This is a genomic window from Mesorhizobium sp. M4B.F.Ca.ET.203.01.1.1 (genome assembly GCF_004791025.1).
In the GTDB taxonomy this organism is placed as follows: domain Bacteria; phylum Pseudomonadota; class Alphaproteobacteria; order Rhizobiales; family Rhizobiaceae; genus Mesorhizobium; species Mesorhizobium abyssinicae.
In genome coordinates this window covers 56996-112227 of sequence record NZ_SRUO01000015.1, presented here as the reverse complement: position 1 = coordinate 112227, position 55232 = coordinate 56996, and the positions used below count along the sequence as shown (strand labels likewise).

The following is a 55232-nucleotide window of genomic DNA, read 5'->3' as shown; positions in this document are numbered from 1 at the left end:
TAGACGATGGAAAAGGCCGTCAGCGCCGAGATGATCACCTTGCCGGCGGCGACGCCTGCGGCCATGACGAAGCTATTGAACAGCTTCGGCCCGAGGTCGGCCGTCGTCCAGGCTGTCTTGATGTTGACCCAGAACTCGCTGCCCGGCAGCAGCGACATCGGCACGTCGTTGACCTCTTTCAGACTATGCGAGGCGGCGATCGCCACGATCACGAACGGCGCCACGCAGAAAACGAAGCCGACGAACAATATCAGGTGAGTGAAGAAATTGAGGATCGGGGTGCGCTCGACCATGTCCGCCTCACCTGTAGTGCACGCGCCGCTCGATGAAGCGGAACTGGAAGATGGTGAGCACGATGATGAGCAGCATCAGGATGATGCTCTGCGCGGCGGCGCCGGAATAATCCAGGCCTTTGAAGCCGTCGGAATAGATCTTGTAGACCATCAGATTGGTCGAATTCGCCGGACCGCCCGCCGTCATGATGTCGACGATGCCGAAGGAGTCCTGGAAGCTCTCGGTGATGTTGATGACCAGCAGGAAAAAGATCGTCGGCGTGATCAGCGGGAACTGGATATCCCAGAACCGCCTGAGAACGCCGGAGCCGTCCATCGCCGCCGCCTCGATCAGCGAGCGCGGGATGGCCTGGAAAGCGGCGAGGAAGAAGATGAAATTGTAGCCGACATACTTCCACGAGAAGGCGGCGATGATCGATGCCATTGCATCGGTGCCGTCGAGGCCGGGATCCCAGAAGCCCGGCCAGACCTGGTTGACGACGGCCATGAAGCCGGCCTCCGGCGCCAGGATGAAGCGGAAGGCCATCGCCAGCGCCGGCGCGGCGATGCCGTAAGGCCAGATCAGCACGACGCGGTAGAGACGCGAGCCGGCGAGCTGCCGGTCGGTCAAGGCTGCCAGCACCAGGGCGATGACCATGGCAAGGCCGGTGCTGCACGCCGCGAAGACGAGGCTGGCGGTGATCGAGTTCCAATAGTCGGCGTTGGCGAGGATCGAGCGGAAATTGTCGAGCCCGACCCAGATGTTGCCGCCGCCCCACGGCTGCTGCAGCGTCAGCGACCAGTAGACCGCCTGGCCGGCGGGCCAATAGAAGAAGGTGAAGATCAGGAGCAACTGCGGCACCGCGAACAGGATGCCGATCGACCATCTTGAGAAAGTGACGCGTTTTTCCATCGATCCGCCGACGCCGTTGAACCGCCAGCCCGCTTTCCCGGGGTGAGACTAAGGCATGTCTGCCGAAAGTGGGACCCGGTTTCGGGACAAGGACATGCGTAAAATCAAAACTATGCGAAATGGCCGCCCGTCGTTTCCCGGCGGGCGGCCCATGGCGGTATCCGAGATCAGGGCAGCGTCTTGTCCGGATAGGTCTGCTGGAAGCGGTCGAGGATCGCGTCGCCGTTCTTGACCAGCGTGTCGATGCCCTCCTGGACGCTGACCTTGTTGGCGAAGATGGCCTGCATCTGGGTGCCGAACTCGGCGCGGATCTGGGTGAAATTGCCAAGCCGGATGCCGCGGGTGATCTCGGTCGGCTCGGACGCGGTCAGGCTGGCGATGGCGACCTCACGGCCCTTATAGGGCGCCTTGTCGTAGAAGCCCTGGGATTTCATATAGTCGAAGCCCGACTTGGTCACCGGGATGTAGCCGGTGTTGGTCGACCAGAACAAGGCCGTCTTGGGGTCGTGGATGAAGTTGAGGAAGGCGGCCGCGCCCTTGTATTCCGCATCCGACTTGCCCGAAAGAACCCAGAGCGAGGCGCCGCCGACCAGCGAATTCTTGCGCTCGGTGCCGGCATAGGCGGGAAGCTCGGCGACGTCCCACTTCATGCCTTCCTTCTGCGTCTTGCCGACCGTGCCGTGGTCGCCGACCGAGGTCATGATGACCTGGCAGGTACCGGACGCGAAGGCCTGCACCATGTCCTGGCCGAGGTCCTTCGACTTGATCTTGATCAGGCCGGCGTCATACCACTTCTTGAGATCGGTGACGTACTGGACGAACTTGGTCTTGTTCATCTCGAGACGGGCGTTGAGACCGTCATAGCCGTTATTCTTGGTCGCGATCGGCTGGTTGTGGATGGCCGAGAACTGCTCCATCAACTGCCAGCTTTCATTGGCGGAAATGTTGATCGCCATCGGGCAATCGTAGCCGGCGTCCTTCAGCGCCTTGAGGTCGGCGCCGACATCTTCCCAGGTCTTCGGCGCCTCGGTCTTGCCGATCTTGGCGAAAGCGTCCTTGTTCCAGTACATCAGCGGGGTCGAGGAATTGAACGGGAAGGACAGCATCTCGCCCTTCGACGTCGCGTAGTAGCGGGCAATGCCGGGGAAGTAGTCGCTGTAGTCGATCTTGTAGCCGTTCTCCTCCATCAGCTTGTCGGCGGGCTTGTAGGCGCCAGACAGCATCATCGTGGCGGTGCCGACGTCGTAGACCTGGACGAGGGTCGGCTGCTTGCCGGCGCGGAAGGCGGCGATGGTGTTCTGCAGCGTGGCGTCGTAATTGCCCTGGCTGGTGCAGACCACCTCGTAGTCCGCCTGCGAGGCGTTGAAGTTCTTGCACAGCGTGTCGACGACGCGCGCGAGGTCGCCCGAAAGGCCGAACCAGAAATCGAATTTGACGGGAGCAGCGGTGGCGGGCTGCGCCAGCGCGATGCCGAGAGCGCCGGCGGCAAGGGCGGCAAAGCCCTGCTTGATGATCGACATGGAATTCATTCCTCTTGAGTGGCTGATGACATCAGGCTTTGCGCAAGTCCCTTGGCCGCTCTCATAGAGAAGGTATGTGACAGTTCTGTTGTGCCTTTTCAGGCCCGTGTACAGCCCGTCCCTCTCCTCCTTCGACGGCCGCGCCGGTATGAACCTTCACGTCGGCGCCCTGGGTAGCTAGGGCGCCGCGGGGCGGCGTAAAGGCCCGGACGACGCAACTGATTATCCGGCTAAGATGGGGGAGCGAATGCCGGTCTCGCAGACGCTGGCGCTCGTCGGCGACCGGCCGGCGATGCGCGAGAGACGCCGGCACAACCAGCGACACGCGCGGTGGTTGCATGCGCAATAACCGATTCTTCAACCGTACCGCTCTAATCAATTTCATTGCTTGATTGTTGCGGGAAGATCAGGTGAAGCGCGATGTTGACTGTCTATAATTGTATCGTGCACGAGCACGATTTGAGACTGGTCGCGCTGGCAGCCCTTATTTGCGGCATTTCTTCCTTCTCGGCGGTCAATCTGCTTCGCCACGTCGACCGCTCGACCCACAGAAACCGCTATGCCTGGCTGATGATTGCCGCCACCTCGACCGGGTTCGGCATCTGGGCGACGCATTTCATCGCCATGATCGCCTTCTCGCCTGGAATACCCAACGCCTACAACACCGAACTCTCGGTGCTTTCGCTTGCCGCGGCCGTCCTGCTGACGGCCGCCGGCATGTGGATCGCCACCTTGCGCGGCGGCATCGACCACTACCTGGTCGGCGGCGCCGTGCTCGGCGCCGGCATCGGCACGATGCACTACACCGGCATGGCGGCGTTCGAGGTGCAGGGCCGGATCGTATGGGACCACCTGCTGGTCGGCATCTCGCTGGTCGCCGGCATCGCGCTTGCGGCGCTGTCGCTCTTCGTCGTGCTGCGCCGCCCCTCGACACTGGGGACGATCGGCGCCGCCGTGCTTTTGACGCTGGCGATCTGCACCTTGCACTTCATCGCCATGGGCGCCGTGTCGATCTATCCGGATAGCTCGATCGCGATCTCGCAGTATACGATCGAGCCGATGTCGCAGGCCTTCGCCGCCGCCGCCGCCAGCCTTGTCATCCTCGTGCTTTCGGCGGCGGCGCTGTGGATCGACCTGCGCTTCCGCCGCCATCAGGCCGAGGCCGAGCGCATGCATGGCCTGGCCAACGCGGCGGTCGAAGGCCTCATCGTCTGCGACGGCACCCGCATCGTCAGCGCCAACGACAGCATTGCGGCATTGTCCGGCATCGCATCGGCGACGCTCAATACCATGGTGCTTGGCGACCTCTTCGGCGAGCGCGCCGCCACCGCCATGGCGGAAGCCGATGGGCAGGCGCGGGAAACCGAGCTCAAGAGCCATGACGGAACAGCGATCCCCGTCGAGCTCATCGCCAGGACCATCGACTATTGCGGCAAGCCGCACGGCGTGGTCGCCGTGCGCGACATCCGCGAGCGCAAGAAGGCGGAGCAGGAGATCATCCGCCTCGCCCACTACGATCCGCTGACCGGGCTCGCCAACCGCCGCTCCTTCAACAGCCGGCTGGAGGCCGAGATCGCCGCGGCGGGCCGTGGCGGCAAGGGCGGACAGCTCGCGCTCATGCTCCTCGATCTCGACCGGTTCAAGGAGGTCAACGACCTCTTCGGCCATGCCGCCGGCGATGCGATGCTGCAGAAAGTGGCGCAATGCGCCTCGGCCAAACTTCGCCACGGACAGATGCTGGCCCGCCTCGGCGGTGACGAATTCGCCATCATCGCCCCGAACCTGCCGGATCCGCAGGCTGCCGGCCGCATCGCCGAGGCGGTGCTTTCGGCCATGCGCGAGGAGAACCGGTTGTCGCCCGGCGGCGGCCTGGTGTCGGCCAGCATCGGCATCGCGCTCTACCCGCTGGACGCCGACGAGCAGGCCTCGCTCGTCAGCCACGCCGACACCGCGCTCTACCGCGCCAAGGCGGAGGGCAAGGACACATATCGCTATTTCGAAGCCTCGATGGGCGCCGAGGCGCGCGACAGGCGGGTGATGGAGCACGACCTGCGCCAGGCGGTGGCGCGCGGCGAATTCCGCCTCGTCTACCAGCCGCAAAAGGAGATCAGTACCGGCAGGATGATCGGCTTCGAGGCGCTGCTCCGCTGGCACCATCCCGAGCATGGCGACATCTCGCCTGCCGTATTCATCCCGGTGGCCGAGGACAGCGGCGCCATCATCCAGATCGGCGAATGGGTACTTTCGGCCGCGTGCGAGGAAGCCGCCCGCTGGAAAAACCCGCTGATGGTCGCGGTCAATGTCTCGGCCGTACAGCTGCACAATCCGAACTTCAGCCGCAAGGTGCATGAGGTCCTGTTGCGGTCCGGCCTGGCGCCGGGCAGGCTCGAGCTCGAGATCACCGAGACGGCGCTGGTCAAGGACATGCCGCGCGCGCTGGCGGCCTTGCGGCAGATCAAGGCACTCGGCGTCCGTGTCGCCATGGACGATTTCGGCACCGGCTATTCCTCGCTCTCCAACCTGCGCGCCTTCCCCTTCGACAAGATCAAGATCGACGGATCCTTCATCAAGTCGGTCGACAGGAACGGCCAGGTCGCGGCCATCGTACGCGCCGTTCTCGGGCTCGGCCGCGGTCTCGGCCTGCCGGTGCTCGCCGAAGGCGTCGAGACGCTGGGCGAGCTCAAGTTCCTCGATGCCGAGGACTGCGAGATCGGCCAGGGCTTCTATCTTGGCAGGCCGGGCCCGATCGAGGCGTTCGGTGAGCTGACCGGCGTGCCTTCCGAGAAGGAGGACGACGGCGCCGGCAGGTCGCGCGGCGGCGGCAGCATCCTGATGCTGGAACCGGCGGCGGCCCTGCGCTCAGCTTGACGGGCCGAGCGCGGCTTCGACCAGCCGCCTGGCATCCGCTCCCGACCATTCGGCCGGGCCGTTCATATGCGCGATCAGGCAGCCCTCGCCGTCGATCAGCATGGTGACCGGCAGGCCGAGCGCCAGGCCGCGCGTCTTGACGTCGTTGAACAACGCCAGCGTCGGATCCCGGTAGTAGCCGAGCGTTGCGACGCCGATGTCGCTGAGGAACTTCTTCGGCTTGGTGTCGTCGCCGGTGTCGACATTGACCGCGACGACCTGGAAGCGGTCGCTGCCCATCTCCTTCTGCAGCGCGTCGAGTGCCGGCATTTCGGCGCGGCACGGCGCGCACCATGTCGCCCAGAGATTGAGCAGCAGCGTCTTGCCGGCGTGGTCGGCAACCGTCATCGGCTTGCCGTCGGGGCCGTTGAAGGCAAGGCTCTTCAGCGACTGCGGCGGATCGGCCGGCAACAGCGCCGCGACCTGGCCGGTAGCCTTGGCGGCGACCTGCTTGGCGCGCTCGGCCTTGGCCGCGCAGGCGGCATCGTCCTTGCCATCGGATGCCGCGACCTGCGTTGGAACGTTGTTGCCAGAAGCGCTCTCGCTGACATATACCGCCACCGCGCCAGCCAGCACGCCCGCCACCAGGGCGGCGAGGATCAGGCGCGGGGCCGGGAATAATCGACTGCGGTCTGCCATTTTCTTCAAAACTGCTCCGGAGCACGGGTTATAGCGATGAGCGACAAGAAGACCAGCAACCAGATGTGGGGCGGACGTTTTGCCTCGGGTCCGGCCGCGATCATGGAAGCGATCAACGCGTCGATCTCGTTCGACCGCAAACTCTACGCACAGGACATAAGAGGTTCGATCGCCCATAGCGAGATGTTGGCTGAAACGGGCATTATTTCGGCGGCCGATCAACAAAAGATCGCTGACGGGCTGAACACGATCCTGAAAGAGATCGAAGCCGGCACGTTCGAGTTCTCGACCAGGCTGGAAGACATCCACATGAACGTCGAGGCGCGCCTTGCCGATCTCATCGGGGCCGCTGCCGGCCGCCTGCACACCGCCCGTTCGCGCAACGACCAGGTAGCGGTGGATTTGAGGCTCTGGGTCAAGGACGAGTGCTTCCGTGTCGCCGAGGCGCTGAAGGGGCTGATCGCCGCCTTCCTGGAGCGCGCCGAGGAGCATGCGGCGACGGTGATGCCGGGCTTCACCCACATGCAGGCGGCGCAGCCGGTAACCTTCGGCCACCACTGCATGGCCTATGTCGAGATGTTTTCGCGCGACCTGTCGCGTGTCCGCGACGCCATCGAGCGCATGGACGAGAGCCCGCTCGGCGCGGCCGCGCTTGCCGGCACCAGCTTCGCCATCGACCGCCACCAGACGGCGAAGGCGCTTGGCTTCCGCGAGCCGATGCGCAATTCGCTCGACGGCGTTTCCGACCGCGACTTCGCGCTGGAGTTTCTCGCCATGGCCGCGATCTGCGCCACGCATCTGTCGCGGCTGGCCGAGGAGATCATCATCTGGTCGACGCCGCAATTCGGCTTCGTCCGGCTGTCGGACTCATTCTCTACCGGCTCCTCGATCATGCCGCAGAAGAAAAACCCCGACGCCGCCGAGCTGGTGCGCGGCAAGACCGGCCGCGTCAACGGCCATCTCGTCGGCCTTTTGACGGTGATGAAGGGCATGCCGCTGACCTACGGCAAGGACATGCAGGAAGACAAGGAATCGGTCTTCGACGCCGCCGAGACGCTCGACTTGATGCTGGCGGCGATGACCGGCATGGTGCGCGACATGACCGTCAACGCCGCCGCCATGAAGAAGGCCGCCGGCTCGGGCCACGCGACCGCGACCGACCTTGCCGACTGGCTGGTGCGCAATCTCGGCCTGCCCTTCCGCGAGGCGCATCACGTCACCGGCCGCGCCGTGGCGCTGGCCGAGGACAAGAAGGTCGGGCTGGAGAAGCTTTCGCTCGAGGATCTGCAGTCGATCCATCCCGGCATCACGCAGGGCATTTTCTCCGTGCTTGCCGTGCAGAACTCGGTGAAGAGCCGCACAAGCTTCGGCGGCACCGCGCCGTCCGAGGTGCGCAAGCAGATCCGCTACTGGAAAAAGCGCCTGGCCAAGGCGTGAGAGGCTGATTGATGCAAACTGACAAGATTTTAGAACGCTACAGCCACCAGAAATCCAACCTGAGCCTGGCTCTTCTTTCCGACAACGACGGTGGGGATCCAAAGATTCTCATACAAGGCTCGAAGCGGGCGCTGCACCTTCTCGCAGAACTTCTCCTTGCAGTTGCTGATGAGAAAGCCAACGACGGCTTCGGTATGGGGCCAAGAAGTGCCGGAAGTTTCCACTTTTCCGCCACGTCCGAGTTTGGTGTGTATGTCCATCGGCTGGACGAATGACGAATTCTCGGGGCTTGATTTTGCCGGGATGCAATGCGCCGAAAACTCGGCTAAAAGCGCAGCACGCAAACAGTTTCGGACGGATGGATCGATGACCGCAAGCAGGATTTTGGTGACGCTCGCGCTGCTCGCGGCGATGGTTGCCGTCACGGCCTGCGGCCGAAGGACCGGCCTCGACACGCCTTACGAGGCGGCCGTGCAGGCGCGCAAGGATGCCGAGAAGGCCCATCAGCCCGTGCCGCCGGAGCCGGAAAAACCGGTCGAGGACAAGAAGTTCATCCTCGACCCGCTGCTCTAGAGTCGATGAGCTGGGTTTGGTCTTTCCAAACCCGATCTCGTCGTACTCAAACTTGTTCGGAACCACTCTCGTGAACCATTTCGACTATCGCGACGGCGTGCTGCATGCCGAGGACGTCGCCCTGCCTGACATCGCGGCACAGGTCGGTACGCCGTTCTATTGCTATTCGACGGCGACGCTGACCAGGCATTTCCGCGTCTTCAAGGAGGCCTTCGCCGGGCTCGACACGCTGGTCTGCTACGCCATGAAGGCGAACTCCAACCAGGCGGTGCTGAAGACGCTGGCAAGGCTTGGCGCCGGCGCCGACGTGGTCTCGGAAGGCGAGTTGCGCCGCGCCCTTGCCGCCGGCATTCCGGCCAGCAAGATCCTGTTCTCGGGCGTCGGCAAGACGGCGAGGGAGATGGATTTCGCGCTTTCGGCCGGCATCCTCTGCTTCAACGTCGAATCCGAGCCGGAGCTGGAACTGCTTTCGGCCCGTGCCGCCGCGCTTGGCAAGGTCGCGCCCATCTCGCTGCGCATCAATCCGGACGTCGACGCCAGGACGCACAAGAAGATCTCCACCGGCAAGGCCGAGAACAAGTTCGGCATCGCTTGGCAAAGGGCGCGCCAGGTCTATGCCCGCGCCGCGCAACTGCCCGGCATCAGGGTCACCGGCATCGACACCCATATCGGCAGCCAGATCACCGAGCTGCAGCCTTTCGACGATGCCTTCGCGCTCCTCGTCGAGCTGGTCGGCACGCTGCGCGCCGACGGCCACGCCATCGAGCATGTCGATCTCGGCGGCGGTCTCGGCATTCCTTACCGCGTCGACAACAGCCCGCCGCCGCTGCCCGACGCCTATGCCGACATCGTCAGGAAGCACGTCACCAGGCTCGGCCTTAAGGTGATGTTCGAGCCGGGTCGGCTGATCGTCGGCAATGCCGGCATCCTGGTCTCCGAAGTCATCTTCGTGAAGGAAGGCGACGCCAAGAACTTCCTCGTCGTCGACGCCGCCATGAACGACCTGATCCGGCCGACGCTCTACGATGCCTTCCACGATATCCGCCCGGTGCTGCAGCAGCCGGCGGCGGCGCCGCGCATGACGGTCGACGTCGTCGGCCCGGTCTGCGAGACCGGCGACTATATCGGCCTCGACCGCGATCTGCCCAGGCTGAAGGCCGGCGACCTGATCGCGATTGCCACCGCCGGCGCCTATGGCGCGGTGCAGGCGGGCACCTACAACACCCGCCTGCTTGTTCCGGAAGTGCTGGTCGACGGCGACCGCTTCCACGTCGTGCGCCCGCGCCAGACCTATGATGAGCTGATCGGACTGGATTCCATTCCCGACTGGCTGAAATAGGCAGGCGGCCATGAGTTCATTCCGGCTGGCGCGTGGACGACAGCCGGCACGGTTAGGAGGCGAACCATGACCAATCCGAGCATCATCACCCGCGAACGCATCGCCGCGATGGAGCCGCGCATCCGGCCCTACGTGCGCCACACCCCGGTGCTGCGCGTCGACATGGCCGATTTCGGCCAGGCGCCGCTTGCTGTCGATCTCAAGCTCGAATGCCTGCAGCATTCCGGCTCGTTCAAGGCGCGGGGCGCCTTCACCAACCTGCTCGAACGCCCCGTGCCGAAGGCCGGCGTCGTCGCCGCCTCCGGCGGCAATCATGGCGCGGCGGTCGCCTATGCCGCCATGCGGCTCGGCCACAAGGCGACTATCTTCGTCCCCGAAGTAAGCCCGCCGGCCAAGCTGGCGCGCATTCGCGGCTATGGCGCCGAACTGGTCGTCGGCGGCGCGCGCTACGCCGAGGCGCTGGCCGCCAGCGAGGACTTCGCCGCAAGCACCGGAGCACTGCAGATCCATGCCTTCAACCAGCAGGAAACGCTGGTCGGGCAAGGCACGCTCGGCCTCGAGATCGAGGCCGACCTGCCCGAAATCGACACGCTGCTGGTCGCCGTCGGCGGCGGCGGCCTGATCGGCGGCATCGCCGCCTGGTTTGCCGGCCGCATCCGGATCGTCGCCGTCGAGCCGGAGGGCGCACCGACGCTCTATCGCGCCTTCGAGGCCGGCCGGCCCGTCGATGCGCCGGCCGAAGGCATCGCCGCCGATTCGCTGGCCCCGAAGCGTGTGGGCGAAATGATGTTCCCGATCGCCGAGGCCTATGTCGAGCGCTCGCTCCTAGTCAGCGACGATGACATCATCGCCGCTCAGAAAGCGCTCTGGGACCGGGTGCGAATCATTTCCGAGCCGGGTGGCGCTGCAGCCTTCGCGGCGGTGCTCTCCGGCCGCTACCAGCCCTCGCCGGGCGAGCGCATCGCGGTTCTGGTCTGCGGATCCAACACCGATCCCGCAAAATTCTGACCATAAACCGGAAAGAACGGTTCACGTTTTTGGAACCCGCCTCGCCTTTGCCGTGTTTGCTGGTAAACTTCCAGTCCTGAGGTTCGGGCTATCCCGCCCGGACGGGAAGGGCCGATGACGCAACGACCCACTTCCAGCGGCGATCGTGGCCTGGCCGGGCGTCTTGCCCTGAGTCGGCTGGCGACGGGGACCTCCATGCTGGTCGAGCGCGGTTGGCCGCTGCTTCTGCCGCTGCTCGTCCTTGCCAGCCTGTTCCTCAGCATCTCCTGGCTCGGCCTGTTCCCGCTTCTGCCCGACGTTGCGCGCATCGGCGTGCTGATCGTCTTCGCCGGCGCCGCCCTTGCCGCGCTCTATCCGCTGCGCTTCTTCCGCTGGCCCTCCGCCGCAGAGATCGACCGGCGCATCGAGGCGGCCAACGAATTGTTGCACAGTCCGGTGCAGGTGCAGACCGATCGCCCGAGCGGCCACGAAAGCATCTTCTCGCAGGCGCTGTGGCGCGAGCACCAGAAGCGCATGGCCGAGCGCTTGGGCAGTCTTGGCGCCGACCGGCCGCGCGCGCGTGTGCCGGAGCGCGACCGCTGGGGCCTGCGCGCCGTGGCGGCGCTGCTTCTGGTCACCGCCTTCGCCTTCTCCTTCGGCCCCTCCGGCGGCCGCGTAAGCGACGGTTTCGTCGCCCGCGCGGCGCGCGACGCCGTTCCGCCGCGCATCGATGCCTGGGTGACGCCGCCGGCCTATACCGGCAAGCCGCCGCTCTTCCTCACCGCCGACGCCAAACAGGCGGCGGCCACCTTCACCGTGCCGCAAGGCAGCGATGTCTCGCTGCGCGTCACCGGCGGCTCGGGCGAGGAGACGCTGAGCTTTGCCGACAAGGACGGCAATGCCCGCGCCATCGACCCGGCCGCGCCGCAGGCCGCCAAGCCCGTGGCGACAGCGGCGCCAAAGGTGCGCCAGTTCACCGGCAAGCTGACCGGCGACGGCACGCTGACGCTGAAATCGGGCGAGGACGACCTCGGCCGCTGGGCCTTCGCCGTTATTCCGGACAAGCCGCCGACGATCCGCTTCGCCGGCGAGCCGAAGCGCGCCGTCAACGGTGCCTTCGAGCTCAACTACCAGATCGACGACGACTATGGCGCGGCCTCGGCCAAGGCGGAGTTAGCGCTCGCCGACACGCAGGCGCCCAACGCGCATCCGCTCTATGGCCCGCCCGACATGCCGCTGGCGCTGCCGCGGCGCGGCGGCAAGGGCAACGCCGCCAAGACCAGCAAGGACCTGACCGAGCACGTCTGGTCCGGCGGCAGCATCAAGCTGACCCTCACCGCCACCGACGACGCCGGCCATACCGCGACCAGCGAGACCAAGACGCTGGTGATGCCGGAGCGGCCCTTCGCCAACCCCCTGGCGCGGGCGGTGATCGAGCAGCGCCGCATGCTTGGGCTCGACGCCAATTCGAAGCCGCGCGTGCTCGAGCTGATGGACGCGATCACACTGCGCCCGGAGGACACGTTCGACAACATGGCGCATTACCTCGCCATCATGAGTGCCCGCAGCCGGTTGAAGATGGCCGACAATGACGACCAGCTGCGCAATGTCGTGTCCTATCTCTGGGAAATCGCGCTCGGCATCGAGGAGGGCAATCTGTCGGCGGCCGAGCGGCGGCTGCGTCAGGCGCAGCAGGCTCTGCAGGATGCCATCAACAGGGGCGCCAGCGACGAAGAGATCGACAAGGCGATGAAGGAACTGCGCGAGGCGATGAACCAGTTCCTGCAGGAATTCGCCGAGCGCGCCAAGCAGAACCCGAATGCGCCGCAGATGCAGCAGAACGGCCAGGAACTGCGCCAGAGCGACATCGAACGCATGATGGACGAGATCGAGAACCTCGCGAAATCCGGCGACCGCGACCGCGCCCAGCAGTTGCTGTCGCAATTGCAGGACATGATGAACAACCTGCAGGCCGGCCGTCAGCAGCAGGGCGGCGAGCAGGACAGCGAGATGCGCCAGCAGATGGACAAGCTGGGCGAGATCATGCGGCGCCAGCAGGAGATGATGAACGACACCTTCCGCATGGACCAGATGCAGCGCGGCCAGCGGCAGCGCGGCGAGAACCGCGACGAGCAGCTCGGCGAAAACGGCGGCGGCCAGGACGAGGACAGGCCGGGACCGGGACAGGACCGCGATCCGCTCGCCCGCCCGAAGCCGATGACGCCGCAGGAATTCGCCGACGCGCTGAAGCAGTTGCAGGAAGGCCAGGGCAAGCTGCAGAACGACCTCGAGCAGTTGAGGAAGGGCCTGGAAGGCATGGGCATGGAGCCCAACGAAGGATTTGGCGAAGCCGGCAAGTCGATGGGCAATGCCGAGCAGGCGCTGGGCGAAGGCGACGGCGACCAGGCCGTCGGCCATCAGGGCCGCGCGCTGGAGGCGCTGCGCCGTGGCGCCAAGGACATGATGAAGCAGCTGCAGGCCATGCAGGGCGACCAGGGCGGCAGCGAGCAGGGCGGCCGCCAGCAGGACGCCGACCGCGACCCGCTCGGCCGACCGCGCGCCACGCGCGGGCCCGACGACGGCAATTCGGTGAAGGTGCCTGACGAGATCGATGTCCAGCGCGCGCGCCAGATCCTGGAAGCGATCCGCAAGCGGCTCGGCAACGCGCTCAGCCCCGACATCGAACGAAGCTATCTAGAACGGCTGCTGGAACTGAAATAGCCCGCCTCCTCCCAACGGTCGCAACGCCATGCCGAAGCTCGGTGCCGTCACTCCGATTTTGCGCATATTCGACGTCGCCAAGGCGCATGAATTCTATCTCGGCTTCCTCGGCTTCGAGGTGCGGTTCCAGCACCGTTTCGACGACAATGCGCCGCTTTACACCGGCATTGCCCGCGACGGCTGCGAGTTGCATCTGAGCGAGCATCATGGCGACGGTTCGCCGGGCTCGCATGTCCGTGTCGAAGTGGCCGACATAGCGGCGCTGCATCGCGAGCTGACGGCGAAGAAATACCGCTACGCCAGGCCGGGGTTGGAAGAGACGCCCTGGGGAACGAGAGAGGTCACGGTCGACGACCCGTTCGGCAACCGTCTGACCTTCTCCGAGAGCACGCCGGCAGGGTAGGGCGGAGCCGCCGCCCACCGGATTGAAGCAGCGCAAGTCAGCCGTCGAGGAGCGCGCCGGGCGTCAGCGTGAACGCCTCGCGGATCGCATTCTCCATGCTGTCGATCGCTTCGCCGGCGGCGGCCGGATTGCGATGCAGAACGACATTCGAGGAATCGATGTCGCCGAAGCCGTCGGCCGCGGTCAGCTCGCGGCAGCCGGCCGGGATGTTGCTGCGCGAGATCGGCGCGATCGCCAGGCCCGAGGTGACCGCGAGCTTGAGGCCGCCATTGGTGTCGCTGGTATAGGCGACGCGATAGGCAAGGCCGCGCTGTTCCAGCGACTTGATCGCGAAGTCGCGGCACCATCCCTCGCGGCTGTAGAGCGCGATCGGCACCGGCCGCTCCTCGTGCCTGTGGTGCGTCTCGGACGTTACCCAGACTGTCGGATCGTGCATCAGCACCTCGCCCCCCGCGAGATCCTGCCATTCGAACACAACGGCAAGGTCGAGCTCGCCGGCGGCAACCGCCGCTGTCTGGGCGCCCGAATGCGCGTAGCGCACCGTCACCTCGACCTTCGGGTGGCGCTTCGAAAACGCGCCGAGGGCGCGCGACAGGATGGCATGGCCATATTCTTCGGGAATGCCGATGCGCACCGGCCCGCCAAGCGGCGCCGCGGCAATCGACGCTGCCGTCTCGTCGAGCAGCGAAACGATGCGCCTGGCATTGCCGATCAGCTCGCCGCCGCGCCGCGTCAGCGCCACGCCGCGCGAGCCGCGCTCGAACAGGCTGTCGCCGACCATGCCCTCGAGCTTCTTCATCTGCATCGACACGGCCGACTGGGTGCGGCCCGCCTGCTCGGCCGCCTTGGTGAAATTGCCGGTTTCGGCCACCGCGACGAAGGTGCGCAGGAGGTCGCTGTCGAGCGTCGGCTTCATCGCATTTCACCATAAGCAATTTTGATTGCTGGCATCATTCCAATTCGTTTGCAACATGTCAAACGCCGGAGGATAGTCGCCTCACCCATTGGATATGCGGCCCTTCAAACCGGCTGCGGACCAATCGAGTCCTCACTCATACCCGCTGCCCGAAACGGTGGCGGGTTCTTTTTACCGCATGCGTCGGTTTGGGATCGCGCGAACCGGGGAGCAGAATCCTATGCAGAACAGGATGGTGCTTGGCATCCTGAGCCTCTGTCTGGGCGTTCTGGTGTTTTCGCTCCAGGATCCGCTCGTCAAGGCGGTCTCGGGCCTCTACCCGGTCACCGAGGTCATGGCGATCCGCGCCATTGTCGCCCTGCCGATCCTGATCGTTATCGTGCACGCCGATGTCGGGTTGAAAGCACTGCTCTCGAAGCGCTCCGGCCTGCTGACGCTGCGCGCCTTCATCCAGTTCAGCTCCTACACGTCCTACTATCTGGCGATCGCCGCCCTGCCGCTGGCCGACGCGGTGGCTCTCTATTTCATGGCGCCGCTGTGCATCATGGTGCTGGCCGGGCCTTATCTCGGCGAGCGGGTGTCTTGGCAGACGCTGGCGACCGTGCTGATCGGCCTGCTCGGCGTCCTCGTCATGCTGCGGCCGGGCGCCGGGCTGTTCGACTGGGCGGCGTTGCTGTCGCTCGGCTCCGCCTTCCTCTACGGCTTCTCGCAGCTGATGGCGCGCAAGATAAGCGACACCGAATCCTCCACCGTCATGGCGTTCTACCAGAATGGCGCCTATCTGACGGGCGCAGTGTTCGTCGCCGGCCTGTTCCGGTTGGCCGGGATTGAGCACGCCGTCCACCCCAGCCTCGAATTCCTGGTGCGGCCGTGGATCTGGCCGGCATTTCCCGACCTTCTCAAGATGGCGGCCTGCGGCTTCGTCGCCTCGGCCGGCATGATCCTGCTGTCGCAAGCCTACCGGCTGGCGCCGGCCAACCGCGTCGCCACCTTCGAATATACCGGCATCATCTGGTCGCCGCTGTGGGGATTCCTGTTCTTCGCCGAGGTGCCGCACTCGACGACCGTGCTGGGCGCCGCCCTCATCATCGGTGCCGGCCTGCTTGCCTTCCGTACCGAGCGGCGCAGGGCGGCTCCGCCGCTGCTTGTGCCGACCGGCGACACGGCGTGAGCGCCGGCCACGGTTACCGCCGATATGCTGAAGGGCGGCCTGCGGCCCGGAGCCTCAGGCGAAGCAGCTCAAGGCGCGGCCGACGCGAGCGCGAATTTCAGCGAGCGTAAAGGGCTTCTGCATGACATCGAGGATGATGCCGTTGAGCTCCTCGGCGCGCTCGCGCTGATCGGCGTATCCGGTCATCAGCATGATCTTCATCGACGGGAACAGCGCCGCCGCCGCGGTGGCCATCTCGATGCCGTCCATCTCCGGCATGCGGATATCGGAGACGACGAGGTCATAGCCACCCCGCGCCGCCTTGATCAGCTCAAGTCCCTGGGCGCCATCGCAGGCGATGGCCACGCTGTGCCCGTCACGTTCGAGCGCGCGGGCGGCGAGGGTGCGGACGGACTCATCGTCCTCAACGATCAGAAGCTTTGCCATGGCGAGATACATGGCGGGGAAACGTTGACGTTTTCTGAACCGGAACATTGGTCCGGGGGAAATCCAGGGCATGCCGTGTTCGGCGATTCAGTGCTGCCTGATTTGGGGCATGCTTCAGGGGGTGTTGAGATTCAGGTCAGGCCGCTGTTTGCGGCCGGCCTCACCTGAATATCGACATGCCCTAGGCGTCGCCCTTGACGACGCCGACGAAGGGCAATTCCCGGAAAGCATGCGCGACATCCATGCCGTAGCCGACGACGAAATAATCCGGGCAGTCGAAGCCGACATAGTCGGCGTTGAGCGTGGTCTGGCGGCGCATGCGCTTGTCGAGCAACACGGCGATGGCGCAGCTTCTGGCGCCGCGCGACAGCATCAGGTCGCGGGCGAAGGAGAGCGTCTTGCCGGATTCGAGGATGTCGTCGATCAGAAGCACATCGCGGCCGGCGACCTCGTTGTCGATGTCGCGCAGCACCTTCACCTCGCCGCTGGTGGTGCCGGCGCCGTAGCTGGAGATGAAGATGAACTCGACCTCGGGCGACAAGCCGACATCGTGCATGGCGCGGATCAGGTCGGCTGCGAAGACGAAAGACCCCTTCAGCACCGAGATCACCAAGAGGTCATGGTAGTCGCGCCCGGCGATCTCCTTGGCGAGCTCGAGGTTGCGGCGGGCGATCGCCGACGCCGAAAACAGGACCTCGATGTCCTTGCCGCGCACAACTGGCATTTTCGCCCTCCAGGCGTTTTGCCTACAGGACCGCGACCTTCAGGGCCTGCGAAAGCGCTGTAGAACTTCTTGGTTTCTGCGCCGGGTCGCGCGGTTTTGTTTCGCCTTAGCCAGCAAAAGTGACTGAGACGGCTTTGACGCCGTTTCTAGGCACATCGAGGCGGCTGGAAAAGCCAAATCTTTCGCCGGGCGCCAGCGAGCGCCCGGATGTCCCCAGCGTATAGCGGATGATCTGGCTGTCCTTGCCGGTGACACGGATTTCCAGGGGCGGCATTTGCACCGCCTGCGCCCCGTCATTGGCGGCCTCGCCGTCGACGAACAGCACAGGTTTCGGCCCTGATGCGTCGATGCGCGAGGTGATGCCCGAGATGCTAAGCGCGGCCGCCGGCTGCGCGACGGCCCAGAACGGCGATTGACGGACCAGCGCATGGCCGCCGGAGACCCAGAAGGCGGCGAGCGCGGCGCCGACACCGGCAATCCAGAATAGCGGTCCGCCACGCGACGCCGGCCGCCGTTCGGCCACGGCCTCCGGCTTGCGCAGCATGCCCATGCCTTCGATGGCGGCCGTGCTGGTCGCGCGCGAAGGCGGGGCCGGCGGCGCTTCCGGCCTGGCCGAAGGACGCGGCAGCACCTCGTAATCGGCGTCGACGACGTCGATCACCGGCGCGCGCGCTTCCTGCGCGGCACTTGTCCCCAGCCCGGTCATGATTTCGCCGGAAACCGGGCGCGCGGTTCGTTGCTCAGCCATACGGCCTGGTAAGCCCCTGTTCGCTGTTCGTTTCTTTTGGGTAAACGCAAATGGTTAACGCTTCCCCACCGGAACCCCGGTGATGCACCGAAAAGCATCGAAAATTAACCAAGGGTTAACCATGCGGGCCGATGGTCTTTTGAGAGAAAGGGCTGGCGTTTCGCCGCCGAAAGTTCCAGGTCGTCGAACGTGATCCGCTTCGAAAATGTCGGCCTCCGCTATGGCATGGGTCCGGAGATCCTCCGCGACATTTCCCTGCACATACCGGAGCGCTCCTTCCAGTTCCTGAGCGGGCCCTCCGGCGCCGGCAAGACGACGTTGTTGCGCCTGCTGTTCATGTCGCTGAAGCCGACGCGCGGGCTGATCACCATCTTCGGCAAGGACCGCTCGCGCATCTCGCGCAGCGAGCTGCCGCATCTGCGGCGCCGCATCGGTGTCGTGTTCCAGGATTTCCGCCTGCTCGACCACATGACCACCTATGAGAACGTCGCCCTGCCCTTGCGCGTGCGCGGGCGCGAGGAGGCGAGCTACCGCACCGACGTCACCGAACTGCTGAAATGGGTTGGGCTGGGTGAACGCATGCATGTGCTGCCGCCGGTGCTGTCGGGCGGCGAGAAGCAGCGCGCCGCGATCGCCCGCGCGCTGATCGAACAGCCCGAGATCCTGCTCGCCGACGAGCCGACCGGCAATGTCGACCCGCCGCTGGCGCGCCGGCTGCTTCGGCTGTTCATCGAGCTCAACCGTCTCGGCACGGCGGTGGTGATCGCCACCCACGACCTCGGCCTGATGGAGCAGGTCGACGCGCGGCGCATGATCCTCGCCGGCGGAAGGCTGGACATCTATGACTGAGCTCTCCGCCGACCATCTGCATGACCAGCCCGCCGAGATGGCTGGCGTGGTGCAGCGCCCCCAACGCAGGATGGCGCCGATCGTGCCGGCGCAGAACATTGCCGGACGGGCGCTGGTGCTGGTCATAGCTATCATGACCTTCCTGTCCTGCCTCACGTTCGGCGCCGTGACCCTGGTGCGCGACACCGCGTCGGTCTGGGAGAACCAGATCTCGCGCGAGGCGACGATCCAGATCAAGCCGGTCGACGGCCTCGACATGGAGGCGGCATTGGCCCAGGCCTCCCAGATCGCCAGCGAGTTTCCCGGCGTCAAGGGCACCAAGATCATCGACCGCGACGCCACCGCGCGGCTGCTGGAGCCGTGGCTGGGCACAGGTCTCAACATCGATGAATTGCCGGTGCCGCGCCTCGTCGTCGTCACCATCGACGAAAACAGCCCGCCCGACTTTGCCGCCATGCGCGCCGCGATCACGCCCAAATTGCCGACCGCGGCGCTCGACGATCACCGCACCTGGGTCGACCGGCTCGTCACCATGGCCCGCACGACGGTGACCATCGGCATCGCCGTGCTGGTGCTGATGCTGTCGGCGACCGTGCTGACCGTCGTGTTCGCGACGCGCGGCGCCATGGCAGGCAACGGCCACATCATCGAGGTGCTGCATTTCGTCGGCGCCGAGGCGCGCTTCATCGCGCGCGAGTTCCGTTGGCATTTCCTGGTCACCGGCATGAAAGGCGCCGCGGCCGGCGGCGCCGCCGCGATTTTGGTCTTCATCGTCTTTTCATGGTGGTCGTCGCGCAACATGGCGACGCCCCAGGCCGACCAGGCAACCGCGCTGTTCGGCAATTTCGCCATCGGCTCGGCGGGCTATCTCGGCGTCGGCCTGATGGTGCTGGTGATCGGCGCGCTGACGGCGGCGACCTCGCACGCGACGGTTGTAACCTATCTCAGCGACATCGACATGCGCCAGCCGGATGGAGGCTAGGCACGGTTTCAGAAAGCGAAAGCCGGTTCTTCGAGACGATCACGCCATGCAAGAGTATGATCACGCAAGGGAAACTGCCGTAACGCAATGTGCGCCTTCTCATCTATCAAAGGCCGCATTTCAGGATTAACCATAGGATGATGGACGCGCAGGACACGACCGGAACGGCTGGACGGATGCCAGTTGTTGGTGCCCGTGCGCACGGGCGTGGCAATCTGGCCCGCCTTGCCATCGTCCTTCGGATCTTTGCTTTCTCCGTGCTGGCACTTGCGGCTCTGTTTGCCGGCGGCTTCGGCTGGTTCGCCAGCACGGTCAGCCACATGACGACGCCCGCCAACCCCGCCAGGGCCGATGCCATCATCGTTCTCACCGGCGGCCAGTCGCGCCTCGACGCGGCGATGGACCTGCTCGCTTCCGGCAAGGGCGAGCGCTTGCTGATCAGCGGCGTTCATCCTTCCGCCAGCCGCCGCCAGTTGCAGGCCGCGACCGGCGGCGACAAGGCGCTGTTTTCCTGCTGCGTCGACATCGACCGCGCCGCGCTCGACACCATCGGCAATGCCGAGGAAAGCGCCAAATGGGTGGAAAGCCACGCCTATGGCAGCGTCATTCTCGTCACCAACAACTACCACATGCCGCGCAGCCTGCTGGAGATGGGGCGGCTGCTGCACGGCGCCAAGCTGGAGCCCTATCCGGTGGTCAACACCAATCTCGGCAATGGCGGCTGGCTGACCAAGCCGGAAGCGTTGCGCGTGCTTTTGACCGAATACAGCAAATATGTGCTGGCTCTGGCGCGCGGCATCGTCCCGCTGCGCCAGACTGCCGACGGCATCGCCCTGGCGGAAGCCTCGGTGGTCAAGAGCGACAAGCCGCCAGCCCGCATCATCCCTTAGCCTCGACCGCGCGCAGGCGCTCGACCTCCTGTTCGAGGGCCGCAATGCGCCTGTCGCGATCGGCGAGCGCCGCCGCGACGTCCGCAGCATCGAAGCGCTGCGGTATGTGCTGCTGGCAGTTGGCATCCCAGGTCGAGACGGTGAACAGGATCACCTGCTCGGGACGCGCCTTGTAGCCTTGCGGCATCAGGCTCGCCGTCAGTTCGGCGTCTCCCTCGACGACGCGCGCCCTGCCCCAGATCTTGATGCGCTGCCGATGGGCATAGTCGATCAGGAACAGGAAGGCCTGCGCGTTGTCGGCGAGATTGCCCTGGGTGATGAACTGCCTGTTGCCCGTGAAGTCGGCGAAGCCGATCGTCTTCTCGTCGATCACCTTGAGGAAGCCCGCCGGCCCGCCGCGATGCTGGATGTAGGGCTGGCCCTCGCCATTGGCGGTCGCCAGGAAGACGCTGGTCTGCGCCGCGATGAAGGCGGCAAGATCCGGCGTGATCGTATCCCGCCAGCCGCCGCGCTCCTCGACCCGGGAATAGGCATCGCGCGAGCCCTTGCGCGCCTGGATGGCCTTGACGCTCGGCGTGAAGGCGACGTCGCTGGTGAAAGCATGGGCGTTCATATGGCGCTGTCCTCCAAGGGCTGGTAACCCGCCGAATATAAGCCTTCCATATTTCGGATGCAGATGGCATATCTGGAATAGTTCCTTCCATTTTCTGGAAAGATCATGGATCGCCTTGAAGCTATGTCGCTTTTCGTCGCCGCGGTGGAGGCCGGCAGCCTTTCAGCCACGGCGCGCCGCTTCGGCATGCCGCTCGCCACGGTCAGCCGCAAGGTCTCGGAACTGGAACGGCACCTCAACACGCGCCTGCTCGCCCGCTCGGCGCGGCGGCTGACGCTGACCGCTGCCGGGCAGACCTATCTCGCCGCCTGCCGCCGCATCCTGGACGAGGTCGGTGAGGCCGAGCGCGCCGCGGCCGGCGAATACAGCGCGCCCAAAGGCGAACTGGTCGTCACCGCGCCGATCGTCTTCGGCCGCCTGCACGTGCTGCCGGTGGTCGCCGATTTCCTCGCCGCCTATCCCGAGGTCGATATCCGGCTGACGCTGTCGGACCAGATAACGCAGCTGGTCGACGAGCATATCGACCTTGCCGTGCGCATCGGCGATCTGCCCGATTCCAGCCTTGTCGCCATCCGTGTCGGCGCGATCCGCCGCGTCGTCTGCGCAAGCCCACCCTACCTTGCGGCCCATGGCACGCCGCAAACCCCGGGGGACCTGGCCGTGCACAGCTGCGTTACCTTCGACAACCTCTCGGCCCCTGCCACCTGGGTCTTCGCCGGCGGCAAGAGCGAGATCACCGTGCCGGTCCATTCCAGGCTTCGCGTCAACACCGCGGAAGCCGCCATCGACGCCGCGACCGCCGGGGTCGGCTTGACCAAGGTGCTGTCCTACCAGGTCGCCGCCGCGATGCGCTCCGGCGCGCTGCAGGCAGTGCTGCGCGAGTTCGAGCCGCCGCCATGGCCGGTGAGCCTCGTCCATGCCGGGCAGGGCCTGCTGCCGGTCAAGCTGCGCGCCTTCCTCGATTTCGCCGCCCCGCGCCTGAAGGAGCGCCTGACGCAAGCGATGTGGTAGGAAATCGGGATCGGCCCTCGCTCGCTGGCCGTTTCCTTTTTGCCCGCGCTTGGTGTAACCAACGCACTCTTCCTCACCGGGCCTTCCCGCATGCTCTATTTCCGCTCGCTGGCGTTCAACCTCGTCTTCTACCTCAGCCTGGTCGTCCAGATGATCTTCTGGACCCCGTACTATTTCCTGTCGCCGCGCCACCGGGCCTGGTTCGTGCCCAAATTCTGGTCGCGCACCTGCATGTGGCTCTACGACAAGATCGCCGGCACGAAGAGCGAGATCACAGGCGTCGAGAACTTGCCCGAAGGGTCCTTCATCCTGGCGCCGAAGCATCAGTCCTTCTGGGATGCGATCGCCTTTTTTCCCTATCTCGATGACGCGCTCTACATCCTGAAACGGGAGCTGACCTGGATCCCCTTCTTCGGCTGGTACATCATGAAGATGCGGATGATCCCGGTCGACCGCGGCAGTCGCTCCAAGGCGCTGAAGGCGGTCGTCGCCGCCACCAGAGCTGAAATGGACCGCAATCCGCGCCAGCTCATCATCTACCCCGAAGGCACGCGCCGCGCTCCGGGCGACGAGCCGGCCTACAAATATGGCATCGTCGAGATCTATTCGCAGCTTGGCGTCCCGGTGGTCCCGGTCGCCCATGTCGCCGGCCTCTACTGGCCGCGCCGCAAATTCCTGCGCTATCCCGGCACCATCAAGGCCCGCTTCCTGCCGCCGATCCCGCCGGGACTGGCCAAGGACGAGTTCATGAAGCGGCTGATCGGCGAGACCGAGGCTGCCTGCGACCAGCTCCTCGTAGAGGCCTCGCGCGCGCCGAATCCGCCGCCGATGCCGCCGACGGCGGCGAAGCGGCTGGCGGAGCTCGCGGCGGCCGGAAAGGCCAAGGCCTGAGCCGCAGCTCCGTTTCGCCGGCCTAAGGCCACGCCGCCAATGCCGTCGTCAGCACCAGCGTCGCCGCGAAAGCCAGGTTGATGATCCGCGAGGCCAGCGGCCGCCGCAGGAAGCGGGCGAAGGCCGCCCCGGCAAGTAGCCACAGCACATGGATGGCGACGATCATCAGCGTGAGCACCAGGAGCTTGGTGACAACCCCGAGACCGGCGACGCCCGACGAAGCGCCGGCGAACACGGCGGCGATCGCCACATAGGCTTTCGGATTGGCGACAGCGAGCAGGAAGCCGCCCGAGAATGTGGGAGGCGCCATCCCGTTCTCGCGCGCCGCCAGCGGTGGCGCCGTCGCTATTCTGTAGGCTAGGTAGAGGATGTAGATCGCGGAGGCGATCGCCAGCACCGGCGCCATGCCCGGCAGCGAGGCAAAGATCGCCGTCACGCCGGAAGCCACCACCAGCAACACGAGCGTGGTGCCAACGATGATGCCCGACGTGTAGCGCAGCGAGCCGCGCAGGCCGAAAGCAGCGCCTATTGCGGTGACGCTGATCGTCGCCGGCCCCGGACTGCCCATCACGACGGCGGCGGCAAGCACCAGCACCAGCACCTGCTGCCATGGCTGCGAGAGGGTCAAAATTCCGGCCATACGCGTTTTCCGCATCGTGTCGCGATGCGCAAAACGTTATGGCGCAGGGGCCGTCGCCGTCTTGAACGATCGTGTCGAACCGTCCGGCAAGGGCCGCCCCGCTTGCGGCGCGCCGGCAGCGCCGGGCTGGAGCAATTCCAGGAAAAGTGTGAAACGGTTTTCCGTCCGGAATTGCGTCAAGACAAAGAGATAGAGCGGTTCGCCGTTTCCGTGAAACGCTCTAGGCGCTCGCCCGGTCCAGCGCCGCGATGTCGTCGGCGCCGAGCTTCAGCGACGCGGCGCGCACCAGGCTGTCCACCTGCGCTGTCGTCGTGGCGCTGGCGATCGGCGCGGTGACGCCCGGCCGCGCCATCACCCAGGCCAGCGCCACCTCGGCCTGCTTGGCCGAATGCCTGGCCGACACCGCGTCGAGCGCGGCGAGGATGCGCATGCCGCGATCGTTGAGATAGCTGGCGACATCCTCGCCCCGTTCGCTTTGGCCGAGGTCCGCCTTGCCGCGGTATTTGCCGCTCAGGAATCCCTTGGCCAGGCTGAAATAGGTGATGACGCCGATGTCCTCGGCCACGCAGAGATCAAGCAGCGGTCCGTCGAGCGACGAACGGTCGTACAAATTGTATTCGGGTTGCAGCACGTCATAACGCGGCAGGCCGCGCAGGCTCGCCACATCGAGCGCCGCGCGCAGCTGGCCGGCATCGAGATTGGAGCAGCCGACATGGCGGACCTTGCCCTTGGCAAGCAGGCCCTGATAGGCGCCGAGCGTCTCCTCGTAGGGGGTGGCCGGATCCGGCCAGTGCGACAGATAGAGGTCGATCGCGTCGGTCTGCAGCCGCTTCAGCGAGGCGTCGACCGCCTTTTCGATATAGGCGGCGGACAGGTCCCGCCTGCCCTGGCCCATGTCCGAGCCGACCTTGGTGATGACGACGATCTTGTCGCGGTTGCCGCGGCTTTTCATCCATTTGCCGATGATGGTTTCGGATTCGCCGCCCTTGTTGCCGGGAGCCCAGCGCGAATAGACGTCCGCCGTGTCGACGGCGTTGAGGCCGGCATCGGAAAAACGGTCGAGCAGGTCGAAGGAGGTGTTCTCGTCGGCTGTCCAGCCAAAGACGTTGCCGCCCAGGACCAGCGGCGCGATGGAAAGGTCGGTGCGACCGAGACGGCGTTTTTGCAAGACTGATCTCCGTGATGCTTGGGATAATGCCGGGCAGGCCCGGCTGGGGGGCAGCAGCTAACCTAGGTCCTGGATTGCCGAGGTCAAAGGCCTGGCCATTCTTTTCCGGCAGGCCAGCGCTTCACAAAGGCGCGACCCGCCGCGCCACGTCCTCCAGCCAGTGGTCGCGGATGCTGAGCGCCTTCAGGTGCTCCAGAGTGCTCAGCACATAGTCCTCGTTGCGCCCGGATTGACCGACGGCGCCGCGAACGATGCTTGCCGCATGCGCCGTGTCGAGCGCGCCGGCATACTGCTCATGCGCGCGGTCGACGATGTAGGCAACCGCCTCGACCCTGCCGTTCGCTCCCTTCCCTGCCCCGTCGAGCCGGATGTCCAACGTGCGTTCGAGATAGACGCTGGTCACCAGCTCGCGCTCGCGCAGATAGGCGAGAACCTCGCCGCGCAGGTCGCCCGGCACCCGGAATGCCAGCCCGACGCAGGAGCCGCCGCGGTCGAGGCCGAGCACCAGGCCCGGCCGCTGGCGCGTGCCGCGATGCACGAAGGAATAGACGCAGAGCGCCCGGCGGTAGCCGTAAAGGCGCGCGCGGCGCGTCTCGACATGCGCGAAACCCGGGCGCCAGATCAGCGACCCATAGCCAAAAACCCAAAAATCGCCCATATCGCCAAGCCTGATCGCGCGAGTCCCGACTCCAGGCCGGAATCGGTGTTTTACGTCTTCCTGCTTGTTGCGTAACAACCGCCCGCCCGCAATATCAGGGGTAATGAGAGCTGCAGCATGACGTCAACTGACGAGCGCCCGCCGAACTTTCGCCGCCGGCTGTTCTGGCTCGCTGCCTTCATTGCCGTGCTGTTCGCCCTCTACAGCGCTGGCTGGTTCTATCTGGCCGATCGCGTCAGGACCGAGGCCGACAAGGCGGTTGCCTCGCTCAACGTCAACGGCATCGAGGCCGGTTGCGCCAACCTGACCGTCAGCGGCTATCCGCTCAGCTTCGCCATCTCCTGCGACACGCTCGCCTATGAGGACGATGCCAGGAACGTCGCCGCCTCGACCGGCAGCTTCAACGCGGTGGCCGAAATTACGCAGCCGCTGTCGCCAGTCGCCGATCTGCGCGGTCCGCTCAGGACCTCAATGCCCGGCATGACGCCGCTGTGGATCGACTGGGACAACCTGCGGGCGGACGCGAAGCTCTCCTGGCCGCTGCCGCGGCGCGTCGCGCTGAAGGCCGAGGGCCTGTCCGGCCAGACCGATCCGGCCGACAACAGCGATCCCGTCGAGCTGTTCTATGCCGGAAAGGCCGCCGGGCAATTGCAGCCGAACGGCCTGGACATCGGCTATGTCGGCAGTTTCAACGATCTCGAGATCGACGCCGACGCGATCGGCGGGCGCGTGCTGCCGCCGCTCGACGGCAGCGGCGAGGCGACGCTGAAGAACGGCGTCGCGCTGATCAGGACGCAGCCGAAGAGCCTGCGCGGCCAGTCAGTCGACATCGCCAAGCTCGACCTGTCGTCGGGCGAAGCGCGCATAACCGTGTCCGGGCCGCTGTCGGTCGATGCCGAAGGGCTCATCGATGCCGAGCTGACGATCAAGCTCAGGGATCCCAAGGCGGTGGCGGCGATCCTCGGCGGCGCCATCCCCGAGCGCAAGAGCGAGATCGAGCAAGGTTTTGCCGGCCTGGCGATTCTCGGCAACGAGCCGTCCATGCCGCTCAGGATCGTCAAGGGCAAGGCCTCGCTCGGCTTCATCCCGCTCGGCAAGATCAAAGCGGTCGATTAGAGCATGGCCCCAATAAGTGGGAACCGGTTTTTGGACAAGACCAGGCTCAGACAAGGGATAGCGATCTGATGGAGAAGCCGGTCAAGCTCCTGAGCGTCGGCGCGTTCACCCTCGATACGATCCTTCGCCTCGACACGCTGCCCGCGCATCAGGGCAAGTTCATCGCCTCCGATGGCGTCCAGATCGCCTCGGGCATGGCAACCAGCGCCGCTTGCGCCGCCCGCCGTCTCGGCGCCGAAGTCTCGCTTTGGGCAAGTGCGGGCGATGATGCCGTCGGCGACCAGCTGGTTGCCGAGATCGAGGCCGAGGGCGTCGATTGCAGCCTGGTCCGACGTGTGGCCGGCGCGCGCTCGGCGCTGGCCGCGATCCTCGTCGACGCGCATGGCGAACGCATCATCGTCCCGTTCTACGACCGCGAGGCGCAGGCCGACCCCGATGAATTGCCCGCCGATCTCTCCGCCTTCGACGCCGTGCTGGTCGACGTCCGCTGGCCGGGCGCCGCGGCGCTCGCCCTGAACGCGGCGCGCGCCAATGACCGGCCTGCGATCCTCGATGCCGATACCGCACCGCTGGAGGTGCTGGAGCAGTTGCTGCCGCTGGCCACGCACATCGTCGCTTCCGAACCCGCGGCGCGCATCGTCTGCGGCCATGCGCTCGATCCGGAAACCGCCTGCGGCGATCTCGCCAGCCGCACCGATGCGTTTGTCGCCGTCACCGGCGGCGCGGCGGGAAGCTGGTGGCACGACCGTTCCATCGGCTCGGTCCGCCATGTCGCGGCGCCGAGGATCAAGGCGGTGGATACGCTGGCCGCTGGCGACGTGTTCCACGGCGCCTTTGCCGTCGGCCTCGCGGAAGCCATGCCGCCCGAGCAGGCCTTGCGCTTTGCCAGCGCCGCCGCGGCGCTCAAATGTCAGCGCTTCGGCGGCCGGCTCGGCGCGCCGGACCGGGCAGAGACGCTTGCCATGATGGCCGCCCATTGGCCCCGTCGAGCTGACTAAGCCTTCGTTTCCGGATGTTCGATAGCCTGGCGGCCGAAGTCCGGCACGTCGATATCCTGCCCGGCGTCGATAATCGAGCGGCGCACCGCCCGCGTGCGCGTAAAGAGGTCGAACAGTTTCTCGCCGTCGCCCCAGCGGATCGCCCGCTGCAGGAAGGCGAGATCCTCCGAGAAGCGCGCCAGCATTTCCAGGATGGCGTCCTTGTTGTGCAGGCACACATCCCGCCACATGGTCGGATCGGAAGCCGCAAGACGGGTGAAATCGCGGAAGCCGGAAGCCGAATATTTGATGACTTCCGTCTTGGTCACCGATTCCAGATCGTCCGCGGTGCCGACGATGTTGTAGGCGATGATGTGCGGCAGGTGCGAGACGATGGCCAAGGTCATGTCGTGATGCTGCGGATCCATCGTGTCGATGTTGGAGCCACAGCGCCGCCAGAATTCCGACAGCGTCTCCAAGGCCGCGGGATCGGTGCCTGGCACCGGCGTGAAGATGCACCAGCGATTGTCGAAGAGATCGGCGAAGCCGGCATCCGGCCCTGACTTCTCCGTGCCGGCCAGCGGATGGCCGGGAATGAAGTGCACGCCTTCCGGCACATGCGGCTGCATCTGCGCGATGACGGACGCCTTGGTCGAGCCGACATCGGTGAGAATGGCGCCCTTCTTCAGCGCCGGCGCGATTTCTTCGGCGACCGCGCCGGAGGAGCCGACCGGCACCGAAACGATGACGAGGTCCGCATCGCGAACCGCTTCCTTCGCGTCGATGGTGTAGGAATCGCCAAGGCCGAGTTGCTCCGCCCGTGCCAGTGTGGCGGGGCTGCGCGTCGAGATCGCGACATGCCGGGCCAGTCCCTCGCGACGGATGACGCGGGCCAGCGACGAGCCGATCAGGCCGATGCCGACCAGCGCGATCTTTTCGAACATCGCAGATGTCATGGCGCTCAACTTTTCAGGAAGGTCGTGAGGGCGGCAATCACGCCGCGATTGGCTTCTTCGATGCCGACGCTCATGCGCAGCGCGTTGGGAAAACCGTAGCCGGAAACCCGCCGCAGTATGTACCCGCGCGCCGTGAGATAGTCGTCCGCCGCCGCCGCCGAATGCTTGCCGTCCTCGGGGAAGTGGATCAGCACGAAATTGCCGACGCTCGGCGTCACGCGCAGGCCGAGCTTGGTCAGTTCGTCGCTCAGCCAGGCGAGCCAGGTTTCGTTGTGCGCCACGCTGCGCTCGACATGGGCGCGGTCGCGAATCGCCGCGATGCCAGCCTCGATCGCCGTCGCGTTGACGTTGAAGGGGCCGCGCACGCGGTTGATCGCGTCGACGATATGCATGGGCCCATACATCCAGCCGATGCGCGCGCCGCCAAGGCCGAGCTTGGAGAAGGTGCGGGTCATCACCACGTTCTCCGCGCTTCCCGCCAGTTCGATGCCCGCCTCGTAGTCGTTGCGGCGCACATATTCGGCGTAGGCCCCATCCAGCACCAAGAGCACGTTCTTCGGCAGGCCGGCATGCAGCCGGCGCACTTCCTGGAACGGCACGTAGGTACCGGTCGGATTGTTGGGATTGGCGAGGAAGACGATGCGGGTCCGCGGCGTCACCGCGGCCAGGATCGCGTCGATGTCGGCCCGCTCGTCGGTTTCCTTGACCGCGACCGGAAGCGCGCCGGCCGCCTGGATGTAGATCTTGTAGACCATGAAGGCGTGTTCGGTGAAAACAGCCTCGTCGCCGGGCGCCAGATAGGTCTGCGCGAGCAGGCCGAGAATCTCGTCGGAGCCGTTGGAGCAGATGATGTTCGCGGGGTTGAGGCCGTGCACCTCGGCGATCGCCTCGCGCAGCCGCCTTGCCGTGCCGTCCGGATAGACATCGAGCTTTCCGGCAACCTCGCGCGCAGCCTCGATCGCCTTCGGCGAGGGCCCCAGCGGGTTCTCGTTCGACGACAATTTATGGACCCTGGCAACACCGGCCGGCGCCGTGCTCTTGCCGGGCACATAGGCTTCGATGTCCATGATGCCCGCGCGGGGCGTCGGACGTGCCTTGTCTGGTGTCTGGTTCATGTCGCAAAAATCCGTCGAGAGAGCCTCCGTCCGGAGGCCGCAGCGGAAATACTAGTCGTGGCCCTGAATGTCGAGAGGCGGCAAGGGCGCGAAAAGCCTGGCCGTTGACGCCGAGCCGCGCTGGCCCTAGAAGGGCAGCGACAGTTCCGTGGTGATTTGGCCGGTCGGCTTGCAGCCACGTTAAACAATTCGCTAAAGGGCCGTTTGCATCCTGTAACCGGCTTTGCGAATGCATTGCCGGTTTTTTGTTGTCCGCCGCCGGCCGGACATTCGCCTGGTCCGGAAATCGGAATCGGTTTTCGGAAACCACGGTGCGTGATGTAAGAGGATGCAATGGCCGTTCTGCGCGCCGCAAAGACCAATAACGAGGTCGACCAGCCGTCGAGCCCGGTGTTGCGCTTTGGCCCCGACAAGCCGCTCAAGCTCGATGCCGGTGCGCTGCTGTCGCCGTTCCAGATCGCCTACCAGACCTATGGCACCCTCAACGACGCCCGCTCCAACGCCATCCTGGTCTGCCACGCGCTGACCGGCGACCAGCATGTCGCCAGCACCAATCCGGTCACCGGCAAGCCTGGCTGGTGGCAGGTGCTGATCGGGCCGGGCAAGATCATCGACACCAACCGCTTCTTCGTCATCTGCTCCAACGTGCTGGGCGGCTGCCTGGGCTCCACCGGCCCGGCCTCGACCAATCCGGCCACCGGCAAGCCTTACGGCCTCGACCTGCCGGTGATCACCATCCGCGACATGGTGCGGGCGCAGCTGATGCTGGTCGACCACTTCGGCATCGAGAAGCTGTTTTGCGTGCTTGGCGGCTCGATGGGCGGCATGCAGGTGCTGGAATGGGCCGCGAGCTATCCGGAGCGCGTCTTCTCGGCGCTGCCGATCGCCACCGGCGCGCGCCATTCCTCGCAGAACATCGCCTTCCATGAGGTTGGCCGGCAGGCTGTCATGGCCGACCCCGACTGGCATGGCGGCAAATACTTCGAGCACGGCAAGCGTCCGGAAAAGGGGCTGGCGGTGGCGCGCATGGCGGCTCACATCACCTATCTGTCGGAAGCGGCGCTGCACCGCAAATTCGGCCGCAACCTGCAGGACCGCGAGGCGCTGGCCTTCGGCTTCGACGCCGACTTCCAGATCGAAAGCTACCTGCGCCATCAGGGCATGACCTTCGTCGACCGCTTCGACGCCAACACCTACCTCTATTTGACCCGCGCGATGGACTATTTCGACCTCGTCGCCGATCACGGTGGACGCCTCGCCGATGCCTTCGCCGGCACCAAAACGCGTTTCTGCCTGGTCTCCTTCACCTCGGACTGGCTGTTCCCCACCGAGGAAAGCCGCTCGATCGTGCATGCGCTGAACGCCGCCGGCGCCTCCGTCTCCTTCGTCGAGATCGACACCGATCGCGGCCATGACGCCTTCCTGCTCGACGAGCCGGAACTGTTCGCCGCCATCAGCGGCTTCATCGGCTCGGCCGCGCGGGCGAGAGGGCTGAACGCATGACCCCGGAAAGTTGCAGACTTCCCGGATCAGGATCATGCGCCGAACGGGAGACCAGCCGATGAGCGTCAACCGCGCCCAGCGCGTCGACCTTGAAGTCGTCGCCGATCTCATCCCGCCGCAGTCACGGGTGCTCGATGTCGGCTCCGGCGACGGTCTGCTGCTCGAATTGCTGCAGGAAACCAAGCAGGTCGACGGCCGCGGGCTGGAACTGTCGCAGCGCGGCGTCAACGAATGCGTGGCGCGCGGCCTCTCGGTCATCCAGGGCGATGCCGACAAGGATCTCGAATTCTATCCCGACAAGGGCTTCGATTTCGTCGTCCTGTCGCAGACGCTGCAGGCGACCCGCAATCCGAAGCTGGTGCTCGACGAGTTGCTGAGGATAGGCAACCGCGCCATCGTCTCGTTCCCCAATTTCGGCCACTGGCAGGTGCGCCTGTCGCTGTTCGTCAAGGGGCGTATGCCGGTGACCAAGGATCTGCCCTATTCCTGGTACGACACGCCCAACATCCACTTCTGCACCATCCGCGACTTCGTCAATCTGTGCGAGGAGCTTGGCGCGACGGTGGAAAAGGCGACCGCGCTCGACGGCAACGGCCAGAAGATAGGCCTCTCCATGCCGTGGTGGTTCTGGAATTTCTTCGGCCAGCAGGCAGTGTTTCTGCTGCGACGATAGCAACGATCGCGGCGGTTTCCTTCGCCGACACCAGCACTTCCGCAGATCCCGACGCGACGAAGATTCTCGCAAAAGGAGCTTTCCTGCTTGCTTCTGTTATTTGACAGCGAAAGCCGACCCCTATAGCCACGTCCATTCAAGCAACCTGGTCGAACAATATGAGCGGCGATCGTCCGACTTATTCAATCGTCGTGGAAATGGAGAACGCCAAGTCGATCGACTGGGCGGAGATCGGCGTTGGGCTGAACGCCCTGGCGCGCGAGATCGCCGCGGTTTCCGCGACCGGCTTTGCAAGACCGAAAGTCATCATCTCGCATGGCGGGGAGGAAGAGGACGCGGACTCGCTCCAGCGCAACTTCCATACCCAGGCGCCACAGTTGGAAGAGGTGGCGGAGATAAGCTTCGCAGCTTGTCCCGGCGGCCGCTACTACGACCTCAAGAATAACGGGATCAAACAAACCGAGGGCGAACTGGTCGTCTTCCTGGACTCCGATACCGTTCCGGAACCGGACTGGCTCGCAACCCTGCTCGGCCCGTTTCAGGATCCCGGGATCGTCTGCGTCAACGGCTACACCTATCTCTTGTGCGACGACTTCTTTTCGAGAACCTTTGCCATGATGTGGTTCTTTCCGATGGCCGAGGGTGACAAGAGGTTCGCCGCGAAACGGGCGCTCAACGCCAACAACATCGCCTTCCGGCGCGAGTGGATTTCCAGCCACCCGTTTCCGCAAAACAATGGCTTCAAAGTCTCTTGCACCTTGCTGATGCACGAGCTGCGCCGCCAAGGTCACCAGCCGAGCAACATCAACGCCCGCGTCTACCACTATCCCCCGCGGGGCTGGCGGTTCTTCTTCTGGCGGGCACTGGTGACCGGCCGGGATGCCGACAGGAAATTCGTCGCGCAGCGCTCGCCCACGCGCGGCGCGCGCATCGTCAAGTCGTTCAGCCGCTGGTTCACCATGTCGTGGCGCACGACGCGGCGCATCGTGAGCCATGCCCGCCAAGCAGGCATGCCGGCCTGGCAGATCCCGTTCTCCCTGATCGTCGGCCAGGCGTTCTATGCCTTGGTGTTCTGGGGCCAGTTCAGCTTTGCCGCGGGGATCGTTGGCGACAGGGTCGAGCTGGTGCCGGACTATGTCGGGCACAGCTGAGGCCGGTGTTGCAATTGGGGCGCGGCGTCTCGAAATCTGCCGATTGCAGGCACGGACGTGGGCGGTCGAGGTGACACAGAGACTGCTTTTTTGTAGCGTCCCGCTGAACGCAAGCTTGGGCGGGCATGGAAGGCGGCAACAAATCCATCCGAATATCCCAAAGTCCGGGGCCTGATCGCATGCCGAAAGCGCCCGAGCCGGCCCCGCTCATCACAGTGATCACGCCGACCCACAACCGGCGCAGCCAGGTTGTGCGCGCCGTGGAAAGCGTGCTGGCGCAGACCCTTCCCCGCTTCGAGCACATCGTCGTCGACGATGGCTCCACCGACGCAACGGCGGCAGCACTTGCCGAAATCCGCGATCCCCGGCTGATCTATGTCGGCGCGAAATGGCGCGGCGCCAACGCCGCGCGCAATGCCGGCATCGAGCGCGCGCGGGCACCGATTGTCACCTTCCTTGATTCGGATGATGTCTATCTGCCGGACCGGCTGGAGCGGACGCTGGCGCGCTTCGACGAGAACCCGTCGCTCGAGGTCCTCATCAGCTCCTTCGTTTCGGTGAAGGGCAACCGGACCACCAAATGCGTCAACCGCGAGGCATTCCTGAGCCGCAACATGCTGGAACGGGCGCTGGTCTCCCAGACCATCTTCATCGCCGGTTCCGCGATAACCGCCCGGCACGAATCGCTGCTGGCGATCGGCGGCTACGACAGCGACATCGCGCGTATGCAGGATCGCGAATTGCTGCTGCGCTTCGCCCGCCGCGGCGGCGCGCTGCTCACCGAGGAAATCGACTGGAAGAAATACAATTCGGAAAATTCGATTTCCGGCCGCCGCGACGGCTATGTCGAGGCCTATGCGAACCTCATCGACAAGCACCCCTACATCGCTGACCGCTATCCCGAAATCCCGCCCTATATGATCGCGCGCCAGATCATCGCCGATACGATGAAGGGCAGGGTTTCGCAGGCATTCGCCGGTTATCTGGCCAACCGCTCGTCCAAGTCGCTCGGCTACTCGCTGCCGCAACTGTTGCGCGGCTATGTCGACGGCCGCCGCCGCCGGCGTGACCTTTATGACGAGTTCCGCCAGAAATACGGCGCGCGGCCCGCCTGATCTTGTCGTGCCCCGAACCTGTCGGCTTAGAGCAATTCCAGGAAAAGTGTGTAACGGTTTTCCGTCCGGAATCGCGTAGAACCAAATAGTTAGAGCGGTTCGGCGATTCCTTGAAACGCTGAACCGCTCTAGCGATCGAGTTCCGGGAAATAGGGATCGGAATAGAAACGGCGGTCGCGCTCGCCCTGCAGGCAGTCGATGGGCGGCTCGGCATCGATCCGGACCGCCGCCGTGTCGGCGATGCCGCTCACCTCGAGGATCAGCTTGCGCCGGATGGCGGTCGAGAACTCGGAAGCCGCGTAGATCGGCAGCACGAAGGAGCCGGGCCCACCGGTGACGCATTGGGCGTAGTAGCGGTCGAGATGGCTGAAGGTGGGCGACGGGCTGATCAGGATCGGCAGGCCGTTGACGACGATGCCCCTGGCCAGTGCCGCGTCGCGCTCGGAGGTGACGGGCGGACCGGTGTTGTTGGGTCCGTCGCCCGAGATGTCGATGACGCGCCGCTCGGCCGCGAAGGCGGTTTGCTCGAAAAGCCCGGTGCCAAAGGCGAGCGCGCCGGAGATCGAGGTGCCGCGGAAGCTGCGGAACGGCCGCGCTGCGATCCTGTCGGCGAACACATTGGCGCTGTCGCTGCCGTCGATGATCTGCCAGGCAAGCACCGCGTCGTCGCGGATGGTGCCCGCCCACTCGAAATAGGCGATCGCGATGCGGCCGTTGGTTCCCGCGCGCACCGCCCTGATGAAGTCCGGATGCCTGAGCGCCTCGACGTAGCCGGCGCGCTGCAACGCGAATTCGCGCTCGTCCATCGACGTCGAGATGTCGACCGCCAGCACCAGCTCGACGTCCACGGCGGCAGGTGCGGCGGGCACCGGCACAGGCGCGGCCTGGGCGCAGCCGAGACAGGCAAGCAGGCTGAGCATGTCGAGCATGGCCGCGTGCGTCCGGTTTGACGGGCCTGATCTTCTGCGGTGATCGCGGCGAAATAAAGCTTGGCTTTTACTTCTTCCTGCGCGGCGCCAGCGGCGGCGGCTCGATCGCGCCGGCCCTGACCCGCGCCGGCTTGAGCGCCGATCGGCCAGCATCCTTCACGATCGTCAGCGAGCGCGGGAAGAACTGGTTGTTGTGCTGGCCACGGCCGATGTTGAGGATGGCGGCGTCCGGCAGCCGCTTCTCCAGCATCGCCAGCACGCGCCGCAGCGTCGCGCCGTCGAACGTGTCCATCGCCTCGTCGATGATCACCCATTTTGGCCGCCTGAGTGCCAGCCTGGCGACGGCAAGCAGGCGCTGCTCGTCGTCGGCGAGTTCGTGCTCCCAGCGCGCCGAACGGTCGAGCGAGGAGGCAAGCCGTTCGAGGCCGACCTCCGTCAGCACCGCCGCGATCTCGGCATCCTCGACCGTGATGCCGTCGGCATGGTTAAGCACCTCGCGCAGCGTGCCGAGCGGGAAATAGGGCATGCGCGGAACGAAGACCGGCGCCGCCCCGGCCGGCATGCCGATGCTGCCGCTGCCCCATGGCCACAGCCCGGCAATGGCGCGGAAGAACAGCGTCTTGCCGGCGCGCGGGTCGCCGGTGATCATGACGCGCTCGCCGGGGCGTATCTCCACCTCCGGCTCGGCTAGCCTTGTGCAGCCGTCCGGCGAAGCGACCTCCAGCCTCTCGAAGGTCAGCGTGCCGCCGGCGTTCTCGGTAAAGGTGATGCGCTTTTCGGTGTCGTGGAAAACGTCGGTCTCGCCAAGCGCGATGCGGAAATCGGCGACGCGCATCAGCGTCGCCCGCCAGTCGGCGATGCCGCCTATGTTGTTGATGAACCAGCGCAGCGAGGAATGGACCTGGTTGAAGGCCCCAACCGCCATCATCAGCCCGCCGAAGCTGATATCGCCGGCGAAATAGACCGGCGCCGCCACCAGGATCGGCGCCACCACGGTGATCCAGCCATAGGTGTCGGTAACCCAGGAGAGATTGATCTGGGCGCCGTAGATGCGCCGCATGGCGCCGAGCACCGTGCCGAGGTCGAGCTCGAGCTGCCGCCTGGCGTCGGCCTCGCCATGCGCGAGCGCGATGGCGTCGACATTCTCGTTGACGCGGACCATCGACGACCGGAGCTCGGCCTCGCGCGTGTAGCGGTCGCTGTTGAAGCGGATCAGCGGCCGCCCGACCAGCCAGCTCAGCCACGAGGCGATGCCGGCATAGAGGATCGCCGCCCACACCATGTAGCCGGGGATCTCCAGCGCATGGCCGCCGATATGAAAAACGAAGCCGGAGGAGAGCTGCCAAAGCACGCCGATGAACGACACCAGCAGGATGAAGGACTGCAGCAGCCCGACGCCGAGATCGGTCGACAGGTCGGAGAGATGCCCGGCGTCCTGCTGCATGCGCTGGTCCGGATTGACGCCGATTGCCCCGGCATGCGCCAGGCGGAAGGCGCGCGCCGGCCGCATCCACTCCTCGATCAGGTCGAGCGTCAGCGCCTGGCGCAGCTTCAGCCGGATCATCTGGTTGAGCCAGGTCTGGCCGACATTGAGCACCAGGAGCCCACCGGCAATGGCCGCGAAGACCATAAGCTGGTGCAGGAAACCCGGCAGGTCGCGCCGCGCCAGCGCATCGTAGAAGGGCTGGTTCCAGCGGTTGAGCAGCACCTGGCCGATCGCGGTCGCGACGATGACGGCGACGATGCCCAGGCAGGCCCAGACGAACTGCCTGCGCACCGGCGAGGATTTCAGCGCTTGCTTGATCGTCCTCACCTGGTCGCCGAGGCTGCTGACTTCGACAGACACGGCGGCAGGCGCCGGGCCGGCCTTGTCATCCGCTTGATCAGCCATGTCAGATATCCCTGCTTTCGGAAAAAGGTGCTGAAACCGGCGCGAGCGCGACAGGCATGTCCCTCAGGCCGCGACCCCGCCCCCGACAGATAGGATGAGGCAAGGCGTTGCCGCGATCACGAACGCGTCACTTGGGCTTGCGCCTGGTTCGCGGCCAGCCGCCCGAGCCGGGTGGCGCCTTGCGGCGTCAGCACCGGCACGAAAACGCGGCGCGAGGCGCGCTGCACGACCGGCACGCCCTGGTAGAGCCGCTTCTGCGCCTCGACCACGATGACGCCGGAAAAGATCGGCCAGAACCGCCGGCCGGCGCGCTCCAGCATGTTGTGGAAGCGCATCATGAAGCGCCGCGGCGACGGCGGGAAGAACAGCGCGTCGGACCATGCCGCCGGGGTGAAATTCGCCTCGCGCAGCAATTCGGTCAGCTGGCCGCGCGAGAACGGCCGGCCATTGCCGAACGGCGTATGCTCGAAACGCGCCCAGACGCCGCGCCGGTTGGGCACGACGATAACGACGCGGCCGGCGGGCGACAGCACGCGCCAGATCTCGTTCAGCGTCTCGCGCGGGTTCTCGACATGCTCGAGCGAGTGCACCAGCAGCACGCGGTCGATGCAGGAATCGACCAGCGGCAATTCCTCGTCGAAGACCAGCGCGGTCGCTGTCGGACCGGTCGCCGGCCAGACCACGGCGCCCTGCGTCGCCGGCATGAAGGCGAAGACCCGCTCGGCGTCGGCACCGAACCGCTCCAGCCACGGCAGGGTGTAGCCGAGCCCGACCAGCCGCTCGTTTGGCACGGCCGCCCAGATCGAGGACAGCGCCATGGTGATCGAGCGCTCGGCGAGGCGCCCCAGCGTGGTCGAATAGAAGGAACGGAGGTCGACGATATCGGAATGCATGGCCGGGACGGTAGCTTCGAAGCATTGCAAGTTCAACAAAGGCGGATGACATCGGCGCCCAAGCGCCCTATGTCTGCGGCGACAACTGCATCGGCCCGAAATCGGTTTCGATTTCGGAAAGCGCGATGCAGCAGATAAACAGCTTAGAGCGTCCTTTGTGCGTCCAATTGGACGCACGGCGCTTTGGTGGAGAGACGCGATGCCGGTCGAAATCGAACAGTTCATGTGCCGCAGCGACAATTTCGGCGTGCTGGTGCGTGACCCCACGAGCGGCCAGACCGCCATCATCGACGCGCCAGAGGAGGCGCCGATTCTGGCCGCCATCCAGCGCACCGGCTGGACGCCGACGCTGATCCTGACCACTCACCACCATGTCGACCATGTCGAGGCCAATCTGGCGCTGAAGGAACGCTTCAAGCTGCGCATCATCGGGCCGGAAGCGGAAAAGGAGAAAATCCCCGGCATCGACGAGACGGTCGGCGAAGGCTCCGTCGTCCACCTCGGCGAGGAAAGGATCGACGTCATCGCCACGCCAGGCCACACCGCCGGCCATGTCTCCTACCATCTGCCGGCCTCGAAAGTCGCCTTCACCGCCGACACGCTGTTTGCGCTGGGCTGCGGCCGGCTGTTCGAGTGCAAGCCGCCGGTTATGTACGATTCGCTGAAGAAGCTGGCGGCGCTGCCGGCCGAGACGGTCGTCTATTGCGGCCATGAATACACCCTTTCCAACGCCCGCTTCGCGCTCACCGTCGATCCGACCAATTCGGCCCTGAAGGAACGCGCCGCCCGGATCGAGGCACTGCGCGCCGACGACAAGCCGACGCTGCCGACGACGATCGGCGAGGAATTGTCGACCAATCCGTTCCTTCGCTGGCACGACCCGGCGATCCGCAAGCATCTCGGCATGGAGACGGCCACCGACGCCGAGGTGTTCGCCGAGATCCGCAAGCGCAAGGACAATTTCTGAGCCCCGTGCTAGCTTCCGGTCGATGACCAGTGCCGCCGAAATCATCGCCACGCTCGGCCTGAAGCCGCACCCGGAGGGCGGCTGGTATGCCGAGACTTTTCGCGATGGTGCCGGAGGCGAGCGTGGCCATTCGACAGCCATCTACTTCCTTCTGGAAGAGGATCAGCTCTCGGCCTGGCACCGGGTCGCGGACGCGGCCGAGGTCTGGCACTTCCATGCCGGCGCGCCGCTGGCGCTGTCGATGCATGAGGAAGGCAGCGGCGTGATCGAGCAGGTGCTGGGCATCGCCCTTGCCGCCGGCGAGCGGCCGCAGATCGTGGTGCCGGCCGGCTGGTGGCAGTCGGCGCGCAGCCTCGGCGAATGGACGCTGGTCGGCTGCACCGTGGCGCCGGGCTTCGACTTCGCCGCCTTCGAGCTGGCCGAGCCGGGCTGGCAGCCGCAAGCATGATCCCGAAAAGTGGTTACCGGTTTTCGGAAAAGATCATGCGCGATCAACAACCCCTTAGCCGAGTAGAAAACCCAAGGCGATCGCCGCCTGCGCGGCGTAGTAGAGCGCCCAGACCGCGTAGCGCATCCACACCCGATGCGGGGAAATGGCGGCAAGCAGGAATTTTTCGACGGCGAGCAGCCCGTCGGACGCCATGAACAGTATGGCGCCGCCGATCACCAGACTATTGCTGGTGGTGAGCGCCGAAATCCCCATGGCGAGGATCGCCGCGACATAGACAGCGATCGGCAGGCGCAGGCTCGGGCCGACACGGCGCCAGAGCGCGGCCAGCATGACGATCGCGAATGCCGCCATGGCGAGCGCGATCGCGCCGCGCCAGGATTCGGCGCCGAGCAGGCCTAGCCCGCCGCCGCCATGCAGGAACAGCGGCACGTAAAGGACATGCGCCGTAAGAAAACTGGCGAGCCCGCCGAGGAAGGCCTTCTCGCCGTCGCGCGACAGGAAGGCATCGCCGACGGCGCTGAGCGCGAGCGCCGCGACGAGCAGAAACGGGCCACCCTGCATGACGGCGAGCACCGCCAGCATGGCGACGGCAAGCGTCTTTGCCGCCGAGCGGGCGAGGCTCGGCGGCATGTTGAGCGTGAAAGCGTAGATCACCGCCGCAACCAGCGAGAACACCAGCGTCGCATTGGCATTGGCATCGATGCCGCCGGGAAACGGCATCATGCGTTTGCCTCACCCGTGGCCGCCTTGCGCAGCAACAGCGACTTCGCGGCAAGTGCCGCGCCGCCGGTGATCAGCACGCAGGCGGCGAGGATGCGCAGCGACGGCTCGGCGACGCCGGCAATGATCAGCACCAGCGTCGACAGCAACGGCGCGGCGTAGCTCGCCGCGCCCAGCACCTGGATGTTGCCGCGCTTGACGCCGATGTCCCAGGCGTAGAAGGCGGCCCCTACCGGCATCAGCCCAAGGCCGAGCACGGCCAGCCACTGGCCGATGCCGACGGGCAGCACCGTCTGCTCAAGCAGGAAGTGGCAGGCCAGCGAAAGCACAGACGTCGCCGCGCAGAACCAGGTGACGATCGAGGTCGGCACCGATGGGAAACGCCGCGACAACAGCGAATAGGACGACCACAGGAGGGCGCAAACACCGGCCATCGCGTAGCCGAAGGCATAGCGCGCGTCGAAGGCAAGGCCGCCGCCCTTGGTGACGATGAGGACCGTGCCTGCAAGGCCGAGCAGCGCGCCGACGACGTGGTTCCAGGCCAGCCGCTCGCCCGGCATCAGCGCCGAGCCCAGCACGATCAGCAGTGGCCACAGATAGGCGATCAGGCTCGCCTCCACCGCCGGCGCGTTGCGCAGCGCGGTGAAGTAGAAGAAATGGTAGCCGAACAGCCCGGCAATGCCGATCACCCAGACCTGCGGCGGGATCTTTTCGCTGCGGTCGGCGGCCGGCATCACCAGCCGCGCGGCGAGCCCGACGCAAGTGCCGATGGCGAAGGTGATGGCCGACAGCAGGAACGGCGGCACCTGGCCGGACGCGTCGGTCAACAGCGCCAGCAACGACCACATGGCGACCGCCGAGAAGCCGATCAGTGTTGCGCGCCCCATGCCTGTCTCCGGCGGCGCGCAAACGCGCCTAGTTTATGGCTTCGAACCGTCCGGCGCTGATGGTCAGCGGACCGATCTGGGTCCCGACCGTGGCGCGGATCGGCGCATATACGCCGGTTTGGCCGAGCGGTGCAAACGTCACCATCATGCGGCTCCGGTCCTTGAGGAAATTCAGCGCCTTGCGGCCCTTGCGGTACCCCGCCACCGGCTCGAACCCCATCCGGCAGGTCACCGTGTCGCCCTTGTATCCGCGCACCGAGATCGACCCTTTCGAGGCATAGGTCAGCGTCAGATTGGCGCGCATCTCGCCATCGTAGAACTTGACCGTGCGCCCGCAGACCTGATCGAGGCTGTCGGCGTGGATGACGGTCGCCGCCATCGGATCGAGAACCGACTTCAGGTCGCCCGCGCCAAGCGGCACCCAGCTCTTGGGATCGCGCTTCTTCGGCGCCGGGACGACCTCGGTCGAGGTCACCGCGCCATTGGCGAAGCGGATGTCGACCACCGAGGCCTTCTTGCCCGACGTGTAATCGGCGCGGAAGGCCTGTGGCCGCATCTGCTTGCCTGAAATCGTGCCTTTGGACGAGACCGTGCCCTTGGTGTCGTCGAACAGCTTGGCGAGGCCCGCCGCCGAGACAGTGCCGTTGATCGCGTAATTGTCGCCGTCATAGCGGCTCGAGAATGTCGCCCTGGCCACTGAAAGGCCGAGGAACGACACCGTATACTCGCCCTTGAAAGATTGTGGCGCGGCGGCGGCGAAACTTGCCGTTGGCAAGGCGACAGCCAGCAAGCCGGCGAAGGCATATGACAGACGAAGTACAGGGGGGCGAAGCATGGCGGTCCTCGATTTTCAGCCGGGAAACGGGCAATTCCTGGCTGGCATGTCCCTATGAGGCTGGCTTATAGGGTGAAATCCGGCCTTTATATGGAATATGGCTGGCCGGCCGGAGCTTGACGCGCCGGTGAAATGCCACTATGGAACGCCAACTTTTTCCATAAGGCCGCCTGACCGAGACCGCGCGCCGCCTGGCGCGGGTCGAATGGTTTGGCCGACCGAGAACTGAAGGTTAGAATCATGTCCCGCACCTGCGAGCTCACTGCCAAGGCAGTCCAGACCGGCAACAATGTGAGCCACGCCAACAACAAGACCAAGCGCCGCTTCCTGCCGAACCTGGTCAATGTGACGCTGATCTCCGAAGTGCTGAACCAGAATGTGCGCCTGCGCATTTCGGCCAACGCGCTGCGTTCGGTCGAGCACCGCGGCGGCCTCGACGCCTTCCTGGCCAAGGCCGACGCCAAGGAGCTGTCGCAGCGCGCCCGCCTCTTGAAGAAGCAGATCGCCAAGAAGCTCGCCGAGCAGGCCGCGGCTTAACAGTTTCTGGCGGGACACCGCCTTCGCAGGAGTGTCGTGCGGATTCGGCATGACATTCCGCTGGTTCCATTACCCAGGATAAAAAAATGAATTCCGTCTCGCGATATCTGCCCTTCGTGGCCGCCATGGCGCTCGTCGTCGTGGCCTCCAACATCCTCGTGCAGTTCCCGATGCAGGGTGAGATCAGCGGCCTGTCGCTGGCTGACATCTTGACCTGGGGCGCCTTCACCTACCCCTTTTCCTTCCTTGTCACCGACCTTGCCAACCGCCGCTATGGCCCGACCGTGGCGCGCAGGATCGTCTTTGTCGGCTTCATGACGGCGGTGATCTGCTCGATCCTCGTCCCGCCCTTCCTGTTCCGCCACGGCCTAATCGAATTCGAGACCGCCGCCGACCGGCTGGTGCGCATTGCCGCCGCTTCGGGCGCCGCCTTCCTCACCGCGCAACTGCTCGACGTCACCGTGTTCAACCGGCTGCGCCGGCAGAGCTGGTGGCGGGCGCCGATCGTCGGCACGCTGGTCGGCTCGGTGTTCGACACCGTCGTCTTCTTCGGCGTCGCCTTCTCCGCCGCTTTCGCCTTCGTCGGCCCGAACGACAGCTTCGCGCTGGAGGCGGCGCCGCTGCTGGGTGTGCTGCCGGTCGAGACCATGCGCTGGGTGTCCTGGGCGCTGGGCGACCTCTCGGTGAAGCTGATCATCGCCGTGGTGGCGCTGATCCCCTACCGGCTGCTCGCCGCCCGCTGGAGCCAGCCGGCGCTGGCGACGTAGCCATGATTCCAAAAAGTGGAATCAGGCATTGATCCCTTGGGTCCAGCTCGATTCGGCGAAGACACCGGACGGCGGGCAGGAATTGCGCCTGAAGCAGCGCGGTACTGAATTTTCCATCATGCTGGGCACCAACGAGCTGATGAACAGCCGTCTCAGCGGCTCCGAGCAGGCGCTTGCAAAACTCGCCTGCGAAAGGATCGCCGGTCACCAGCAGCGGAAAATCCTGATCGGCGGCCTGGGCATGGGCTTCACGCTACGCGCCGCCCTTGCCGAACTTGGCCCTGACGCAAGCGTCACCATCGCCGAACTGGTGCCGGCCGTCATCGCCTGGGCGCGCGGTCCCATGGCCGGCATTTTCGACGGCTGCCTCGACGACCCTCGCGTCACCATCCAGGAAAGCGATGTCGGGCGCGTCATCGGCGCCGGGAAATCGGCCTGGGACGCCATCCTGCTCGATGTCGACAACGGCCCGGAAGGCATCGTCTACAAGGGCAACGACGTGCTCTACGGCGCCACCGGCCTCGGCCAGGCACGCGCCGCGCTCCGCCCCGGCGGCGTGCTGGCGGTGTGGTCGCAGGGCCCCGACAGCGGTTTTACGCGCCGCCTCAAGCAAGCGGGCTTCGCCGTCGAAGAGGTCAAGGCGCGCGCCCATGGCAAGCGTGGCGCCCGCAATGTCATCTGGATCGCGACCGCTCCGGAAGCGCGATAGGGAAACCCTGCGCCTCGCGCGGAATGGCCAGCAATTTCCAGATACCGGTCGGGCGCCGGCCGCCAGCTCGCCGCCCCGGCCAACCGTGAAAAGGCAATGCGCCCTATCTCAGTGTGAGCGAGAAGCCGCCGGCGCCGTGGGCATCGAAGTATCGGTACAGGGTGGAAGCATTCCAGCCCTGCGGCGCCTCGCGGCGGACCTCGAGGTGATCTGAGTCCTCGAAGCTCAATTCGGGCGCGGGTCCTTTCAACGTCGCCGCGCTGTAATCCAGGGTCACGGAGTCGCCAGTGTCGGCAAAGGAGATGGTGATCTTGCCGTCGCCATAGCTGATGTCAGCGTCGTCGATTGAGCGCTCGGCGAAGACGATCGTGGTCTCTCCGGCAACGCGGACGACGTCGTTGCCGTCACCGCGATCGAAGAACAGCTTGGCTTTGTCCGTGCCGGTGAGATCGATCCTGTCGTCGCCCAGCCCGCCCGAAATCGCGGCGGCGGTGCCTGCGTTGATCGTGATGGTGTCGTCGCCGCGGCCGCCCTCGACCTGATCGACCTTGGCGGCGGCGATCGTGATGGCATCATCACCATCGTCTCCACGGATGCCGAAGACGGCCTGCCCGCTCGCGACAGTAATGATGTCGGAGCCTTGGCCACCGGAAATGTCACCGACGCTTTGCCCGGCGACAGTGATGATGTCCTGGCCCTGGCCGCCTGAAATACTGCGCGCTTCATTGCCCGCCGCAACGGTGATGATGTCGTCGCCGGCATCGCCGGTAACGTTGTCGATGTTCATTCCAGCCGCGAGGGAAAGCACATCGCGCCCGTCGCCGCCCCAGAGTCCCGAGATATCCCGCCCCGCCGAAACGGCGAGCGTGTCGTCGCCTTCGCCGGCCGAGACGTTATAGACATCGCGTCCGGCGGCAATGTTGACGACATCATTGCCGGCGCCGGCGAAGATGCCGCGACCGCTTGGCACGAAGACCGAGATTTCGTGGTTGACGGCGTTGGATGCCTTCAGCGCCATGGCGCCTGCCGTCGTGCTGCCCTGCCAATAGTCTGAAGTTGCGTCCTCGGTGGCCACCAGATCGAGCCGATCGTTTCCGTCTCCGAGGGAGACGTAGTTCGGCGCGGTGTCGTCGCCGGACGAGGTAATGTCGACCGTGTCGTTGCCGGATCCGGTTTCGATGAACTCTGCGTTGACGGGCATGACGACAAGATAGCCGCCGCTGCTCCAGGCCCCTTCAATCGACAGCTTGACGATCCTTTCCAGCGCGCTTTGCTGGGCGCTGTCGCCGCTGCGAAGGCTCGGACCATCGGTCAGCAGACCGACTGGTTGCGGCGCCTCACCGGGTTCGCCCCTTTGCAGCAATTGCAGGGCTACCTGATGTCGCGATATGGATGGGACGGTCGTCATGAGCCCGGAACCGGTTGCGCGATTCCAGAAAGGCGCCGCCAGACTGAAACCCAGGATTGCATCCGAGTTTCACCGCTCGGGGTTACCAAACCGTGCATGGCGGCCTGGGTCGGGCAGAAATCCGGTATCGGCTCAATCCTCGTGCAGGATGAATTCCAGGTAGAGGTTGCGCTGCAGGATCGAGTGGTTGTCGTCCGACATCAGCGACACCATCTGCGCGCCGTCGTCGCGGGTCCAGACGTCGAGCCCTTCCATATTGTCGATCTGGTAGCCCATGTCGGCTTCCAGCAGCACCGGACCGTCGGCGACGGCGCCCTTCTCGACGCTCTCGCCATAGATCCGCCTCAGCCGCATCTTCACGCCCCCGGCCATCGAGAAGCTGCGTTCGAGCAGCAGCAGGTCGCCATCTGGCAGGAAGGCGCCGTCGGTGATGTCGAAATCGCCGTTGCGCTTGACGGTGAAAACGCCCTTGTTCGGCCCCTCGATGATCGCGGCATAGATGTTGCCGGCCTTGTCGAGGCTCTTTTCCGACACCACGACCAGCCCGCCTTCGTGCTGGCCGTAGGGATTGGCGTGGGTGACGGTCTCGAAGCCGCGGTTCTGGCGCAGCTCCCGGGCCGGCACCAGATAGTCGAGCTCCTTGAACGGCGCCTTCATCTTGTCGGGATCGATCCTGAACTGGGCGACGCGCTGGTTGCGCTCGAAGCCGACCGTGGCGATGCCATCCTTGACCGCGAGGCCTTCCGCATCGACCTCCCATTTCCTTTCGATCGGCTGCCCCGATTGGTCGATCATCTGCTGCATGCGGAAATTCTGGAGGCCCGACGGCCGCTTGTCGGCATCGTGCGCCACGGTGCCGAAGAACCAGAAGCCGGTGTCGGCGACGCCGATGAAATCGCCGCCGGGCTTCAGGAAGCGAAAGGCCGACAGCGCGCCGAAATCGCGCGACGGCGAGGTCATCTCCAGCCCGCCGACGAATTCGAGCGGGCCGAACTTCCTGTCGTCGTGGCCGATGTGGAACTGGTTGATCGGCCGTGCCGAGATCTCGACCGGCTCGATGGAAGCCGGACCGGCGGCGATGGCCGGCGAAAGCATGCCGGCCAGCGCGCAGGCAGCCAGAACCACACGCCGCAAGCTCCGCCCCGAGATCCTCATCCGGCGCGCCGCAGACCGCCACGCCGCATCTCGCGGGCGCTTTCCTCGCCGAACAGCGAAGCCAGCTGCTCGGTCATGGCGCCGGCCAGTTCCTCGGCATCGACGATGGTGACGGCACGGCGGTAGTAGCGGGTGACGTCATGGCCGATGCCGATGGCCAGAAGCTCGACCGGCGACCGCGTCTCGATCAGCTCGATGACCGCGCGCAGATGCCGCTCCAGGTAGTTGCCGGGATTGACCGAGAGCGTGGAATCGTCGACCGGCGCGCCGTCGGAGATCATCATCAGGATCTTGCGCTGCTCCGGCCGTCCGATCAGCCGGCTATGCGCCCAAAGCAGCGCCTCGCCGTCGATGTTTTCCTTGAGCAGGCCCTCGCGCATCATCAGGCCGAGATTGCGCCGCGCCCGCCGCCACGGATGGTCGGCGGATTTGTAGATGATGTGGCGCAGATCGTTGAGCCGGCCGGGGTTCGGCGGCTTGCCGTCCTTCAGCCATTTCTCGCGCGCCTGCCCGCCCTTCCAGGCGCGGGTGGTGAAGCCGAGGATCTCGACCGAGACGCCGCAGCGCTCCAGCGTGCGCGCCAGTATGTCGGCGCAGGTGGCGGCGACGGTGATCGGCCGGCCCCGCATCGAGCCGGAATTGTCGAGCACAAGCGACACCACCGTGTCGCGGAATTTCGTGTCGCGCTCCTGCTTGAACGACAGCGGCTGCATCGGATCGATGACGACGCGCACCAGCCGCGACGGATCGAGATAGCCTTCCTCGAGGTCGAAATCCCACGAGCGGTTCTGCTGCGCCATCAGCCGGCGTTGCAGCCGGTTGGCCAATCTGCCGACGACGCCGGAAAGATTGGCGAGCTGCTTGTCGAGGAAGGCGCGCAGCCGGTCGAGCTCCTCTTCCTCGCACAATTCCTCGGCGCCGACCGTCTCGTCGAAAGCCGTGGTGAAGACCTTGTAGTCGATCTCCTTCGGCAGGTTGGTGAAGGGATTGTCGTTGCGCCGCGCCTCGCCGGGCGTCTCGGCGTCGGAATCGTCCTCGTCGGAGAGGTCGTCGGCGGTGGCGTCGGACGCTTCCGTCTCGGCCGACTGCTCGTCATCGTCGGACGCGTCGGCATCGTCGGACTGCGACTGTTCCGAGCCGGAATCGTCCTCGCCGCCCTCCTCGCTCTGCTCCTCGCCCTGCGGCTCGTTGTCGTCATTGTCCTCGGAGTCTTCGCTCTCCTGGTCGTCGCCGAGCTCCTCGGCCATTTCCATGGAGACCAGCATGTCGCGCACGATGCGGGCGAAGGCCTGCTGGTCGTCGAGCTTGGCCGACAGCCCGTCGAGATCGGCGCTGGCCTTCTCCTCGACCCAGGGGCGCCATAGATCGACCAGGCGCTCGCCGCTCTTCGGGATTGCGCGGCCGGTGAGCTTCTCGCGCACCATCAGCGCCACCGCCTCCTCAAGCGGCGCGTCGGCCTTGTCCTTGACGTCGACGAGGTTGGCCTTGGCGTATTTGTCCTCCAGCATCGAGCCGATATTGTCGGCGACGCCCTGCATGGCGCGGCTGCCGATCGCCTCGACGCGGGCCTGCTCGACCGCGTCGTAGATCGAGCGCGCCAGCTTGCCTTCAGGCGCCAGCTTGTTGTGGATGCGCTGATCGTGGCAGGCGCGCTTCAGCGCCATGGAATCGCCGAGCCCTCGGGTGATGGCGATATCGGCTTTGGAGGCCTTCTTCGGCAGTTCTGGCAGCCGGGCGCGGTTGCCCGCAAGCGCCGGCCGGTCCTTGGCGAAGCCGACCTCGAGGTCCTTGTCGCCGGCAATGGCGCGCATGCAGACGGTCACCGAGCGCTTGAAGCTGTCGGCTTCAGACCCGTTCTTCGGCTTGTTGCGCGTATTGTCGCCCGGACCCGCCATCAATCATCCCTGGAGCATGGTGTCGGCCGAAAAGTCATACGACCTTCCGGAACCATGCTCTTACCCCAGCACCACGTTGGCGGCGGATTCGGGCAAATCTTCGCCGAAGGCGCGCTGGTAGAATTCGGCGACCACCGAACGCTCCAGCTCGTCGCACTTGTTGAGGAAGGTCAGCCGGAACGCCATGCCGATGTCGCCGAAGATTTCGGCGTTCTCGGCCCAGGTGATCACCGTGCGCGGGCTCATCACCGTCGACAGGTCGCCATTGATGAAGGCCGAGCGCGTCATGTCCGCGACCCGCACCATCTTGTTGACGATGTCCTTGCCCTTGCTGTCGCGATAGTGCTTGGCCTTGGCCAGAACGATGTTCACCTCATTGTCGTGCGGCAAATAGTTCAGCGTGGTGACGATCGACCAGCGGTCCATCTGCGCCTGGTTGATCTGCTGGGTGCCGTGATAGAGGCCGGTGGTGTCGCCAAGGCCGACCGTGTTGGCGGTCGAGAACAGCCGGAACGCCGGGTGCGGGCGAATGACACGGCTCTGGTCGAGCAGCGTCAGGCGGCCCGAGGATTCCAGCACGCGCTGGATGACGAACATCACGTCCGGGCGGCCGGCGTCATACTCGTCGAAGCACAGCGCGACATTGTGCTGGTAGGCCCAGGGCAGGATGCCGTCGCGGAATTCGGTGACCTGCAGCCCGTCCTTAACCACGATGGCGTCCTTGCCGACCAGGTCGATACGGCTGACATGGCTGTCGAGGTTGACGCGCACGCAGGGCCAGTTGAGGCGGGCGGCGACCTGCTCGATATGGGTCGACTTGCCGGTGCCGTGATAGCCCGACACCATGACGCGGCGGTTGTAGGCGAAGCCGGCGAGGATCGCCATCGTCGTGTTCTTGTCGAACAGATAGTCGGGATCGACGTCCGGCACATGCTCGGAAGACACCGAATAGGCCGGCACCACCATCTTGGAATCGAAGCCGAATTTGTCCTTCACCGACACTGTCGTATCGGGCAGGTTGGCGATGTCGCGGTCGACCTTGTTCATCTCTATCCACGTCTCCACGGGCGAAATGGCTGATTTCGCCGGCAATCGATTTTGTTCGGGGGCGGTCTTAGAGCCTTTTCCAACCTTATGAAAGTTGGAAAGCGACACGAACCGTGGGGTCGCTCAGCACAAACCCGCCTGCTTGAGCACGCGATAGGCCTGCAGCACATCGCGGAACCGGTCTTCCGAACCTCTGTCGCCGCCATTCGCATCCGGATGGTGACGCTTGACCAGTTCCTTATAGCGCGCCTTGATATCCTTGCCAGTCGCCTTTGTATCAAGACCAAGCGTTTCCAGCGCCTTGGCCTCAAGCGGCTTGGCCTTGCGTTCGCGGGGGGCCTTCGGGTCGTTGAACAGGTTGAAGGGGTCGCGCATGCGGTTGTAGTAGCCGGCGCGGCCGGAGCGCTGCTGGGCGAAGTCCGGCGCCGAACGCGTCGAACCGCCATTGATGCCCATCTTCCATGTCGGTCGGTGGCCGGTCAGCGCTTCCTTCTGGAAGCGGGCGATTTCGGTGTCCGGCACGCCCGAGAAGTAGTTGAAGCCCTTGTTGTATTCGCGCACATGGTCGAAGCAGAAGCGGAAATACTCGCCTTCCTTCAGCCGTCCGACCGGCGCGCGATGGGTGCCGGCCTCCTTGCAGCCGTCCCACTGGCAGATCGGCGCGCGCGACTTCAGCTCCGCATCCTTCTCCGGCCGGATGCGGATTTTTTCGAAATATTTGGGATACGGCTTCATCTCACCCATTTATGGGCTGTTCGCACGTGCGAAACAAGAATTGACATTTCGGCGATGATCGCCCTAACCGCTGAATCGCGGCTTAAAAGCGGTCGAAAATGCGGATTTTGCGGCTCTGCCGTCATGTGGTGAAGGGAAGGTCCAATGTCCATACAGTCGACGATGGAAGACAAGCTGAAGGCGGCATTCTCGCCGGAGCGGCTGGTCATCATCAATGAGAGCCACCTTCACGCCGGCCATCACCATCACGGCTCCGACCATCATGGCGCCTTTGACGGCAGCGGCGAGACGCATTTCCGCGTCCGCATCGTTTCGCCTTCCTTTGCCGGCATGAGCCGCATCGAGCGCCACCGCGCCGTCAACGCGTTGCTGGCCGACGAGCTGAACGCCGGCGTCCATGCGCTGGCGATCGAGCCGGCGGCGCCGGGCGAACAGACGCGCTGGTAAGTCTCAGGCGACCGTCTCCTTCAGGAAGGCCATCACCGCGCCGGTCAGGGCGTCGCCCTCCTCGCCGAACCGGCGGTTGATCGCCATGTGCGAATAGGCACTGCCGTCGAACAGCGTGACCTTGGTGCCGGCCGCCCGCAGCCGGTCCGTGAAGGCATGGGCGACGACCGCGCGGATCGGTGCGTCCGAATAGGCGACAAAGACTGGCGGATGCTTGCCGCTCCCGACATAGGTGACGGGCGACAGCGCGCGCCATTGCGCCGGATTGGGGAAGGCCTGCGCGTAGATCGGCCGCAGCCGGCCGCCCTGCGCCTTGGCCAGTGCCTCGATGTCATAGGCTTCGGTGTCGTCGAGCACCAGCGCGGCGACGCCCGGCAATCCGCCGCGCAGGCCGGTCAGCGCGGCAAGGTGGCAGCCGGCGGAATGCCCCATCACCGCGATGCGGTCGGGGTCGCCGCCATGCCGGGCGATGTTGGCGCGCACATAGGCATAGGCCTTCTCGACGTCGCCCGCCTGGGTGGCGACATCGGCGCCAGGCAGCATGCGATAATCGATCGAGACGAACAGGAAGCCGTTGTCGAGCAGGAAGCCGGGCTTGGCGTTGACATTGTTGCGGTTGCCGAGCCGCCAGGCACCGCCATGGATGAAGAACACGACAGGACAGTCCCTGAAGCCGTCGCGCGTGTAGATGTCGAGCCTGGCCGGCCCGTAGTCGACGGTTTGCGGCTTGGGCTGGCGCGGACGCCATGCGGCGGAGGCACGCGCTGGCAGCAGCGCGGCAAGCGATGCCATGATGAGGCTGCGTCGATCGATCATCACCATCTCCCACCGCCTTGCGACGGCAGAGTGCACATGCGCGCCCCAGGCGTCCAGTTAACGATCGGTAATGGCCTGAGCTTGGAACGCGGCCGATCTGGACAGCATTTACCCGACATCCGGGCATTCGGCACGCCTCCGAATTCCGGCTTGCGAGATGCGAATGCAAAACCAATCGAGGTTAGCCCTTGAAGCGCGCCGGGCAATCACCACGTTATTCTCTAGGCAGGCATTTCGGCAACATCGGATGCCTTCCGGAGGTCAACGCCAGATTGCACGTTTCTTCTTCAATTGAAGGGAACCAACAACGCTTTCCGGCAGTTGAATATGTGATGAGCCGACTGGCAGCCAGAGCGGCTCCGAGGGCACATAATCATGCGCGAGAACCAATCCGACGTCTTCGACCTGTTCTCGGAGATCTATACCCATGCGGCACAGGAAGAGATCAGCCTCCAGCAATTCCTCCTTGCCTGCCGCGAAGACAAATCGATGTACGCCACGGCCCCCGAAAGGATGGTCGCGGCGATTGGTCAGCCAAATCTGATCGACACCAGCAAGGACGAGCGGCTCGGCCGCATCTTCTCCAACCGAACCGTCAAGGTGTACCCATCCTTCGCCGACTTCTATGGCATGGAGGATACGATCGAGCGTATCGCCGGCTATTTCCGCTATGCCTCGCAGGGTCTCGAGGAGCGCAAGCAGATCCTTTATCTGCTCGGTCCTGTCGGCGGCGGCAAGTCTTCACTAGCCGAACGGCTGAAGAAGCTCATGGAGCAGCGGCCGATCTACACGCTGAAGGTCGGCAACCAGATCAGCCCGGTTTTCGAATCGCCGCTCGGCCTATTCAACCCCGACCATATGGGCGACCTGCTTGAGGACAAATACGGCATAGCCCGCCGCCGCCTGAACGGGCTGATCTCGCCATGGGCCGCCAAGCGCCTCGACGAACTGGCTGGAGACATCTCCAAATTCAGCGTCGTCAAGCTGATGCCGTCGCGGCTGCGCCAGATCTGCATCGCCAAGACCGAGCCCGGCGACGAGAACAACCAGGATGTCTCGGCCCTGGTCGGCAAGGTCGACATCCGCCAGCTGGAGAATTTCAGCCAATCCGACCCGGATGCCTATTCCTACAGCGGCGGGCTCAATCGCACGACACAGGGCCTGCTCGAGTTCGTCGAGATGTTCAAGGCGCCGATCAAGGTCCTGCATCCGCTGCTGACCGCCACGCAGGAGGGCAGCTACAACGGCACCGAGAATTTCGGCGCCTTCCCCTACCAGGGCATCGTCGTGGCGCATTCCAACGAATCGGAATGGCAGCAGTTCAAGAACAACAAGAACAACGAGGCCTTCCTCGATCGCATCCTGGTGGTCAAGGTTCCGTATTGCCTGCGCGTCACCGAAGAGCGGCAGATCTACGAGAAGCTGCTGCGCGAAAGCGAATTGGCGGCCAGTCCCTGCGCCCCCGAAGTTCTCGACATCCTCAGCCGCTTCACCGTCGCGACGCGCCTTGCCGAGCACGACAATTCACCCCGCTACACCAAGATGCGCGCCTATGACGGCGAGAGCCTGAAGGAGGTCGACCCGAAGGCGAAGTCGGTACAGGAATACCGCGATGCCGCCGGCGTCGACGAGGGCATGACCGGCGTCAGCACGCGTTTTGCCTTCAAGATCCTGTCGCAGACCTTCAACTACGACACTAAGGAAGTGGCCGCCGACCCCGTGCACCTGATGTACATTCTGGAAGAGGCGATCAAGCGCGAGCAGTTTCCGAAGCAGACGGAGGCAGCCTATCTGGAGTTCACCAAGTCGGAACTCGCCGCGCGCTATGCCGAATTCATCGGCCACGAGATCCAGAAGGCCTACCTCGAATCCTACAGCGAATACGGCCAGAACCTGTTCGACCGCTACATCGCCTATGCCGATGCCTGGATCGAGGACCAGGACTACAAGGATCCCGACACCGGCCAGATCCTCAACCGCGAGGTGCTGGACAACGAACTGTCACAGATCGAAAAACCGGCAGGCATCGCCAATCCCAAGGACTTCCGCAACGAAGTGGTCAAGTTCACCTTGCGGGCCAGGGCGCGCAATCACGGCCGCAACCCGTCCTGGACAAGCTATGAAAAGCTGCGCGAGGTCATCGAAAAGCGCATGTTCGGCCAGGTCGAGGATCTTCTGCCGGTGATCAGCTTCGGCTCCAAGCAGGACAGCGTGACCGAAAAGCGGCACAATGAATTCGTGCAGCGCATGGTCGAGCGCGGTTACACCCAGCGTCAGGTGCGCCGGCTCGTCGACTGGTACATGCGGGTGAACAAGGCGGGTTGAGAACGCCTGGGGGTTCCATGCCGATCTTCATCGACCGACGCCTGAATCCCAAGGACAAGAGCTTGGGTAACCGCCAGCGCTTCCTCAAGCGCGCGCGGGACGAACTGAAGCGCAGTATACGCGACCGCATCCGCACCGGCCGGATCGCCGAAGCGGACAAGGAATATGCCGTGCCGATGCCGGAAAAAGGCACCGGTGAGCCGAGCTTCAACGATGCCAGGAACAGCGGGCGGCGCCAGCACATCCTGCCGGGCAACAAGAGTTTCTCTCCCGGAGACCTGATCCCCAAACCCGGCCAGGGCGGCGGCGCCGGGTCGTCGTCTCCGGGCGACACGGTCTCTGAAGACGATTTCCGTTTCGTGCTGTCGCGTGAGGAGGTTCTCGATCTCTTTTTCGAGGATCTCGAACTGCCCGACATGGTCAAGCTCAACCTCAAGGAAATCCTCGCCTTCAAGTCGCAGCGTGCCGGCTTCGCGACAACCGGTTCGCCGACCAACATCAACGTCGCGCGTACGATGCGCAACAGTCATGGCCGCCGCATAGCGTTGAGGCGGCCGAAGCAGGCGGACGTGGATGCCATCGCCGGGCAGATCGCCGCGCTGGACTCTCAGCCGGTCAGCGCAGCGACGCGTCTGCGTGTCGCGGATTTGCGCAAGGAGTTCGAACGGCTGGAGCGCCGCCGCAAACGCATCGCCTATGTCGATCCGATCGACATCCGCTTCAATCGCTTCGATCCCCGGCCGCTGCCGAATGCCAGTGCCGTGATGTTCTGCCTGATGGATGTGTCCGGATCGATGGGTGAGCGCGAGAAGGATCTGGCCAAACGCTTCTTCGTGCTTTTGCATCTGTTCTTGAAACGGCGCTACGAGCGCACCGAGGTGGTCTTCATCCGCCACACCCACGAGGCCCAGGAGGTGGATGAGGAAACCTTCTTCCATTGCACGCAAAGCGGCGGCACCGTCGTTTCCACGGCGCTCGACGAAATGCGCCGCGTCATCGAAGAACGCTACCCGGCCAACGAGTGGAACATCTACGCCGCCCAGGCTTCGGACGGTGACAATTTCGCCACCGATTCGGAACGCTGCATAGCCTTACTCGACGGCGCGCTCATGCGTCTTTGCCAGTATTTCGCCTATGTCGAGATCATCGACGAACGCGAGAGCCATATTTTCGGAGCCACCGAAAACGGGACGTCGCTGTGGCGCGCCTACAGCGTCGTCGCGCAGAAATGGCCGAACTTCCAGATGACCCGCATCGCCACGCCGGCCGACATCTACCCGGTCTTCCGCCAGCTCTTCGCAAGGCAACCGGCCGCCCGCAAGAGCGCTTGAGAGGGGTGCAAATGGCCAGGCAGGCAAGCAAACCAGCTTTGCTGTTTTCCGGATCTGATTGGGATTTCAAGACGCTGTCGCGGGCCTATGACGCGATCGAGGCGATCGCGCTGGAGGAACTCCACCTCGATATCTATCCGGTTCAGATGGAGATCATCTCGTCCCAGCAGATGCTCGACGCCTATTCGTCGATAGGCATGCCGCTGATGTATCGCCATTGGTCGTTCGGCAAGCATTTCCTTCATCATGACCTTCTCTACCGCAAGGGCGGTCGCGGCCTGGCCTATGAGCTGGTCATCAACTCCAATCCCTGCATCGTCTACCTGATGGAGGAGAACACCATGGCGTTGCAGGCCCTGGTTACGGCGCACGCGGCACTTGGGCACAACCATTTCTTCAAGAACAATCACCTGTTTCGGCAGTGGACCGACGCCGGGGCCATCCTGAGCTATCTCGACTTCGCCAAGGGCTACATCGCCCGCT

General features: G+C 65.0%; 55 protein-coding genes and 1 riboswitch (2 of these 56 running past the window's edge). Of the genes, 29 read left to right on the top strand and 26 right to left on the bottom strand.

Going from position 1 to position 55232, the window contains the following annotated elements; genetic code table 11:
• The 3 genes from EN846_RS26150 to EN846_RS26140 form a co-directional block, all read right to left on the bottom strand.
• Positions 1-293 carry the start of an ABC transporter permease subunit gene (locus EN846_RS26150; protein WP_127284446.1) on the bottom strand. It extends 622 nt beyond the left edge of the window, so only the first 293 of its 915 coding nucleotides appear in the window; it begins with the start codon at positions 291-293; its stop codon lies off the left edge, out of view.
• Positions 294-300: 7 nt separating this feature from the next.
• Positions 301-1185: a sugar ABC transporter permease gene (locus EN846_RS26145; protein WP_127284447.1), complete on the bottom strand. Its 885-nt coding sequence runs from the start codon at positions 1183-1185 to the stop codon at positions 301-303.
• A 167-nt stretch (positions 1186-1352) separates the two neighbouring features.
• Positions 1353-2705: an extracellular solute-binding protein gene (locus EN846_RS26140; RefSeq protein WP_128346846.1), complete on the bottom strand. Its 1353-nt coding sequence runs from the start codon at positions 2703-2705 to the stop codon at positions 1353-1355.
• 420 nt (positions 2706-3125) lie between these two features.
• Here EN846_RS26140 and EN846_RS26135 point away from each other — a divergent pair, with 420 nt between their 5' ends.
• Positions 3126-5573: an EAL domain-containing protein gene (locus tag EN846_RS26135; protein ID WP_127391824.1), complete on the top strand. Its 2448-nt coding sequence runs from the start codon at positions 3126-3128 to the stop codon at positions 5571-5573.
• Here EN846_RS26135 and EN846_RS26130 read toward each other — a convergent pair.
• Entirely contained in the window at positions 5565-6251 is a 687-nt protein-coding gene (locus EN846_RS26130; RefSeq protein WP_127391825.1) for a TlpA disulfide reductase family protein, read from the bottom strand. The two genes, EN846_RS26135 and EN846_RS26130, sit on opposite strands and share 9 nt — an antisense overlap.
• A 36-nt stretch (positions 6252-6287) precedes the next feature.
• Between EN846_RS26130 and argH the strand changes: the two genes are divergently transcribed.
• The 7 genes from argH (at position 6288) to EN846_RS26095 (ending at position 13711) form a co-directional block, all read left to right on the top strand.
• On the top strand, positions 6288-7688 hold the full coding sequence (gene argH, locus EN846_RS26125; RefSeq protein ID WP_127391826.1) for an argininosuccinate lyase: 1401 nt from the start codon (positions 6288-6290) through the stop codon (positions 7686-7688).
• Positions 7689-7699: 11 nt separating this feature from the next.
• A complete protein-coding gene (locus tag EN846_RS26120; RefSeq protein ID WP_127312130.1) occupies positions 7700-7963 on the top strand; it encodes a hypothetical protein in 264 nt (87 codons plus the stop codon).
• A gap of 91 nt (positions 7964-8054) precedes the next feature.
• Positions 8055-8261 carry a hypothetical protein gene (locus EN846_RS26115; protein WP_127391827.1) on the top strand — a complete coding sequence of 69 codons (207 nt, stop codon included), beginning with the start codon at positions 8055-8057 and terminating at the stop codon, positions 8259-8261.
• 70 nt (positions 8262-8331) lie between these two features.
• Positions 8332-9600, top strand: coding sequence for a diaminopimelate decarboxylase (gene lysA, locus EN846_RS26110; RefSeq protein ID WP_127391828.1), 1269 nt, complete (start codon positions 8332-8334; stop codon positions 9598-9600).
• A gap of 66 nt (positions 9601-9666) precedes the next feature.
• A complete protein-coding gene (locus EN846_RS26105) occupies positions 9667-10608 on the top strand; it encodes a threonine/serine dehydratase (protein WP_127391829.1) in 942 nt (313 codons plus the stop codon).
• A gap of 114 nt (positions 10609-10722) precedes the next feature.
• Positions 10723-13308: a TIGR02302 family protein gene (locus EN846_RS26100; RefSeq protein WP_128346268.1), complete on the top strand. Its 2586-nt coding sequence runs from the start codon at positions 10723-10725 to the stop codon at positions 13306-13308.
• A 28-nt stretch (positions 13309-13336) separates the two neighbouring features.
• A complete protein-coding gene (locus EN846_RS26095; RefSeq protein WP_127391831.1) occupies positions 13337-13711 on the top strand; it encodes a glyoxalase superfamily protein in 375 nt (124 codons plus the stop codon).
• Positions 13712-13748: 37 nt separating this feature from the next.
• Here the strand turns inward: EN846_RS26095 and EN846_RS26090 are convergent, their stop codons facing one another.
• Entirely contained in the window at positions 13749-14627 is an 879-nt protein-coding gene (locus EN846_RS26090) for a LysR substrate-binding domain-containing protein (RefSeq protein WP_127310756.1), read from the bottom strand.
• 220 nt (positions 14628-14847) lie between these two features.
• Between EN846_RS26090 and EN846_RS26085 the strand changes: the two genes are divergently transcribed.
• On the top strand, positions 14848-15798 hold the full coding sequence (locus EN846_RS26085) for a DMT family transporter (RefSeq protein WP_127391832.1): 951 nt from the start codon (positions 14848-14850) through the stop codon (positions 15796-15798).
• A gap of 54 nt (positions 15799-15852) precedes the next feature.
• On the opposite strand, the gene EN846_RS26080 is transcribed toward EN846_RS26085, so the two are convergent.
• The 3 genes from EN846_RS26080 to EN846_RS26070 form a co-directional block, all read right to left on the bottom strand.
• Entirely contained in the window at positions 15853-16224 is a 372-nt protein-coding gene (locus EN846_RS26080; RefSeq protein ID WP_127285006.1) for a response regulator, read from the bottom strand.
• A gap of 181 nt (positions 16225-16405) precedes the next feature.
• Complete coding sequence (hpt, locus tag EN846_RS26075; RefSeq protein WP_127285005.1) at positions 16406-16948, bottom strand: hypoxanthine phosphoribosyltransferase; 543 nt, start codon at positions 16946-16948, stop codon at positions 16406-16408.
• Positions 16949-17054: 106 nt separating this feature from the next.
• A complete protein-coding gene (locus tag EN846_RS26070) occupies positions 17055-17696 on the bottom strand; it encodes a hypothetical protein (RefSeq protein ID WP_127391833.1) in 642 nt (213 codons plus the stop codon).
• 189 nt (positions 17697-17885) lie between these two features.
• Here EN846_RS26070 and ftsE point away from each other — a divergent pair, with 189 nt between their 5' ends.
• The 3 genes from ftsE (at position 17886) to EN846_RS26055 (ending at position 20417) form a co-directional block, all read left to right on the top strand.
• A complete protein-coding gene (ftsE, locus tag EN846_RS26065) occupies positions 17886-18545 on the top strand; it encodes a cell division ATP-binding protein FtsE (protein WP_023757234.1) in 660 nt (219 codons plus the stop codon).
• Positions 18538-19527 carry an ABC transporter permease gene (locus EN846_RS26060; RefSeq protein WP_127285003.1) on the top strand — a complete coding sequence of 330 codons (990 nt, stop codon included), beginning with the start codon at positions 18538-18540 and terminating at the stop codon, positions 19525-19527. The genes ftsE and EN846_RS26060 overlap by 8 nt, the downstream gene beginning before the upstream one ends.
• A gap of 137 nt (positions 19528-19664) precedes the next feature.
• Positions 19665-20417 (top strand): YdcF family protein, encoded by a 753-nt coding sequence (locus tag EN846_RS26055; RefSeq protein ID WP_127285002.1) that lies wholly within the window; start codon positions 19665-19667, stop codon positions 20415-20417.
• On the opposite strand, the gene EN846_RS26050 is transcribed toward EN846_RS26055, so the two are convergent.
• Positions 20407-21030, bottom strand: a complete 624-nt coding sequence (locus EN846_RS26050; RefSeq protein ID WP_127393474.1) for a pyridoxamine 5'-phosphate oxidase family protein — start codon at positions 21028-21030, stop codon at positions 20407-20409. The genes EN846_RS26055 and EN846_RS26050 overlap by 11 nt on opposite strands.
• A gap of 105 nt (positions 21031-21135) precedes the next feature.
• On the opposite strand from EN846_RS26050, the gene EN846_RS26045 reads away from it, so the two are divergent.
• Together EN846_RS26045 and EN846_RS26040 are read left to right on the top strand one after the other, a co-directional pair.
• Positions 21136-22041 (top strand): LysR family transcriptional regulator, encoded by a 906-nt coding sequence (locus EN846_RS26045; RefSeq protein ID WP_127393475.1) that lies wholly within the window; start codon positions 21136-21138, stop codon positions 22039-22041.
• A 90-nt stretch (positions 22042-22131) separates the two neighbouring features.
• Entirely contained in the window at positions 22132-22932 is an 801-nt protein-coding gene (locus EN846_RS26040) for a 1-acyl-sn-glycerol-3-phosphate acyltransferase (protein WP_127284999.1), read from the top strand.
• A gap of 22 nt (positions 22933-22954) precedes the next feature.
• Here EN846_RS26040 and EN846_RS26035 read toward each other — a convergent pair whose 3' ends face one another.
• The 3 genes from EN846_RS26035 to EN846_RS26025 all read right to left on the bottom strand — a co-directional run bounded on the left by EN846_RS26035 (position 22955) and on the right by EN846_RS26025 (position 25398).
• Positions 22955-23572 (bottom strand): LysE family translocator, encoded by a 618-nt coding sequence (locus EN846_RS26035; protein WP_245493341.1) that lies wholly within the window; start codon positions 23570-23572, stop codon positions 22955-22957.
• A gap of 220 nt (positions 23573-23792) precedes the next feature.
• Positions 23793-24740 carry an aldo/keto reductase gene (locus EN846_RS26030; protein ID WP_127393477.1) on the bottom strand — a complete coding sequence of 316 codons (948 nt, stop codon included), beginning with the start codon at positions 24738-24740 and terminating at the stop codon, positions 23793-23795.
• 121 nt (positions 24741-24861) lie between these two features.
• A complete protein-coding gene (locus EN846_RS26025; RefSeq protein ID WP_127393478.1) occupies positions 24862-25398 on the bottom strand; it encodes a gamma-glutamylcyclotransferase in 537 nt (178 codons plus the stop codon).
• Between the two features lie 117 nt (positions 25399-25515).
• On the opposite strand from EN846_RS26025, the gene EN846_RS26020 reads away from it, so the two are divergent.
• Both EN846_RS26020 and EN846_RS26015 read left to right on the top strand, forming a co-directional pair.
• On the top strand, positions 25516-26514 hold the full coding sequence (locus tag EN846_RS26020; RefSeq protein WP_135859404.1) for a DUF2125 domain-containing protein: 999 nt from the start codon (positions 25516-25518) through the stop codon (positions 26512-26514).
• Between the two features lie 68 nt (positions 26515-26582).
• The gene (locus EN846_RS26015) at positions 26583-27512 is read left to right on the top strand and encodes a sugar kinase (protein WP_127392793.1); all 930 of its coding nucleotides are present in this window, start codon (positions 26583-26585) and stop codon (positions 27510-27512) included.
• On the opposite strand, the gene EN846_RS26010 is transcribed toward EN846_RS26015, so the two are convergent.
• Both EN846_RS26010 and hisC read right to left on the bottom strand, forming a co-directional pair.
• Positions 27509-28447: a prephenate/arogenate dehydrogenase family protein gene (locus EN846_RS26010; RefSeq protein WP_187331471.1), complete on the bottom strand. Its 939-nt coding sequence runs from the start codon at positions 28445-28447 to the stop codon at positions 27509-27511. The two genes, EN846_RS26015 and EN846_RS26010, sit on opposite strands and share 4 nt — an antisense overlap.
• Positions 28448-28452: 5 nt before the next feature.
• Positions 28453-29562 carry a histidinol-phosphate transaminase gene (gene hisC / locus EN846_RS26005; protein WP_127392791.1) on the bottom strand — a complete coding sequence of 370 codons (1110 nt, stop codon included), beginning with the start codon at positions 29560-29562 and terminating at the stop codon, positions 28453-28455.
• A 138-nt stretch (positions 29563-29700) separates the two neighbouring features.
• A riboswitch (SAM riboswitch) is annotated at positions 29701-29778 on the top strand.
• Positions 29779-29895: 117 nt separating this feature from the next.
• Here hisC and EN846_RS26000 point away from each other — a divergent pair.
• The 4 genes from EN846_RS26000 (at position 29896) to EN846_RS25985 (ending at position 34004) form a co-directional block, all read left to right on the top strand.
• Positions 29896-31065: a homoserine O-acetyltransferase gene (locus EN846_RS26000; RefSeq protein WP_135913970.1), complete on the top strand. Its 1170-nt coding sequence runs from the start codon at positions 29896-29898 to the stop codon at positions 31063-31065.
• 58 nt (positions 31066-31123) lie between these two features.
• Positions 31124-31738, top strand: a complete 615-nt coding sequence (gene metW, locus EN846_RS25995; RefSeq protein ID WP_127392790.1) for a methionine biosynthesis protein MetW — start codon at positions 31124-31126, stop codon at positions 31736-31738.
• A gap of 158 nt (positions 31739-31896) precedes the next feature.
• Positions 31897-32889 carry a glycosyltransferase gene (locus EN846_RS25990; RefSeq protein WP_127392789.1) on the top strand — a complete coding sequence of 331 codons (993 nt, stop codon included), beginning with the start codon at positions 31897-31899 and terminating at the stop codon, positions 32887-32889.
• A 179-nt stretch (positions 32890-33068) separates the two neighbouring features.
• Positions 33069-34004 carry a glycosyltransferase family 2 protein gene (locus EN846_RS25985; protein WP_127392788.1) on the top strand — a complete coding sequence of 312 codons (936 nt, stop codon included), beginning with the start codon at positions 33069-33071 and terminating at the stop codon, positions 34002-34004.
• A gap of 128 nt (positions 34005-34132) precedes the next feature.
• Here EN846_RS25985 and EN846_RS25980 read toward each other — a convergent pair whose 3' ends face one another.
• The 3 genes from EN846_RS25980 to EN846_RS25970 form a co-directional block, all read right to left on the bottom strand.
• Positions 34133-34933, bottom strand: coding sequence for a DUF1194 domain-containing protein (locus EN846_RS25980; protein WP_127310166.1), 801 nt, complete (start codon positions 34931-34933; stop codon positions 34133-34135).
• A gap of 67 nt (positions 34934-35000) precedes the next feature.
• Positions 35001-36824 carry an ABC transporter ATP-binding protein/permease gene (locus EN846_RS25975; RefSeq protein WP_128346338.1) on the bottom strand — a complete coding sequence of 608 codons (1824 nt, stop codon included), beginning with the start codon at positions 36822-36824 and terminating at the stop codon, positions 35001-35003.
• Positions 36825-36940: 116 nt separating this feature from the next.
• Positions 36941-37717: a methyltransferase domain-containing protein gene (locus EN846_RS25970; RefSeq protein ID WP_127286021.1), complete on the bottom strand. Its 777-nt coding sequence runs from the start codon at positions 37715-37717 to the stop codon at positions 36941-36943.
• Positions 37718-37916: 199 nt separating this feature from the next.
• On the opposite strand from EN846_RS25970, the gene gloB reads away from it, so the two are divergent.
• Positions 37917-38684 carry a hydroxyacylglutathione hydrolase gene (gene gloB / locus EN846_RS25965; RefSeq protein WP_127392930.1) on the top strand — a complete coding sequence of 256 codons (768 nt, stop codon included), beginning with the start codon at positions 37917-37919 and terminating at the stop codon, positions 38682-38684.
• Between the two features lie 22 nt (positions 38685-38706).
• Positions 38707-39132, top strand: a complete 426-nt coding sequence (locus tag EN846_RS25960; protein WP_127392929.1) for a cupin domain-containing protein — start codon at positions 38707-38709, stop codon at positions 39130-39132.
• A gap of 54 nt (positions 39133-39186) precedes the next feature.
• Here EN846_RS25960 and EN846_RS25955 read toward each other — a convergent pair whose 3' ends face one another.
• The 3 genes from EN846_RS25955 to EN846_RS25945 are packed head-to-tail and all read right to left on the bottom strand — an operon-like array spanning position 39187 to position 41577.
• Positions 39187-39858 (bottom strand): lysoplasmalogenase family protein, encoded by a 672-nt coding sequence (locus EN846_RS25955; RefSeq protein WP_127392928.1) that lies wholly within the window; start codon positions 39856-39858, stop codon positions 39187-39189.
• Complete coding sequence (locus tag EN846_RS25950) at positions 39855-40742, bottom strand: EamA family transporter (protein WP_127286025.1); 888 nt, start codon at positions 40740-40742, stop codon at positions 39855-39857. The genes EN846_RS25955 and EN846_RS25950 overlap by 4 nt, the downstream gene beginning before the upstream one ends.
• Before the next feature lie 28 nt (positions 40743-40770).
• A complete protein-coding gene (locus tag EN846_RS25945; RefSeq protein ID WP_127392927.1) occupies positions 40771-41577 on the bottom strand; it encodes a DUF3108 domain-containing protein in 807 nt (268 codons plus the stop codon).
• Between the two features lie 240 nt (positions 41578-41817).
• Between EN846_RS25945 and rpmB the strand changes: the two genes are divergently transcribed.
• The 3 genes from rpmB to EN846_RS25930 all read left to right on the top strand — a co-directional run bounded on the left by rpmB (position 41818) and on the right by EN846_RS25930 (position 43590).
• Positions 41818-42114, top strand: a complete 297-nt coding sequence (gene rpmB / locus EN846_RS25940; protein ID WP_127286026.1) for a 50S ribosomal protein L28 — start codon at positions 41818-41820, stop codon at positions 42112-42114.
• A gap of 86 nt (positions 42115-42200) precedes the next feature.
• A complete protein-coding gene (locus EN846_RS25935) occupies positions 42201-42881 on the top strand; it encodes a queuosine precursor transporter (protein ID WP_127392926.1) in 681 nt (226 codons plus the stop codon).
• A 28-nt stretch (positions 42882-42909) separates the two neighbouring features.
• Positions 42910-43590 (top strand): hypothetical protein, encoded by a 681-nt coding sequence (locus EN846_RS25930; protein WP_127392925.1) that lies wholly within the window; start codon positions 42910-42912, stop codon positions 43588-43590.
• Positions 43591-43693: 103 nt separating this feature from the next.
• Here the strand turns inward: EN846_RS25930 and EN846_RS25925 are convergent, their stop codons facing one another.
• The 5 genes from EN846_RS25925 to EN846_RS25905 all read right to left on the bottom strand — a co-directional run bounded on the left by EN846_RS25925 (position 43694) and on the right by EN846_RS25905 (position 49839).
• Positions 43694-44998 carry a hypothetical protein gene (locus EN846_RS25925; protein ID WP_135859402.1) on the bottom strand — a complete coding sequence of 435 codons (1305 nt, stop codon included), beginning with the start codon at positions 44996-44998 and terminating at the stop codon, positions 43694-43696.
• Positions 44999-45130: 132 nt separating this feature from the next.
• Positions 45131-46153 (bottom strand): esterase-like activity of phytase family protein, encoded by a 1023-nt coding sequence (locus EN846_RS25920; RefSeq protein ID WP_127393262.1) that lies wholly within the window; start codon positions 46151-46153, stop codon positions 45131-45133.
• A complete protein-coding gene (cobT, locus tag EN846_RS25915; protein ID WP_127393261.1) occupies positions 46150-48048 on the bottom strand; it encodes a cobaltochelatase subunit CobT in 1899 nt (632 codons plus the stop codon). Before cobT ends, EN846_RS25920 begins: the two co-directional genes overlap by 4 nt.
• A 60-nt stretch (positions 48049-48108) precedes the next feature.
• The gene (gene cobS, locus EN846_RS25910) at positions 48109-49095 is read right to left on the bottom strand and encodes a cobaltochelatase subunit CobS (protein WP_127285334.1); all 987 of its coding nucleotides are present in this window, start codon (positions 49093-49095) and stop codon (positions 48109-48111) included.
• A 123-nt stretch (positions 49096-49218) separates the two neighbouring features.
• Positions 49219-49839 (bottom strand): J domain-containing protein, encoded by a 621-nt coding sequence (locus tag EN846_RS25905; protein ID WP_127393260.1) that lies wholly within the window; start codon positions 49837-49839, stop codon positions 49219-49221.
• Positions 49840-49974: 135 nt separating this feature from the next.
• On the opposite strand from EN846_RS25905, the gene EN846_RS25900 reads away from it, so the two are divergent.
• Entirely contained in the window at positions 49975-50277 is a 303-nt protein-coding gene (locus tag EN846_RS25900; RefSeq protein ID WP_127393259.1) for a BolA family transcriptional regulator, read from the top strand.
• A 3-nt stretch (positions 50278-50280) separates the two neighbouring features.
• On the opposite strand, the gene EN846_RS25895 is transcribed toward EN846_RS25900, so the two are convergent.
• Positions 50281-51093, bottom strand: a complete 813-nt coding sequence (locus tag EN846_RS25895) for an alpha/beta hydrolase (RefSeq protein WP_128346412.1) — start codon at positions 51091-51093, stop codon at positions 50281-50283.
• A gap of 375 nt (positions 51094-51468) precedes the next feature.
• Here EN846_RS25895 and EN846_RS25890 point away from each other — a divergent pair, with 375 nt between their 5' ends.
• The 3 genes in view from EN846_RS25890 to EN846_RS25880 are tightly spaced (at most 17 nt apart) and all read left to right on the top strand, a layout consistent with a single transcriptional unit that may run on beyond the window.
• Positions 51469-53418, top strand: coding sequence for a PrkA family serine protein kinase (locus tag EN846_RS25890; protein ID WP_127285330.1), 1950 nt, complete (start codon positions 51469-51471; stop codon positions 53416-53418).
• Between the two features lie 17 nt (positions 53419-53435).
• On the top strand, positions 53436-54749 hold the full coding sequence (locus tag EN846_RS25885; protein WP_127285329.1) for a YeaH/YhbH family protein: 1314 nt from the start codon (positions 53436-53438) through the stop codon (positions 54747-54749).
• Between the two features lie 11 nt (positions 54750-54760).
• Positions 54761-55232: the beginning of a SpoVR family protein gene (locus EN846_RS25880; RefSeq protein ID WP_127285328.1), read on the top strand. 1079 nt of this gene lie beyond the right edge of the window; 472 of the gene's 1551 nt are visible here — the first part of the coding sequence; its start codon is at positions 54761-54763; its stop codon lies beyond the right edge, outside the window.

What these genes read in the sequence shown, in the direction of transcription:
- EN846_RS26145 (WP_127284447.1), bottom strand. Translation starts at nt 1,185, where the DNA reads ATGGAAAAACGCGTCACTTTCTCAAGATGGTCGATCGGCATCCTGTTC.
- EN846_RS26140 (WP_128346846.1), bottom strand. Translation starts at nt 2,705, where the DNA reads ATGTCGATCATCAAGCAGGGCTTTGCCGCCCTTGCCGCCGGCGCTCTC.
- EN846_RS26135 (WP_127391824.1), top strand. Translation starts at nt 3,126, where the DNA reads ATGTTGACTGTCTATAATTGTATCGTGCACGAGCACGATTTGAGACTG.
- EN846_RS26130 (WP_127391825.1), bottom strand. Translation starts at nt 6,251, where the DNA reads ATGGCAGACCGCAGTCGATTATTCCCGGCCCCGCGCCTGATCCTCGCC.
- argH (WP_127391826.1), top strand. Translation starts at nt 6,288, where the DNA reads ATGAGCGACAAGAAGACCAGCAACCAGATGTGGGGCGGACGTTTTGCC.
- EN846_RS26120 (WP_127312130.1), top strand. Translation starts at nt 7,700, where the DNA reads ATGCAAACTGACAAGATTTTAGAACGCTACAGCCACCAGAAATCCAAC.
- EN846_RS26115 (WP_127391827.1), top strand. Translation starts at nt 8,055, where the DNA reads ATGACCGCAAGCAGGATTTTGGTGACGCTCGCGCTGCTCGCGGCGATG.
- EN846_RS26105 (WP_127391829.1), top strand. Translation starts at nt 9,667, where the DNA reads ATGACCAATCCGAGCATCATCACCCGCGAACGCATCGCCGCGATGGAG.
- EN846_RS26100 (WP_128346268.1), top strand. Translation starts at nt 10,723, where the DNA reads ATGACGCAACGACCCACTTCCAGCGGCGATCGTGGCCTGGCCGGGCGT.
- EN846_RS26095 (WP_127391831.1), top strand. Translation starts at nt 13,337, where the DNA reads ATGCCGAAGCTCGGTGCCGTCACTCCGATTTTGCGCATATTCGACGTC.
- EN846_RS26090 (WP_127310756.1), bottom strand. Translation starts at nt 14,627, where the DNA reads ATGAAGCCGACGCTCGACAGCGACCTCCTGCGCACCTTCGTCGCGGTG.
- EN846_RS26085 (WP_127391832.1), top strand. Translation starts at nt 14,848, where the DNA reads ATGCAGAACAGGATGGTGCTTGGCATCCTGAGCCTCTGTCTGGGCGTT.
- EN846_RS26080 (WP_127285006.1), bottom strand. Translation starts at nt 16,224, where the DNA reads ATGGCAAAGCTTCTGATCGTTGAGGACGATGAGTCCGTCCGCACCCTC.
- hpt (WP_127285005.1), bottom strand. Translation starts at nt 16,948, where the DNA reads ATGCCAGTTGTGCGCGGCAAGGACATCGAGGTCCTGTTTTCGGCGTCG.
- EN846_RS26070 (WP_127391833.1), bottom strand. Translation starts at nt 17,696, where the DNA reads ATGGCTGAGCAACGAACCGCGCGCCCGGTTTCCGGCGAAATCATGACC.
- EN846_RS26060 (WP_127285003.1), top strand. Translation starts at nt 18,538, where the DNA reads ATGACTGAGCTCTCCGCCGACCATCTGCATGACCAGCCCGCCGAGATG.
- EN846_RS26055 (WP_127285002.1), top strand. Translation starts at nt 19,665, where the DNA reads ATGATGGACGCGCAGGACACGACCGGAACGGCTGGACGGATGCCAGTT.
- EN846_RS26050 (WP_127393474.1), bottom strand. Translation starts at nt 21,030, where the DNA reads ATGAACGCCCATGCTTTCACCAGCGACGTCGCCTTCACGCCGAGCGTC.
- EN846_RS26045 (WP_127393475.1), top strand. Translation starts at nt 21,136, where the DNA reads ATGGATCGCCTTGAAGCTATGTCGCTTTTCGTCGCCGCGGTGGAGGCC.
- EN846_RS26040 (WP_127284999.1), top strand. Translation starts at nt 22,132, where the DNA reads ATGCTCTATTTCCGCTCGCTGGCGTTCAACCTCGTCTTCTACCTCAGC.
- EN846_RS26035 (WP_245493341.1), bottom strand. Translation starts at nt 23,572, where the DNA reads ATGGCCGGAATTTTGACCCTCTCGCAGCCATGGCAGCAGGTGCTGGTG.
- EN846_RS26025 (WP_127393478.1), bottom strand. Translation starts at nt 25,398, where the DNA reads ATGGGCGATTTTTGGGTTTTTGGCTATGGGTCGCTGATCTGGCGCCCG.
- EN846_RS26020 (WP_135859404.1), top strand. Translation starts at nt 25,516, where the DNA reads ATGACGTCAACTGACGAGCGCCCGCCGAACTTTCGCCGCCGGCTGTTC.
- EN846_RS26015 (WP_127392793.1), top strand. Translation starts at nt 26,583, where the DNA reads ATGGAGAAGCCGGTCAAGCTCCTGAGCGTCGGCGCGTTCACCCTCGAT.
- EN846_RS26010 (WP_187331471.1), bottom strand. Translation starts at nt 28,447, where the DNA reads ATGACATCTGCGATGTTCGAAAAGATCGCGCTGGTCGGCATCGGCCTG.
- hisC (WP_127392791.1), bottom strand. Translation starts at nt 29,562, where the DNA reads ATGAACCAGACACCAGACAAGGCACGTCCGACGCCCCGCGCGGGCATC.
- EN846_RS26000 (WP_135913970.1), top strand. Translation starts at nt 29,896, where the DNA reads ATGGCCGTTCTGCGCGCCGCAAAGACCAATAACGAGGTCGACCAGCCG.
- metW (WP_127392790.1), top strand. Translation starts at nt 31,124, where the DNA reads ATGAGCGTCAACCGCGCCCAGCGCGTCGACCTTGAAGTCGTCGCCGAT.
- EN846_RS25990 (WP_127392789.1), top strand. Translation starts at nt 31,897, where the DNA reads ATGAGCGGCGATCGTCCGACTTATTCAATCGTCGTGGAAATGGAGAAC.
- EN846_RS25985 (WP_127392788.1), top strand. Translation starts at nt 33,069, where the DNA reads ATGCCGAAAGCGCCCGAGCCGGCCCCGCTCATCACAGTGATCACGCCG.
- EN846_RS25980 (WP_127310166.1), bottom strand. Translation starts at nt 34,933, where the DNA reads ATGCTCGACATGCTCAGCCTGCTTGCCTGTCTCGGCTGCGCCCAGGCC.
- EN846_RS25975 (WP_128346338.1), bottom strand. Translation starts at nt 36,824, where the DNA reads ATGGCTGATCAAGCGGATGACAAGGCCGGCCCGGCGCCTGCCGCCGTG.
- EN846_RS25970 (WP_127286021.1), bottom strand. Translation starts at nt 37,717, where the DNA reads ATGCATTCCGATATCGTCGACCTCCGTTCCTTCTATTCGACCACGCTG.
- gloB (WP_127392930.1), top strand. Translation starts at nt 37,917, where the DNA reads ATGCCGGTCGAAATCGAACAGTTCATGTGCCGCAGCGACAATTTCGGC.
- EN846_RS25960 (WP_127392929.1), top strand. Translation starts at nt 38,707, where the DNA reads ATGACCAGTGCCGCCGAAATCATCGCCACGCTCGGCCTGAAGCCGCAC.
- EN846_RS25955 (WP_127392928.1), bottom strand. Translation starts at nt 39,858, where the DNA reads ATGATGCCGTTTCCCGGCGGCATCGATGCCAATGCCAATGCGACGCTG.
- EN846_RS25950 (WP_127286025.1), bottom strand. Translation starts at nt 40,742, where the DNA reads ATGGGGCGCGCAACACTGATCGGCTTCTCGGCGGTCGCCATGTGGTCG.
- EN846_RS25945 (WP_127392927.1), bottom strand. Translation starts at nt 41,577, where the DNA reads ATGCTTCGCCCCCCTGTACTTCGTCTGTCATATGCCTTCGCCGGCTTG.
- rpmB (WP_127286026.1), top strand. Translation starts at nt 41,818, where the DNA reads ATGTCCCGCACCTGCGAGCTCACTGCCAAGGCAGTCCAGACCGGCAAC.
- EN846_RS25935 (WP_127392926.1), top strand. Translation starts at nt 42,201, where the DNA reads ATGAATTCCGTCTCGCGATATCTGCCCTTCGTGGCCGCCATGGCGCTC.
- EN846_RS25925 (WP_135859402.1), bottom strand. Translation starts at nt 44,998, where the DNA reads ATGACGACCGTCCCATCCATATCGCGACATCAGGTAGCCCTGCAATTG.
- EN846_RS25920 (WP_127393262.1), bottom strand. Translation starts at nt 46,153, where the DNA reads ATGAGGATCTCGGGGCGGAGCTTGCGGCGTGTGGTTCTGGCTGCCTGC.
- cobT (WP_127393261.1), bottom strand. Translation starts at nt 48,048, where the DNA reads ATGGCGGGTCCGGGCGACAATACGCGCAACAAGCCGAAGAACGGGTCT.
- cobS (WP_127285334.1), bottom strand. Translation starts at nt 49,095, where the DNA reads ATGAACAAGGTCGACCGCGACATCGCCAACCTGCCCGATACGACAGTG.
- EN846_RS25905 (WP_127393260.1), bottom strand. Translation starts at nt 49,839, where the DNA reads ATGGGTGAGATGAAGCCGTATCCCAAATATTTCGAAAAAATCCGCATC.
- EN846_RS25900 (WP_127393259.1), top strand. Translation starts at nt 49,975, where the DNA reads ATGTCCATACAGTCGACGATGGAAGACAAGCTGAAGGCGGCATTCTCG.
- EN846_RS25895 (WP_128346412.1), bottom strand. Translation starts at nt 51,093, where the DNA reads ATGATCGATCGACGCAGCCTCATCATGGCATCGCTTGCCGCGCTGCTG.
- EN846_RS25890 (WP_127285330.1), top strand. Translation starts at nt 51,469, where the DNA reads ATGCGCGAGAACCAATCCGACGTCTTCGACCTGTTCTCGGAGATCTAT.
- EN846_RS25885 (WP_127285329.1), top strand. Translation starts at nt 53,436, where the DNA reads ATGCCGATCTTCATCGACCGACGCCTGAATCCCAAGGACAAGAGCTTG.